Origin of the sequence: Leptospira fletcheri (assembly GCF_004769195.1) — a bacterium.
Classification (GTDB): Bacteria; Spirochaetota; Leptospiria; order Leptospirales; family Leptospiraceae; genus Leptospira_B; species Leptospira_B fletcheri.
Genome location: NZ_RQET01000009.1, coordinates 230,685 through 286,171, shown reverse-complemented (window position 1 = coordinate 286,171; position 55,487 = coordinate 230,685). Strand labels below are relative to the sequence as shown.

Genomic DNA, 55,487 nt, shown 5'->3' with positions numbered 1-55,487 from the left:
CGGACCAGAGTGGGCTCGGAAATGGATTGGATCAGCGAGACGATTTCCTTTTCCGTGAGATGCTGGCTCAGATATAACAGCTTTTTGTGATCCACCTTTTCGGAGATGGAAAACAGAGCCTCGTATCCTAGATTTCGGAACAATTGAAACGACTTTTGAGGACCTAGCTTGTCTAGGTATTCCAAAGCGTTTTGGATTGTGGAAATCACCTTTTTCAATTCAGGATGTCTCCCAGTATATCCTCGATCAAAGGAGTAAGGTCCCGTTTTTTATGGACTTCCCTCAGATTATGGGCGACGTCCGAAGTAACTTTACTTACCCAAAGCTCCAACTCGGTGGCGGAGAGTCCCAGGAATTCCCGGACAATTTCCTTACGGTATCGATTCAGTAAGGTATCCCTTCCGGTACCGTACAGATTTTCCAGAGAGGCTTGTATCTTCGGATCGGAAGCCAACGCTCTTCGGAGTCGGTCCGCTTTTGGACCGATCTTGCCCCCGTCCACTCGTCCCATTTCCGTAAACGCGGTTTTGAACAGCAGACGTAATGTGTTTCGAAGAGCGGATTGCACCTCTTCCGCTCCGCCGCCCAAGGAAACGAAATCGGCGATCCGTTCCGTAAACGCGGGGAGTAGCGAAGAAAGAAATTGGGAAACCTGTTTTTCCAAACCCGCAGCTTGGAAGACTCCGTGAAGAGGGTTGATCTTTTTGTGGAATTCGGTAAGTACCTTCTCGAGTCCTTGTGATAAGATGTCCTGTATCTCGGGTAAATTCAGGATTCCTAAAATTAGGTTTTTAGAAGGCGCGGCTTGCGTGCCCGCGATCAGTTCCACCAAGGCTTCGCGGCTTTCTTCGGACAGAAAATCGTCCAGAGAAGAATGGGGAAGGGCTTTTTCGATCGGAAATTCTTCCGACAACACCTTGATTTTTTCCTCGGGAAGCCGGAGAAGGCCGATAGCGGAAGGGGAGATCCGCACGTTCTCAGGCAACAATTCCTCGAGAGTGGAATCGAAAAGGAAAAAGAGACTCCGCCCTAAAGTCCGCTCCATCCTTCCGGGTTCGGTCAACCAAGACGAGACCCTGGATTTTCTGGATCGAAAGAAACCGATTTTGAATGCCAATCGATTTTCCTTAGACGGTTTGAAGACCGGACCAGGCCGCTTCCAATTTCGGTAGGTGGAACGTAAGCTGGTTTCTATGATAAAGAATCAGATTCTTTTTCTTTAAATTATGGATTTCTTTAGGAGGATGGAATAGTTTTTCGTCAAAGACGACGTACTCCCCGTCCAATTTCAGGTATCCTTTTTCTTTGGACTTATGAAGAAAGGAATCGAAAGCCGCGGTCAAACCGTCCTCGAAGAATCTCCTGGAAATATAGATTTCCGGGTGTTTGGCCCGGATCGTCTCCGCGAGTGCCTTCAACGCACCGAGCAATTTAGCCTTGCTCTCCTTGGCCTTGCCTTCGCACTTCAATAGCAGGTAAGAGGCCAAATTCCCCGTAGTGACCGCATATCCTTTGCCCAGTTTTTCCCGGACGATTCCGGCCACCTCGTCCGCGCCGGCCTCTTCCGGAATCGGGAAAAGATCTCCGTAACCGATATGGAGCTCGGCCTTTTTGGACGAGAAATAATCGTATGTAAAAGTAAAGGAATTGAAATGAAGTCCTTTGAACTTGGACCGGAGGAAATAGATTCCTTTCTTGATCTGATTCAAATAACCGTCATGATTAAACGTTCCTTCCGGAAATAAGAACAACGTGCGTCCCTGAGCGATTTTTTCGGAAAGAAAACTCCATTCCTGTTCCACCATGTCCCTCAGTTCCCCTTTTTTCAGGAGCTCTCTCGCGTTATCCCGGAACGGCCGTTTGATCGGGACGCAGCCGATATAATCCATGAACTTAGGGATCAACATGGTCGCATCCACCATCTTAAGGATCAGCTTCATGATTCCCTTAGGCCTCAGTTCGTTCACTAAAAACCCTTTTCCGAGCATATCCTCCCGGGCCGGAATCGCGAATTTGATCTTAGGCCAAACGTGACGGTATACTGCGGCGAGTGCCGGTATATCCGCTTCCGAGACGTGGTTCGCCATGAGCACGGAGGGGTAGGGTGCGTGCAGTTTTTCTTCCGAGCTGCCCGCCGGAAAGTATTCCTCGAAAGAGTCGAAAGCGACCCCGCGGACCTTGTATACTAGGTCGATCAGCCAATTGTAAAATCTGGTGGTACGGACCGGCTGCACTTGATTGATAGGGATGGTTTCTTGGGAAACGGAGTTCATCAAATTTTCCTTATTTAATCCACGATGTATTTTGGTACTGATTCGCTGATTCGTGTAGTAGTTTCATAATTGATCGTATTAGTCCAATTGGCGTGGTCGTCGGCGGAGACTTCCTCGTCGCCGTCCGATCCTAGAATCGTCACGACATCGCCGATTTTAGGATCGGAGATATGGGTCACGTCCAACATCGCCATATTCATACAGATCCTGCCTAGAATTTTCGCCCTTTTTCCTTTTACCAACATCACGCCGTTGTTGGAAAGTTTTCGGTCCAAGCCTTCGTAATAACCGACCGGGACAACCGCTATCCTAGTCGGCGCGCTGGTTTGATAGGTAGAGCCGTAGCCGACGTACGTGTTGGCATCTAAATCCTGGATATGGACGATTTTCGTTTTCCATTGCATTACCGGCCGCAGTTGGAATTTGGTTCTACCGGTCAAATGCAAGGATAACCTGGTTTGGAGACTTGGCCAGAGGCCGTAAAGGGAAATCCCGATCCGGACAAGATCATAATGTGCGTCCGGAAAAAGCATGGTGGAAGCAGATGCACAGGCGTGCCGGACGAGATCGTCATAGCCGAGGGACTTGGCTTCGGAGATCGCTTCCGAAAATTTTCGGATTTGCTCCTTCGAATACCTTTGCTCGATCACGTCCTCCGTACTGGCAAAATGGGTGGCCACTCCCTCCAATGGGAGATTTTCTTTTTTCCAAGAGGAAAGAGTCGATTCCAGTCTGTTACCGGAGGTTCCGAGTCTCCCCATACCGGTATCCACCTTTAGGTGGATCTTGGGACGCGGAGAACAGGAAGCCAGTAACTTCCCTTCGTCTATCCGGGATACCACTGTCCAAAAATCCGGATCGGAAAATTCTTCCCTTCTTGTTTCCAGGTCCGGGGTGGCTCCCATGATGAGAATGCGCACCGAAGGAAAGGAGTTCCGCAATTCCCTTGCTTCCTCCAGGGAATTGACCGCGAGCAAATCGGCCCCGCCGTTTAAGGCAAGCTTCGCCATTTCTAAAAGTCCGTGCCCGTATGCGTTGGATTTGATGACTGCGCTTAAAAGAGTTTCCGGTCGGAGGAGGGAACGGAAACTGTTCAGGTTTTGAGTCACTGCTTTTTGAGAAAGTTCGATCCAGGTTCTGTCGTTCAAGGGTCGTCTCTTCCGTTTCTCCTAATATTGAGTTCTCCCGGATTCTTCCCAATAGTTTTTTCCGAATCGATCCCGGAAAAAAAAGGGTTTCCCGAGGGGGGAAAAACACGCAGACTGCCCGAGAAAACGCTTACCAACCACCCCAGGAAATAGCCGGATGAAGCAATATAAAGTAGTGCAAACCTTCCCCGTTCCCCTCCAAGACCTGCTCAAAGCAAGGGAAGATCGTTACAAGTACCTGGATCAGTTTCCGGAATTGAAAAATGTGGAGCTTTTGGAGGAGAGAAAGGAGGGAAACAAGGTTTTCCAAAAGAGAAAAGTGAAGCTGGCGGATTCCCTGCCCAAAGTCCTGGCTACCTTGCTTTCCGATCCGTCCCTGTTGGAAAATTCCGTCTTCGATCTTTCCACAAACACGCACGAATTTACGATCGCCCCTCCGGGAAACGATTCCATCGTTACGATCAAGGGATTTTCCATCTACAAAGAGTTGAACCCGGGCGAATCGGAACGCAGTTACGACGTACAGGTGATTTCCGGAGTCTTCCTAATGGGAAGCGTGATCGAAACGGTGATCGAGGAAATTCACAGGCATTCCCTCGAAAAGGACAAGAATTCGATCTCCGAGTTCCTCAAAAGAGGCCAAAACTCGGGCGCCTAAACCGTTTTCTCTGTCTTTCAAGGAGCCGATGGCTCTCCGATGCAACTCGGAAGTCCCGCGTACGGACTTCCGAGTTCTTTGCTTTTGTCCTTCGAACAAGTTCCTCCCAGATATACCAACTCCTCTCCGAGGTTCCAGGCCCCCCAGACCGGTTTGCCTGCCGAGAGGGAAGAAAGTTTTTCGGAGAATCGATCGTCCGCCAGAATACGTTCGTAATCCGACGAATCCGGAAGAATCGGAAGGAACTCCCAACCTTGAGCCTCAAGGCTCTTCAGTTGTTCCTGAATTGTTGCGCAGGACCCGCAGTTCCGAGGCTCCACCAGGAAGAGAACCCCCTTGCTCCCTTTTTTTTCCGCTCTGGCAAACACTGCTTCCTTGGTTTCCGCTTGGTTCGGAACATTTTTGGAGAGAAATTTTCCGAAATCGAAATTCAAAGCTAACCATAAAATCAGGCAAAAGAGCCCGAAAAGAACCAAAAGGGCACGTTTTTTAAAAATGAATTTCGTCCAATCCTTCAAAGTACAGGGCCTCGCTTCTTGTATTTCCACAGAATTGTAATATAATGGGATTTCTATTTCTTCCGATTCTAAGAAAAAGAAACGGAAAAAATAAATATAAATTTACGTAGAGAGTTGACAAAAAAACATAGTCATACGCATGCTCGGTTTCTAACCGAGAAACCAATTTCGGAGGTGTCAGGCAGTAGATGAACGCATTGGGAAAGCACGTAATTGCAGAGTTTTACGAGTGTGATTACGAGACCATCAACAATCACGAATTGGTAGAAGATATCATGTTGAAGGCAGCCGACCGATCCGGCGCCACTACGATTAAATCCGTGTTTCACCGATTTAGTCCTTTTGGCGTGAGTGGAGTGGTCGTCGTAAGCGAATCCCATTTCGCGATCCATACCTGGCCCGAATACGGTTATTGTGCCATAGACGTCTTCACGTGCGGAGACATCATCGATAACCAGGCTGCTCTGGAATATCTCAAGGAACGCTTCGGTGCGAAAAGCATCTCCGTAGTGGAAATGAAGCGTGGTTTGTTGCAACTAGGCGTAGGCCTACCACACAAACCAATTGGGAATTAAGTACTTTCTATCCGGCAGTGCCGGACAACCCCCCATCGCTAAGAACGAATTTCCTTCCCCCGGAGGGAGGAAGGCTTTCTCTTATTTTATTAACACGAGGAGAGGTATCAAAGTATGAACCTAGAGATTAAAGAAACATCCAAAATCGTAAGTCGTTTTTCTTATTTGAGAAATTCCATCGAATTGAGTCAGACTAACGCCGGAGAAACCTTCCTCTTAACCAGGGAGGCGATTCCTGCCGGCGGAGTCGTCGCGGTATGGGGAGGCAAGGCGGTTCATAAGAACGAACTGGCCGGGCTTTCCGGACTGGCGACCCCTCATCGCGTGCACGAGGATTTTTACCTCGTGTCCCCCTTGCATGACGACGGAGTCGATTCCGTACATTACATCCGTCAAAGTGCGGAACCGAATTGCGGTTTCCAGGGAGATATCACCTTGGTAGCTCTCCGGGACATCGCGGTAGGCGAGGAAATCACTTACCATCCTGCGATGAAAAATCCGGAATTGGCATGGGCAAGAACGGAAGAGGCGGAGATCGTTAGAAAGAGATTCAACGGGAACTTCCCGTCTTACATCCAATCCAAGATCGAAACCGATCCGGAATTGAAAGTGTACGAACCTTTCAAAAACGGAGCATGGGGTCTTTTGACTTCCATCGATCTGGAAAATTGCGATGCGGCTCTGATCCGGGATGCGGACGCGATCAAACGTTACGTTTTGGAACTCTGCGATCTGATCGAAATGAAACGCTTCGGTGAAACCGTAGTGGTTCACTTCGGAGAGGATGAAAGGGTAGCCGGATACTCCATGTTCCAGCTTATCGAGACTTCCTGTATCTCTGCACATTTTGCGAACGAGAGCAACACTTCCTATATCGATATCTTTTCCTGCAAAGGGTACGATCCGAAAGTGGCAGCGGAATTCACTCGCAACTTCTTCAAAGGCGATGCGATGCGCCTTACAGTAACGAACCGCTTCTAAAGGGGGCAGATTGGAACTTTGGCTGGACGAAGCGCTCGAACTACCGAACGGGCGCGCGCTCAAGATTAAGGTAAAGGAGTTCTTGCACAGTCGCAAGACCCCCTTCCAACAGATAGACGTATTCGAGTCCCAGGGCTTCGGTCGTATGTTCACCTTGGACGGTGTAGTCATGATGACCGAGGCGGACGAGTACGCGTATCACGAAATGATCGTCCATGTTCCGATGATGAGCCACCCCCATCCCGAGAAGGTCCTTGTGATCGGCGGAGGGGATGGAGGAACGGTTCGCGAAGTGCTGAAACATCCTTCCGTCAAGGAAGTACACCTCTGCGAGATCGATAAGGGCGTCGTGGACGTCTGCTACGAATATTTTCCCGGGATCGCGAATGCGATGAAAGATCCTCGGGTCAAGCACGTGTATGCGGACGGAGCCAAATACGTTGAGGATTACAAAGAATACTTCGACGTAATCTGCGTGGATTCCTCCGACCCGGTGGGACCGGCGGAAGTGCTCTTTAAAAGGCCTTTCTACGAGACCATGGCGGCTTCCCTGAAAGAAGGCGGAATCTGTACGACTCAGGCGGAAAGTTTTTACTATCACGGAAAAGTGATCCGGGAATTGTTTCAGTTCATTCCCGATATTTTCCGGCATTGTGGGTATTACTTTACGGTCGTTCCTACTTATCCTTCCGGAATCATAGGATTTAGCTATTGTTCCAAAGGACCGGATCCTTATCAGGTAGAACCGGATCCGAAACGGGTTCCCAAGGGATTAAAATACTATTCCGCGGAGATGCATAAAGCGGCCTTTGTTCTCCCGCCTTTCGCGCAGGAATACATCGTCCGTAAGTAGCCTTGGATTTTTATTCTAAATTCGTACGACGCAGAGAGGACTTAGGTTCTCTTTTGTGCGTCGGAATCGATCCGGATATTTCCAAGCTTCCTTCCTCTCTGGACGGAAACCAAGACAAGCTATTCTTATTCTCTAGAGAGATCGTGGATGCCACTGCGGATTATGCGGTCGCCTATAAGCCGAACATCGCGTTTTTCGAGGCATTCGGTTCCCAGGGAATCTCTCAATTCGAAAAATTGATCCGTCATATCAAGATCCATTATCCAGGGATTCCGATCGTTGCGGACGCAAAGAGGGGAGACCTGGACAACACGGCACGCCAATATGCCGCATTCTTTTTTAAGGATCTGGGAGTCGATTCATTGACGCTTTCCCCTTATATGGGTGCGGATACGGTCCGTCCTTTTATAGAGGATTCTTCTAAGATGGTATTTCTACTTTGTCTGACTTCTAATCCGGACTCGGCACAGTTCCAGAAGAAGACGTTCTCCGAAACCGGGAGAAGGTTGTACGAGGAAGTTGCGGCCGTAAGTGAATCCTTCTCTCCCAGAAACGTGGGCTTGGTAGTCGGAGCCACACATCCGGCCGAAATGGGGGAACTTAGAAAATCGCATTTGGACCGGGTCTTTTTGATTCCGGGTTACGGGGCGCAAGGAGCATCGTTAAACGACGTGCTGGCCGTATGTGGGGAAAACTCCCTGGTGAACTCCTCTAGAAGCATTATTTTTTCCTCTCCCGGGTCCGATTTTGCCGAAGCCGCCGGTAAGGCCGCGAAAAAGATCGCCGAAGAAATGCGGACCCTGCTGAAAGATAAGAAATGACTCGACTTTATTAGAGAAAGCTGTTCTTCTGATCCGCGCTTGGACCTGGATTTTACGAAATTCGGATCGGAACTGATCGGTTCCTACGGCGGCTTGGGACTCACCCTGGTTTCCTTTGCGGCCGCGACGATATTGCCTTTTAGTTCCGAGGCCGCACTCCTTTTGGCGATTTTTTCCGGGATGCCTTCGGACAAGGCGGTGTTCTGGGCTTCCGTCGGAAATTGCAGCGCCTGCCTTTTCAATTACGGGATCGGTTTTTGGTTTCGCGGAAAAGTGCAGAAAAAGATCTCTGAGTCCAAGCTCTACGCCCTCTGGGCATCCAGGATCGAAAGACGCGGAATTCCCGTTTTGCTTCTTTCCTTTTTGCCGATCATCGGCGATCCGATCACGATACTTTCGGGCTTTTTCAGGCAGAGCCTTTGGATCTTCGTGCCGATCGTATTTTCCCTTAGAATATTAAGATATCTGCTTCTTTCGGCGGGTGTATTTCTGGGTACGTAAGGACAGTGGAAATTTTTTTCGGCCAGAATCCTTCGCCCCGAGTCTATTAAGGAAAGATTTTTCGGAGATTACCTTGAAGCGATCCTCCCAAAAGAAAACGGATCGGCGTTTAGCCATCGTCGGGACAGGCATCGCCGGAATGGGCTGCGCTCATTTTCTAAAAGAGGAGTACGAGCTTACCGTATTCGATAAGGCCGATTATATCGGAGGACATTCCAATACCGTCTTCGTGGACGATGGTGGAGAACGCATTCCAATCGATACCGGGTTCATCGTATTCAATCATGTGACGTATCCGAACCTGAAGCGGTTGTTCGAGGAACTGAACGTACCGACCCAAAAGACGAGTATGTCCTTTAGCGTGCAACACGTTCCGGAGGATCTGGTGTTCTGCGGTTCCGGGTTGAACGGTCTTTTTGCTCAAAGGAGAAATCTATTTAATGGAAATTTTATTCGTTTATTGTTGAATATTCAGAGATTTAATTCGGAAGCCCCTTCGATACTCGAGGATCGCCGGTACGCGGATTACTCCCTGGGAAGATATGTGAAGGAAGCGGGATATCATCCGGATATTCTAAAATACTATCTGGTGCCTATGAGTTCCGCGGTTTGGTCGACTCCGGAGGACTTGATGTCCGAGTTTCCGGCTATCTCCTTGGTAAGATTTTTTCTGAACCACGGATTTCTCGGCTTGAACACGCAACATCAATGGTACACCGTAAAAGGGGGCTCCCGGGAATACGTAAAGCGTCTCACGGCTCCCATCTCCGATTCGTTCCGACTCAAGACTCTAGTTTCTGGAGTGGAAGTCGTTTCGGGAAAAAAAGTCAGACTCCATTTAAAAGGCGGAAAGACGGAGACCTTCGACAAAGTGATTCTGGCCACCCACGGCGACGTCTCCTTGCGGATATTAAAAAAACCTTCCCCTTTACAAAAGGAATTACTCTCTCAATTCGAGTACCAAAAAAACGTGGCGACTCTTCATACCGACGATTCGGTCATGCCCAGGATCAAATCCGCGTGGTCTTCCTGGAATTACAGTATGGATCGGATCGACGGAAGGATCCGACCGCACACGATCTATTGGATGAACAGCCTACAGGAAGTTTCGAAAAAGAGGAATTACTACGTTTCCATCGGGGATCCGGGAAAGGTGGACCGGAGAAAAATCATAAAAGAGATCGAATACGAACATCCTTTGTTTCATGTCGGTTCTCTTCGGGCACAACAAAGACTTTCCGAATTGAATCGGACCGGCCCGTTGTATTTCTGCGGAAGTTATTTCCGCTACGGATTCCACGAGGACGCATTGTGGTCCGCCAAAAATCTTTCGGAAGCGCTTCTGGGAAGGAAGATATGGGGTTGAACTCTAAAATCGTGGAAGCTAAGGTGATGCACCGTCGACTTCTTCCCAAGCGGAATCGATTCCGATACGGGATTTTTACGTTTCAACTCGATTTGGACGAACTCGATCGCTTGGGAAATTCCCTCTTTCTCCTGGGAAGAAACCGAAGGCGTTTGTTTTCCTTTAACGATTCCGATCATCTGAACTACGGTTATTCTGATATAAAGGAGAATTTTCTGGAGTATATCCGGAGCCAGGGAGTCAAAGAAAAGATAGGGAAGGTCGTCCTAGTGACGAACCTGCGGGTGTTCGGATACACTTTCAATCCCGTCTCCTTCTATTTTGCGGAGGATGAATCCGGTTCTCCCATCTGCGCGGTTGCGGAAGTGGGAAATACGTTCGGTGAAATGAAACCGTACTTTTTGGGAAAAGAGACGTTGGATCGGAACGGGTTTCGCAAGACGGAAGGGAAATATTTCTACGTATCTCCCTTTTCGAACTTGGATTCCGTCTTCGATTTTCGGCTTTCTCCTCCGAAAGACGGGGAGTTGCATGTACGTATAGACACCCTGGAAAAAGGAAACACGACCATAGTGACCACGTACACCGGAAAAGCGAGGGAACTAAACGATCTGAATTTGCTCTGGATGTTTCTGAAATATCCTCTAGTCACGTTGAAAATCATCGGGCTGATCCATTGGCAGGCGTTCAAATTGTATCTTTACAGAGTCCCTTTTATCCGAAAGAAGGAGGGCGCCGACCTACAGATAGGAGTTCACCTTGGAAAGCGATAACCTTGCCAAAGTCGGATCCGTAGATTCCCGTTCGACCGTATCTTCGAACGGAACCGGGTTTTATAAGCGCCTTTTTTGGACGGCGCTCTCCCGAATGAAAAGGGGGTCTCTGCGCATCCTACTCTCCGACGGAGGACAAGTCCACTTAGGAGATCCCGAGTCGGGAGAGCCGGCGGAATTCCACCGCGCTCTCATCCAGGTCCGGAATCCGGCCTTCTTTAAAAAGTTGGTTTTGCACGGAGACCTCGGCTTGGCGGAATCGTATATGGACGGGGATTGGGATACGGACGATATCAGATCCATCATCTGCTGGTTCTTGCTGAATTTGGACGAAGCGCCTTCCGTAAGCGGCTCTAAAAAGGATTATTTCCATCTCACCATGATGAATCTAGGAAATCGGCTATTGCATATTTTCCGACGGAACTCCTTAAGAGGAAGCAAGAAGAACATCGTCGAGCACTACGATCTAGGGAACGAATTTTACGGGAAGTTTTTGGATCCGACTATGACGTACTCCTGCGCGACTTTCCTCGATCCTAAGGATTCTTTGGAAGAGGCCCAGATCGCCAAAATCGAAAGTCTATGCAAGAAATTGCGCTTAACGCCTTCCGATCGCGTTCTGGAGATCGGGACAGGATGGGCCGGGTTTTCCACGTATGCGGCATCCCGTTACGGATGTAATGTGGTAACCTATACGATCTCCGAGGAACAGTTTCGGTACGCGAAGGAAAAAATCCGCAGCACGGGTTTGGAGGATAAAATCGAAGTTCGCTTAAAAGACTATAGACTTGTGGAGGGTATGTACGATAAGATTGTCACAGTGGAAATGCTCGAAGCGGTAGGACATCGATATTTCGAGGATTTTTTTTCTATGTGCAACCGGGTCCTGAAAAAGGACGGTTTGATGGTCCATCAAATCATCACCTGCCCGGATTCCCGTTATGAGTCTTTTCGGAAAGGTGTGGATTTCATCCAGAAGCATATCTTTCCCGGATCGCTCCTCCCTTCCATCGCCAGGATCAATCAGGCGGTCAATCGGACAGGGAATATGTTTCTGCACGAGATGGAGGACATAGGACGCAATTATGATCGGACTCTTCTCTTGTGGCTGCATTCCTTCGAAAAAAACCTTCCCGCAATCCGGGCGCTCGGCCATGACGAAAGGTTCGTCAGAAAATGGAGATACTACTTTTCCTATTGCGCTGCCGCTTTTTACATGCGGAACATCAGCGTAGTCCAAGTCGTCTATACTCGTCCGAATAATCTGAGTCTGAATTTAGCGTGAGTACGAACGAAAAACGAAAAACTCCGGTCAAGCCTTCCTTTGTCGGAAAGTTGAAAGAGGCAATCGTCAAGGAGTTGAAGACGGGAATCAGTCCGGAAAAAATCGCGCTTTCCCTCGTTCTAGGCGGAGCGATCGGAGTCTTTCCTTTGATCGGGACCACGATGGCCCTTGCGGCGGTGTTCGGATTCCTTCTTAGGTTGAATCCGATCTCTGTGCAACTCGCGAATTACGCGATGTATCCCTTGCAGATTTTTTTGTTGATCCCTTTCTTGGAGTTCGGGGCGAGATTGTCCGGCACTCGCCCGGATTTGGAATGGGCGTATCGATTCGTGGACGGCGATCCTTCCTTGTTGTGGAAAGGGTTGGTCGATTCCGCTCTCTACGCCGTGGTCGGATGGGGTTCGACGGTCCCGGCTCTGTCTTTCGCTACCTATTTTGTCGTATTGCCTCTCGTGAAAAAAATCGATCGGATTGTCCGCAAGGATTCCCTTTAAGGCTTAGGAGAACCGGATGTACGAAAACGCGCTGTTTTTGATGTTGGTCGCGTGGGTCCTTGTTTTCGTGTTGATGAGCCTGCTTTGGCTGCTGGGGAGGGTTTTGGGGAATTACGCCATCGTGGATTTGGGTTGGGGTCTCTGTATTTCCTCGGCCGCGATCGTTTATTTCATCCTCGGTACCGGAGATCCGATCCATAAGACCGTTTTCGCGTTTATGGCCACGGTCTGGGGTTGGAGACTTTCCTATTTCATACTGACGACCCGGATTTTAGGTGGACACGAAGATAGAAGATATACCGCCTTCCGGAAGGAATACGGAGATCAGGTACATCGCAAATTCTTTACGAACGTTTTCCAATTCCAAGGATTGCTCGGAACCGTCTTAAGCTTGCCTTTCGTTTTTCCCGCACTGAATCCTTCCGGTACCATTCATCCTCTGGAGATTCTAGGGCTATCGCTCTTTGCCGTCGGAATCGTGGGAGAGTCCGTCGCGGACTTTCAACTTTCCGAATTCAAGAGAATACCGGAGAATCTGCAAAAAGTCTGCGACACCGGGCTTTGGAAATACAGCAGGCATCCGAATTACTTTTTCGAATGGGTGATCTGGGTATCCTTCGGTTTAGTGTCGTTGGCTTCTCCTTGGGGTTGGATCGGACTCGTTTCTCCGATCGTCATGTTCGTATTGTTGACGCAAGTCACCGGAATTCCGTTAAACGAACAAGGGCAGCTCGAATCGAAGGGAGAAGCTTACCAGGAATACCGTCGTAAAACCAGTGCGTTCGTCCCCTGGTTCCCCGGAAAATAAGCGGAAAAAAAGGATGAATCACCTGTACCGACTTCTGGAAAAGGATCTCTTCCCCGATTGGTTGATCCGGATTCGGATCCGGCAATTGCTTAAGGTCCGTCTCCGCCAAGAAAACAGGGGAACACGAGAGCAAAATCAGGAACATCTGATCGGGGTTGTCCGAAAACTGAAGGATTCTCCGATCGCGATCCATACGATTGCAGCCAACGAGCAGCATTACGAAGTGCCTTCCGACTTTTTCCGATCGGTCATGGGGAGATACATGAAATACAGTTCCGGATTTTGGCAATCCCCGAACGTCGGAATCGACGAATCGGAGAGAGCCATGCTGGAGCTCACTTGCCAACGGGCAGCATTGAAAGACGGAATGACCGTCCTAGATCTAGGTTGCGGTTGGGGCTCTCTTTCCTTGTATATCGCCGAAACCTATCCGAAGTGTAAAATCCTAGGAGTCTCCAATTCTACGAGCCAAAAGAAATATATAGACGCGGAAGCCCGGAGACGAGGGCTTAGAAATCTTACGATCCAAACCGTCGACGTGAACGTTTTTAAGACGAAAATCAAGTTCGATCGAATCGTTTCTGTGGAAATGCTGGAACATGTCAGGAATTACGAGACTCTTTTCGAAAGGTTGGCGGGCTTCCTAAAAAAGGACGGCTTGTTTTTCGTACATATTTTCACGCACAAGACGTACTCCTATCCCTTCGAAGTGGTGGACGATACGGACTGGATGGCGAAGTATTTTTTTACCGGCGGACAGATGCCTTCCCACGATCTTCTTTTGTATTTCCAAAAGGATTTTCTCATACAAAACCAGTGGATAATCAACGGAAAGCATTACTCTCTGACTTCCGAGGCCTGGCTTCGGAACATGTACTCCAATCGAAAGGAAATTCTAGAGATCTTCGAAAGAACGTACGGAAAAGAAAACTCCTTGAAATGGTTCGTCTATTGGAAGGTCTTCTTTCTCTCCTGCGCAGAGCTCTGGAAGTTTCGCGATGGGGAAGAATGGGCCGTCTCTCATTATCTGTTTCAAAAGAGGTGATCGATCCGAACTCTGCCGTCGCTCTACGCCTTCATTCCGTTGTACAGGAAAGAGATCAGCTCCTTCGTGACCTTTCTTGCCTTTTGCAGATCCACGGAGCGGAACATCACCTGCTTTCCTGCGAGTAACACCGCGATCCCGTGCACCATCGTCCAGGCGGCAGTTGCGGATTTTTCCACGCTGTCCGTCCGGATCAGTCCCGCATTCTTACAGTCTTGGATGATTTCCACGATGATTCGGAAGGAATCGTTCTCTGCGAGGACCAGGGTTTCGTACCGCGAATGGCTCTCGATCTGGTTCCCGTACATGATCCGGAATAGGTCCGGATGTTCCAGGGCGAATTCCACATAGGTCACTCCCGATTCGCGGAATAGCAACAAGGGTCTTTTTTTATACCTGCTTTGGAAACTCTTGAGTCTTTCCGATAGGAGCCGAAATCCTTCCTCCGCTATGTCCGCGTAAAGGGACTCCAAATCCGCGTAATGTCTGTACGGTGCGGATTGGCTGACTCCAGCCGTCAAGGCGGCTTTTCTCAGGCTCAGCGCCTTGTAACCTTCTTCCTTTAGGATACGGATCGATGCGTCCAAAAGAGCGCGTTTCAGATCCCCGTGGTGATAAGAATTTTTATCCGGCTTCATTTTCATGTTGACATTTATTACATTGTTTACGAGTATTACATCTGATCGATTAATGTAATAAGTGTTAACATTATTCGAGGCGAGGGGGATATTGTCAATGGAAAACGAAACGATAAACGATCGATATGACGTCATTTTTATCGGCTCCGGAATGGGGAGCCTTACTGCGGCGAGTCTACTTACCCAATTCGCAGGGAAAAAGGTTCTGATTCTCGAAAAGCATTTCCAACCCGGGGGTTTCACCCACGAATTCCAGAGAAAGCAGGGAAAATTCCATTGGGACGTAGGAATCCACTATGTGGGGGATATGCACGAGGACGGACTCTGCAAAAAAATCTCAGATAAGGTCACGGATAAAAAAGTGATCTGGAAGCGTATGCATGATCCTTTCGAGCGTTTGGTCTTTCCGAACAGTACCTTCGACATTTACGGAGATCCCGCTAGATTCCAAGCCGACCTGATCCGGAGGTTTCCGGAAGAACAACCCGCGATCGAAAAGTATCTGAAGGACATCAAGAAAACTTCGGCGCTGTTCGGAAAATCCCTGATGCTCCGTCTTTCTCCTCCTCCTCTGGAATCCTTTTCCGAATTATTAGGAGAGGGTGGGATCCGGACTTTGAAGGAATATTTCGACGCGAATTTCAAGAGCGAGGAATTGAAAGGGATTTTGGCCGCCCAATGGGGAGATCATGGACTTCCTCCGTCCAAGGTGGCGTTTGCCATGCACGCTTCTTTGGTACAACACTATATCAACGGGGGATACTATCCAGTCGGTGGAGCCGGCCGTATCTTCGATGCCGTGGAAGAAATCGTAGTCAAAGGTGGAGGAACGGTACTTTCCTCCACCGAGGTACTGGAAATTTTGGTCCAAGACGGAAAAGCCGTAGGCGTCCGGACCAAAGCTCTTCGGGGAGAAGGATTGGAGAGGGAATTTCTGGCTCCCGTAGTGGTCTCTTGCGCGGGTGCCTATCCTACTTATACCAAACTGGTTCCCGAATCGGTTCCGATTCCGTTCCGGAATTCCCTCCTGGACTTTTACGATCGGGAAAGAATGACCACCAGTCTTTGCTTGTATTTAGGACTCTCGGACAGTCCTGCGAAGCTGGGATTCAAAGGGGAGAACTATTGGATTTTTTCTTCGCCCGATCATGATCGGAACTTCTCTCAGAGGAACGATTGGATCGAGGGCTCGGGAGAAATTCCGAATCTTTACGTTTCCTTTCCCAGTCTCAAGAATCCGGAAGCGAAGCACCATACCGCCGACGTGATCACGTTCACGGACTACGATCATTTTGCCCGATGGAAATCCTTGCCTTGGAAAAAGCGCGGGGAAGATTACAAATCTTTAAAGGAAAAGATCACGAATCGGATGCTCATGACTTTGGAACGTCGCTTTCCCGGATTCGGAAAACTCGTGGAATACTCGGAACTCTCCACTCCGATTACGAACGAACATTTTACCTCTCATCCGGACGGAGCGATTTACGGTCTCGCCTGCGTGGCGGAACGGTACGACAAGGAGAAATGCCCTTGGTTCGACGTACGCACCCCGGTCTCCGGACTGTATCTCACGGGAGCGGACGCGGGATCTCCCGGAATTGCAGGCGCGATGATGGCGGGGTTAGCCACAGCGACCGCAGTGGTCGGAGATTCGAGGATGTTGAAATTGCTTAGAAACTAAAGGCCTTCTTCTCGTCCCGCAGAGAGGACGATCCGGATCAATAATTCAACTTTAGGATCCGGATCTCTTTTTCTTCGAATCTGAGGGTATCCTTGATCTGTTGGAAACGCTGGGCCGAAAAAGGGGATTCCGGAGTCCGAAGTTCCGTCTTTAATTTTACGATTTCGTGATAGAGTTCCACGAGTTCCAGTACATTCCCCTTCGCTTCCTTGGAGTAGAGAATCCGGAACATAGGTCCGATCCGGGATGGGATGTCGGAATTTACGATTTCTCCCACGCCCAGATCGCCGATATAACGGAACATCCAGTTTTGGAGATAGATCGCCAAAAGCCTCTCCATCCGGATCACGTCCTCTTTCGTATTCCTGGGAACGATTCCTTTAAAAAAGCGGTATCTTTTGCGAAGGTATTTTCCTGCGGAGATCCCGTCCACGGGTTCCAACTTGGTCTTGTCCCATTCTTCCTTGATGATGGGGAAGTATTCGGAACCGAAATAGGGTTCTCCCAATTCGCAGATGTGAACCGCTCCCGGATCGAAACTTTTCATTCTCAATCGGAAACTGTCCCAATCTCCGGAGACCAGGTTTACCGGACCTTGTTCCTGCAAAGGTTCGAGCGCCTTGTTGATTTCGCGGATGAAATTGCTCTTGAGCTGGTCGGAAGGGTCCGCCAAGAGAAAGAAATTAAAATCGGAAGAAGGGTTCGCGTCCCCTCTCTGGCGGGAGCCGTAAAAAATAAGTTCGAACGGTTTCAGGGAGGATACGCTCGAGAGATTTTCCTTAATCTTTTCCATCTTCTCTATCACTCGAAAAAAAGCCGCATCCGCGAAAGGTTTTCCAAAATCGCTTTGTATGCCTTGTCCCTGGTTTCCGCATCTCCGAAAGGCAGGGATTTTACGTGGTTGAAGTCGTGGTAGGTGATTTCTATGGTGTTCCCCGAAGAATTCTTCCGGATAGAGGAAATAAAGTCCAGATTAATGACTTCCGTATCCCCTAATTTCAACCACATATACGCTCAAAAACCCCGGGGCAGACCCCTCGACGGATAGGGTAGTTGTCGGAACGGATTCGGTCAAGAAAATACGAAAATATGGGAAACAGGCAATTCCGATATCAAAAGGCCCGGATCCGACGGCTTACGAAATCGTGGAATTCCTTTCCCAGCTCCAAAGTGCTCAACCCTTTCTTATTTTCCATTTCGGTTTCGAATACGAAGATAAAATTCCCCCTTTGCCATTCCCAACGGACGTAGCAGGATTCGGAAGCGGAGGAGGAATGTCTACAGCCGGAAAAGACGGTCGACCGGGTGTCTTCCTTCATGGGGAAATATTGGAACTGCCTCCCGCTCATTTTGGCCTGTTCCGATTCGGAAACCAAATAGCGGAAGTCGTTCGCGTTGTCCTCGGTATAAGAAGAGGCTCGGAATCGATCGAAGTTGGAGGCGGTGTCGGTGATCTTGCAGTCGTAATACAAACCTCTGGCGAACAAACGACCGAAATCCAATACCACGGCATTTCCCTGCGCGTAATAGACCACGTCATAATTCAGGCGGAGCACCGCCGGGTTTTCCACTACGCTTGCCTTGCCTTCCCCCGCCGGAGTTTTGCAATTCCAAACCAATGCGACAACGAACAGGAATCTAATAACCGATTTCATACAGATCCCCTCTGTAATTTCGGAATACGTAAGAGGAAGATTTTTTCTCCTCCAAGTACTCCGCCGGAAGAGGGACCTTGCCTCCTCCTCCCGTAAGGTCCACGACGTACAGAGGAACGCAAAGCCCGCTGATCCTACCTCGGATCGACTTCATCAATTCCACTCCCTTCGAAATCGGAACCCGAAAATGAGCGGAACCGTACACCTCGTCGCAATGGTGCAGGTAGTAAGGTTTGATTCCTGCCGAGGTCAAACCGTAGAACAACTCCTCGAGAGTTTCCACGGAATCGTTGATGTCCTTCAGCAATACGGATTGGTTCAGTACCGTAGCGGATCCGTCTTGGACCAACATCCGGATCTTTTCCTTGGAAAAGTCCGTCAATTCCTTAGGATGATTGAAATGAGTCACTAGGTAGACGGGAAAATGCCTGCGGAGTACGGCGCAGAATTCCGAGGTAATGCGCATCGGGAGAGTGACCGGATAACGCGTGTGGATCCGAACCTGATTGATATGAGGAATGCGTTTTAGTTCGCTTAACAAAAAATCCAATTTGGAATCGGATAAATTCAACGGGTCCCCGCCGGAAAGGATCACTTCGCGGATCTCCGGACGACTCTTGAAATATTCCAATGCAAGTTTCCAGTCTTCTCCGTCGGGAGTCTGGGAAGATTGGGACACTTTTCTCTTTCGGGTGCAAAAACGACAATACACGGCGCAAACATGGGACAAGTACCAGAGTGCCCGGTCCGGATATCTATGCGTGACCCCTTTGACGGGCATATAGGATTCCTCCGCCAGAGGATCCGGCCTGTCCCAAACCCGAGGGATCCATTCCTCTTTTCTAGGCACGACTTGCAGCCGGATGGGGCAGTTGCGGTTCTTCGGGTCCGCCAGGCCGAGATAATAAGGCGTGACGGAAAAGGAGAAGAGCTCATCGCATTTCTTTAAAGAGTCCCGTTCGTCGGAAGTGAGTTCCAGATGACGGGCAAGCGTTTCTTCGTCCCGGATTCGATGTTGGATTTGCCATTTCCAATTCTCCCATTCCGGATCGGTGGAAACTGGAGTGAGTTGTTCGCGATGGTCGGACGAAGTTCTCAGAGTTTTTTCTCCCTGCAACACTCTTGTTTTGGCGAGTCGGGGGGAAGTCAACCTAAGATCCCTCAAAAAAAATCGGAAACCGGTAGGGTTTCCGACGGAAATTTATATTTATATAAAACCTCGGGGAGGTGGACTCATCGATTTCGGTTGGAGACTTAGGAGAAGGATGAGCGGGTTCCCGCTTTTTTATGGACGGCGCATTTTTTGCCCAAATTCGCCGCCGCTTCTCTCCCGGGAACAACCTCCCTGAGGGACTTACAGAACTGGATTTCCGATTCAAGCCGGAGGAGGGAGAAAAAGATAACGATAGGATAAAGTATGATGAGAACCGAAGATTTCCTTGATTCTGAAATCCGTATGGGAGCGATCCGCCGCTCCGAAGCCCGCCTGAGGGCGGATGCTGGAAAGGACTCCCTTGTCGTCTTCTCCGGAAGAGAGAGGAGGATGATGGGAAGAAACGATTTCTTTGAACTCTTGGATCCGGGCTTTTTTGGAAAGAACACGCATCTTCCCCCCGGAGAAATCTTGGCCTAGCAATTCGGAAACGAAAAGCAAGGAGAGAAGCGAAGCCAGTAAGTTTAGGCTGAACCGTTTCATAGGTCTACAGTACTATAGACGGGTAAAAAACGAATCGGCAACCTTTTTCCTGCAAAAAAAAACCAAAAAAAGGGCTTTGGGAAAACCGGTTCTTTTTCCTTGACACCTCGCTTTCCCGCTCGGATATAGAAGGAGCGCAATCCTTTTTTTAGGTCGTTTATGAACTTAGGAATCACCGAAGTCAGGAAAGGCATGGTCCTTAAAGTAGAGGGGGAACTCTACTCCGTAGTCAAAAGCGAATTCGTCAATCCCGGCAAGGGATCGGCTTTCATCAGAACCAAATTGAAGAACCTGGTCCGGAACAGCTCCATAGAGCGTACGTTCAAGGCTGCGGAGAAATTGGAATCCGTGGACTTGGAAAAAAGACAGATGACGATCTGTTATTCCGACGGAGACGACATCATCTTCATGGATACCAACGACTTCGAACAGCTTCCGGTTTCTAAGGAATACTTAGAGGACATTCTTCCTTTTCTCAAGGAAGAGACCGCGATGGAGGTATCCTTTTACGAAGGAAAACCGATCGGAGTGACTCCTCCGAATTTCGCGATTTTGGAAGTAACTTATGCGGAAGAAGGCCTGAAAGGGGATACTTCCGGAACCGCTTTGAAACGCGTCACGGTGGAAACCGGCGGAGAAATCAACGTGCCGATTTTCGTGAAGCAAGGGGACGTGGTCAAAATAGACCTACGGGACTTGACATACGTAGAAAGAGTGAATAAGTAGATAGAAGGCAAATAGAAACGTACCTTCGATGAAGCTCGGAATTTGGAGCGAGAGAAGGTCTGTTCGGGTCGGGGACTTTTTTAGGGAAAAAGAACGACACCCAAGGAGATAAGGTAATGGCAACCATCATCCAAAAACCCGGATTACCGGAAATCAAAGAGAAGCAGGAAGTGCAGTCCTTCCTGAAAAAACGCGGAATCGAGTACGACCATTGGATCGTTCCGAATTCTTCCGCTAACTTGACCGATAGAGAAGTGCTTTCCGAAGACGATAAAGAGACCCTCCTGAAAAATCTGGACAATCGCTTCGAGACTTTGAAGCAGGAAGAAGGATACCAGTCCAGGGATCTAATCGTGTTGCACCCGAACGTTCCCGGCCTTGCCGAAATGTTAGCGAAGTTCGATAAAGTGCACTACCACACGGATGCTGAAGTAAGATACATCGTGGACGGATCCGGAGTCTTCGGATTCGCTTTGCCGGGAGAGAAATTCCTGGTCAAAGTGGAGAAGAACGATTTCATCTCCGTTCCGAAAAACACCAATCATTGGTTCACTCTGGACGAGAAGAAAAGAATCAAAGCGGTTCGGTATTTCCAAGACATGAGCGGTTGGGTTCCCAACTACGTGGAAGAAACGACGGCTCTCGTCTAAATGTCCCGTTCCAAAGAACTCTCCCGACTGGTCAAATCGGGAGTTCTGTACCATTCCAAAGGCTGGATGCCGGGGACGGCAGGAAATCTTTCCCTTCGCGATCCTAAGGACGGAAACCTATTTTGGGTGAGCGGAAGCGGTCTGGACAAGAACCGCCTCGACAAAAAGGATTTTTTGCCGGTTCGATTGGAAACCGGATCCGTGCCGGAGAACTGGAAAGGGAGAGAAGGACTCAAACCCTCGGCGGAGACTTCCATCCATCGTGCCGTTTATAAAGCCTTTCCGGAAATGGGATGTTCCCTCCATGTTCACACTCCCGAATCCAATCTGATCCGGACGGGTGTGAACCGGGAAAGGCCGGTGATGGAATGGAATCTGCCTTCCCTGGAAATCATCAAGGCCTTCGGAATCTGGGACGAGAATCCTCAGGTTTCCGCACCCGTGATTTATAATTTTCCGGTGGTCCAGGAGATTTCGGACGTTCTGCAGAAGTACTTGGAGGAAAAGAAACCCAGGGTACCGATGTGCGTCATAGAGAATCATGGAATCACTGTCTGGGGAAAAGACCTGACCCAGGCAAATCGTCATCTGGAAGCGGCGGATTTCATCCTGAAGGTCTGGCTCCTTTCCCGCTAAAATTTCCATGGGTGCCAAGAAGATACTAGTCGCAGGGGCGGGCTCCGGAATCGGAGAATCCATATTCAAAAAACTGCAACTTTCTTCCGGAGTCGAAGCGATCGGAGCATCCCGGAGAGGAAACGGTTTATCCGAAGGGATTCGTGTCGGCCGAAACCATTTTTGCGATTTTTCGGACGAACGGAGTATATTTGAATTTTGTAAATTACTCAAATCTTCCTGGACTAGGTTGGACGCGATTTATTTCACATTCGGCGACGGGCTTTTTTCCACCCTCGAGGATTTGGACCCGGAGAGTTGGAAAAAACACCTCTTTCTGAATCTGACGGCGCCCTTTCTTTTGACCCGGGAATTGGGTCCTCTACTTCAAAAAGGATCCTTTCTCTGTTATCTTTCCTCCACCGCAGGCAGGCAGGGTTTTCCGGAATCCTCCGCATACTGCGCTTCCAAGCACGGGCTCGCGGGATTCGCCAAGGCGCTCCGGGAAGAATGGAAGAATCGGGAAATCAGAGTCAGCGTGGTGTATGCCGGTGCGATCGACACACCGATTTGGGACGGAAGGGAAGGCTTCGATCGGAAAGATATGATTCCGGTGGAGGACGTCGCAGAATTTCTGGCAGGGTTATCCGATCAGAAACCTTCCTTCAATCTGGACGAGATCGTTCTCCTGCCTAAGAAAGGGATTTTGTGACGTCGCAAACTTACGCCGGTTGGTACGGTAGCGCAACGTAAAAAACCGTTTTGCCCGGCTCGGATTCGAACCAAATCCGGCCTTCGTGTTTTTCCACGATCCTCTTGGCGATATCCAACCCCAATCCGGAACCTTCTCCCGGCGCTTTGGTGGTGAAGAACGCGTCGAACACTTTGCCTTTTACGTCCGAAAGAATTCCCGGGCCGTTGTCCTCTACCGAAACCAGGACTTCCCGGTCCGAAGAAAGTCTTCCTCGAATCGCAAGCTTTCCTTTGTAGTTCATCGCCTGGACGGAATTCATGATCAGATTGGTCCACAAATGCATGAGGTCGTCGGGGAAACCGAGCAGGGAAGGAACTTCCGTCAGATCGGTGGAGACTTCTACCCCGTGTTTGAATAGGTTTTGGTAAAGAGTCAAAACCGTATCCACATTGTCTTTGAGAGTAAAAGGACGTTTTCTGTGGGAAGACTCGAAATGTGCAAAACTTCGGAGCGCATAAACGATTTTGGAGGAACGCTCCACTGCCGTGCGGATCGTGCCGACGCTTTGTTCCGGACCCAGCAAATCCAAAAAGAAAGGAAGCAGTTCCCTTGTTTTCGGGAGAGTCAGGAGCGGAAGGAACTCCTTCCACCTGGAAACGATTCCGTGATCCACGAACAATTCCGCGGTCTCCTCCGGTAAGAGAACCTTGGACTCGATCATTTCCTCCTTTAATTGAACAAGGAGCCTTCTACGTTCCAGTCCGATCGTCATCTCTCTAGATTCGATCCCGAGGTGGATGAATTTTTCGAACAGATCCCATTCCGGCGGGCTCAACGTGCATAATCCTTCCAGATGCGATCGGATCCCCTCGCGGATCCTTCCCAAATAGGAGAGAATATTGTGCCCCGCGGCTTGGATGGCCCCGATCGGATTGTTGATCTCATGGGCGATTCCGGCGGCCAATTGTCCCAGATCCGCCAACTTAGAGGTCTGGATCAGTTTGGCCTGAGTTTGCCTCAGGTTTTGTAGGGTTTTTTCCAGCTCTTTCTTTTGTTCTTCTATGATGGAGCTCTTGGAGGAGATCTCCTCGTTTGCGGTTTGGAGAGTGTGAATTCTGCCTTCCGCTTCCTCCAGGCCGGTAACGTCCGCACCTGTAGAAATCACGTATAAGAGATTTCCCTTTTCGTCCCGGACTTCCTTGTGTTCCCAGGTCGTGTACCTGGATTTTTCGTCCTGACGTTTCAAACGGATATTCGTTCTATGAGGAAAACGTTTTGGACCGAACCTTTGGCGGAAAACCCGCATGACTCTTTCCTTATCCTTGGGAAAGAGGACCTGTTCCCAAAAGGAGCGACCCTCCAACTGTGAAAGTTCGTACCCGGTAATTTCCAAGCAGGCCTTGTTCAGGAGGATCAGCCTGCCTTCCCCGTCCAAAACTAAAAAGAGTATTTTCGTAGAATCTAATATACTTTGTAAAATGTCCCTTCTTTCCGAAATCTTCTGTTCCGCGAGAACTCTTTCCGTCATGTCTCTCAGGGTTACGATACGATAGGAAGAATTGAGTTCTCCCAAGGGTTTGATCGAAACGTCGAAATGGCAATGGGATTTGGCGCATCTCCATACCGCTTTCGTCTTTCCTTCCGCGGAACTTTGGTCCAAAACTTCGGATAGATCTGGAAGGAATTCTGAAAGCTTGGCGTCCCCGTACAGACGCGGGGCCTTGAGCAGATCCAGAGCCGCTTGGTTGCAATCCAGGATGGAATTTTCGCGATTGAGTACGAAGACCACATCCTCGATCCATTCGAAGACTCGGTCCCGTGCGAGAGGGATCAGGTCCAGGATACGGAAGTAGAAGAGTCCGTACAACCAGATCAGACAGGAAAGACTGGCGGCGACGGGAAAGATGTCCAATTTGGAATGAACGAAAGGCATGAATTTGCCTATGGTCATGATTTGGGTGAAGAAGGGGATGCAGAGTCCGATGAGAATGATGGTACTGCGGATTCGGGAAAATCCTCTTTGAAAGACGGCCCCGATCAGAAGACCCAGAAGACAGATGGAGAAAATACCGAGAAAATTATAGACATAGACGTCCATCCACGGGCCGTACTCGTATACTAGAGCACGCCAAGGCGCCGACTCGTCGAAGAAATAGCTCAACCGGATCCACTCCGGTTTTCCGAACCAAACGGAATATTCGATTGCGGCCGGAACGAGTGCGAAGAGGACCAAGGTGATCGGCTTTACGAATTTGTCCAGATTGAGGATCCGCATCACCAAGAGAGGGAGAGAAACGACCATGATGTCCGGACCCAAAAATTGGAAATTATCCCAGAAAATGATATCATGATCGCGAACCGAGACCATTTCCCAGAAATAACCGAAGTTGTAAAGAGTCATTCCGAGTGAGAGAGCGATGAACTCTTTTGCACCCGAGTTGTTTCTGTTCCGGATCGAAAGTAGGAGGGTCAGAGTGGAAAGACAGAAACTAAAAACGGGAAGAATGGCAAAAGGAGTCCAACGAAACCAAACCGAAATTTGAACGTTTGCATCCATGCGAAAATGAAGAGGATCTCCTACCGGACAAAAGAAGGCGAGAGGCCGGATGCAAGAAATGAAAGCATGCAAGCGGAAACTTTCAAGGAAAGTATTCTTGCACCGATTTTTTTTGTTAGACTAGTTCCGATCACAATTTTTTCCGAACGGGTTGCTCCTCTGCGATGGATAGGGTGAAGCTGCTCAATCATAGGAAAGAGATTCGAATCAAAGAATCGGAGTTCGCTGCCTGAAAATTTCGGCAACCCCGCTCGTTCGCTCTGCTTCTCCCGCAAGAAATCGAAAAGAAGAATATTGTAAAATTCAAAACAATCCCACCCGATTCCACGCGCCAACGGCAGAACATTCCTTAGAGGATAGGCCATTCTCCACTCCAGCCACCTCTTGGGGAACAGATTTTGCGACTTAGAAACAGTTTTCACAATTCCTCCACCAACATTGAAAAATTACGTTATGCGCCTCTTTTTTACAATTTTAAACACTTTTCGGTCAAAACTCCTTGACGGATCGGCAGAGATTTACGCATTTTAAATGCCTCTGGGGACCCAAGGGGCAGAGCTATGGGGTGGAAATATGCTATATATATGTATAGTATTTTTAAATTCCGACCTATCCTCCGCACATAGAGATTTCTAAAATTTGGGAAAATGGGCCACGCTTTCGTGGCCGTTCATTCTCCTTTCAATTCAAACTTGGTTCAAGATTTTCGTCGGCACAGGAAGGCAACTTGGGATCCCAACTTAAAGCATTGGAAATTCCAATTTTCGGAGCCGTTTCTTTCCGAACTCGTCTCTAAATACGGCAAAAGAATTGATGCAGATTTGGAGATTCTATTGCTACCATTGAAAACGGAGCTTTTGAGGAGAAATTATAGCAAGAAGACTTTAAAAGCGTATTTTTTATATAATAGAGCATTTCTACGTTCTTTGGAGTTGAACCCATATCATGTTACGGAAGAGAATCTAAGATCTTATCTCGATAGGATCCTTTATGAGAAGAATCTGGCTTCGGTATCAATGCGAGCGCTGGTGCAATCTCTTAAATTTTATTATAATAACGTAATCGGAATTTCTGCGTTACTGTTCTATTCCTCCCCTAAAAGGGAGAAGCGTATTCCGGAATCGCTTTCCAGATCCGAAGTGTCTCGGATTTTAAACGCATTAGAGAATCCTAAGCATAAGTTTTTATTGAAGCTTTGTTATGGGGCTGGCTTAAGAGTAGGAGAATTGACAAGGCTTAGAGGTATAGACATTGACTGGGAGAGAAGAATGATCCGTGTCCGACAAGGGAAAGGGAAAAAGGATCGATTTTCTCTTTTACCCGACACTTGCAGGGAAGAGCTGGCTGAAATCATCTCGCGACAAGGCCAAAGTTCTTGGATCTTTCAGGGAATGGTTTGCGGGAAAAGCCTTAGCGTTCGCTCCGCCGAGAAAATTTTTTCCAATGCAAAAGAAAGAGCGAATATCAGAAAAGAGGTTTCGATACACGACCTTCGTCATGCGTTTGCGATTCATCTCTTGGAATCCGGTACTCACATCAAAGTGATCCAAAAGCTCTTGGGGCACGCATCGGTCAAGACGACGGAAATATATGCGCGCATTACGGATCCAAACGCTATTCGGATCAAAAGCCCTCTTGACATGGATCTCTGATTTTACGAGCGTTCGGATTTTTGGCTATTTTAGTGGGTTATGCGAAACTGCGGAGATAGGGAGTCATCTGCCATGCCGCGCCTCTCAATATAGCACCTGCCGTCCGTGGCTGGCGATTCATAGGTTGTTGACAAATGATGTACAAGTTTAAGGGTATTAGAAATGTACAATAGTGAGTACGATTTGGTTAAGTCCTTTGTAAGAAAGATTAACAAGAAGGAAATACCTTTCTCCTGTATGGGAATGGCATTGGAGTTCAATTGGCAAGCAGGACGACCTGACGTCATTCTTCAATTGGGAAATAATCATTTGATAGCTTTGGAAGCTAAGCTTGAAAAATGGGAAGAAGCATTTCACCAAGCCTATAGAAATAAATCTTTTGCTCATTATTCTTATGTTCTATTTCCTGGTGCTTTAGAAAAACGAATTAGAAAACATTTAGAAAAATTTGAAAAATATGGTGTTGGCATTTGTACAATAACTCCAAAGGAAGGAGTTCGCGTTATTCTATCTGCAAAACGAAATGTTCCAGTGCAGCCTTGGATTACTGAAGAGGCTAAGCGTTTTATCAAATCTAATTATTAAATGAAGCCCGAAAGATTTCCTCATATCTCTCGTGAAATCGCACAAAAGGAAAATTTGCTCATTGAATCTTTTGTCGGGAATGGGTCTTTTAAAGATGTTTATAAGTGCAAAAAAGATGATAATTCATTTGTTGCTTTGAAAATTGCAGACCCATCCGCGACTCATCCAGAAAGAGAATCCCGCGAAATAGATTCGATGCTGAAATGCAATGTCTCTCAAATTGGCAAGCTATATAAATTCGATTCATATACTGACATATCAGGTAAGAATTATCACTACTTAATAGAAGAATATTTCGACGGGGGAGATTTAAGAAGAAAGCTTGAATACCAGAGTTTAACAAGGGCAGAAATCGGACAGATTGGTCTGCAGTTGTCAGTAGCCGTAAAAGAATTAAAGAATTTAAATCTGGTTCACAGAGATATTAAGCCAGAAAATATTATGTTTAGATCAGCCGATAATTGTAATGCAGTCCTAACGGATTTTGGTTTAGTGCGAGATCTTTCTGAAGATTCTCTTACCGGAACATGGCTTGTCCATGGACCAGGGACTCCGTTATTCGCATCGCCTGAACAATTAAATAATGATAAAAGTATGATTGATTGGCGATCCGACCAATTTTCAGTTGCATTGACTCTTTCTTATTGCCTTTTAGGATTTCACCCATTTCAAGTCGGATCTGGAAATCCTACACAAGCTATTGTTAATGTTTATGAACGCAAAATAATGCCAGCCGAAAACGTTGAAAAGTTGAATGAATTTGGTTTTGGATGCCTTGCTAAAATGCTCTCCCCATGGCCGGTTCACAGAATTGCGTCACCAGATAAGTTAGTTGAATTATTTACAGGTTTAATAGTATGAAAGCTTTTTTGCAAATGGGTCATCATTCAGAAAATTTGGTCGGTGAAAAGGGGTTATCAGAATTTTCAGGCATTATTCTTAGTCCAGTTAACAGGTTGCCGGACCAGTTGGCGAGCGACACAGCTGATTATATTAAAAAAGGGTATTCGGTATTACTTGACCCTCAACTATATTTTCCCGCGACTGAAAGGCAAAAACTAACTGAACAGCCGTACTTTCCCGATGATATGGACACATCGGATCTTTCTTCATTGAAATGGTGGAAGAATTTATCGGATAAACTTTCCTCTTTTTGTATTGAGATTGGTATTAAAAAGACAGCAACTCCCGCTCCATTAACTCGAAATTCAAGCAACGATGAGTATTATTCGTTAATTTCGAACATTGGAGCTTCAATTTTAGAAAAATCAAAAGGTGTTGAAGTTTATCAAACTGTTATAGTGCATTTACCGACGATCGATAATATTGAGAGAATCTATCGTATTGCAAGTCTTGTTTCAAATAGCGACTATAAAGGCTATTATTTAGTATTTCTTTGGGATAAGGATCCGAGAAATGAAATAGATAACGAGACTATGCTTTTCTATGCGATGGAATTGATATATTCCTTAGCTAATCTCGAAAAAGAAATAATAGTATCACATTCTGGCACGGAAATGCCCCTATATATAGTAGCAGGTGCATCTTCTTGCGCGAGTGGTAAATTTTTTAATTTGAGAAGATTTACTTCTTCAAGATACGAAGAACCTACAGAACAGTCTGGCGGCGGTCAATTACCCTATTGGTTTGAGCAAGGATACATGGCTTTCTTGCGCCAGACGGATTATTTTCGAATTAAGACTTCTAAACTTAGTTCGATACTTGGAACAGGATATTCCAGCAATCTATGGAGTAAAATTATCGAAGAGCAGCTTGTTACAGATCCTGAGAAGGCATGGCTTTCTCATTCTTGGCGGCATTATCTTTCTTGGTTTTCAGAAACTCACAAATATTTGAAAGAGATTTCAAATCCCGGTATAGTACTTTCTGATTGGCTTAAACTGGCGGAGTCGAATTGGGAAGCCTTAGAATCGGAAGATATTTTGATGGACGAAAAAAAGAATGATGGTCGGTGGCTGCGTCCATGGCGGCAGGCTCTTGGTAAATTTAAAGCTGCTAGAAAATAAGCTAAATTAAAAATATTTACTTAACAATGCCTTGTCCCGGTTCTTACGAACCGGTCCACCCGAACGCTTCGCGATCGGGGCGCAAAATCTTATTTTAACTTTGCTCTAATTGCCCTCGTTAAAACTGCTTCGCAGATTTTACTCGGGCTTTCTTTGATGATTTAATGACTTCATTTGTAGTAAATACAGAGTAAAAGAAGAAAGGAGATTTTTTATAAATCTTCATAAACTTTAAGAACTCATCCATATATAGCCTACATTTACCAGATTCTATCTTAGAAACTTGGCTTCTGCTCCTTTTGATCATTTTACCCACTTGTGCTTGAGTAAGATTCGCTTCTATTCTCGCCGCTTTAAGTTGATGATAGAATGCTTTCTTTTCTTCGTCGGAAATTTTCCTTACGATTTCCGATTTAGGACATTTTCGGACAATACTTTGAGACTTGTTTTTAGATTTTCTCGTCATAAAGGAACCTTTTTGAGCAGAGATTCGTAAAGAATACGTGTCCCACGGTATACTGCGTTCACTTTTTGTCAACTATGCCGCAATATACCGTGTGTGGATTTTGAAGAATTTTTATTAAAAGTCGGAAAGAATATTCAAAAAGTTCGGAAGGATAAGGGCCTTACTCAGGAAAATATGGATGAAGGCGATTACGCCGTTCCTGTAAGAACTTTGCAAGATATTGAAGCGGGTAGGGCAAATTTCACAGCCAACTCAATTTTCAAGCTCTCTAAACGATTAAAAGTAAAACCCAGAGATTTACTGGATATTTGAAAACCGTAATTCTATTGGCGTTCCCTAACCGGCTTCGCCTTCCTTGGCTACGCCGGTTAGAATTCGGGGCGCGGCACAGCAGATAACTAAAAATTGTCGCGGCGCTTCGGGATCGCTTCGCGACCCTTGCTTGGGCTTTGCCAAATTCCGCTTTGTCACTCGTCTTGCATACGCAAGCCTCGCGCCAAGTCCTTCGGACTCGCGGAACTTCGACAATTACTGGTCGTTATACGCAAAGGCGGCAAAATTAAATTATGATTAAAAAAATCACTATTCTAATAGTAGTTTGTGGTATCGTTGCTTTCTTTTTATATAAAGCTCTTGATCTAGGTTTAGTATGGTTTGTTTATCCATCAGAAGATAAATATCCTATTAGGGGTATCGATGTTTCAAATCATCAGGGGAAAATTGATTGGGCTTTAGTTTCTAAGAAGGACATTTCTTTCGTTTACATCAAATCTACGGAAGGAGGGGATTTTAAAGATAAATCCTTTTTGGAAAATTGGAGTGAATCCAAAAAGCATGGCTTCAAAGTTGGGGCTTATCATTTCTTCACACTGTGTAGAACAGGATCCGAGCAAGCAGAAAATTTCATTCAAACTGTTCCAAAGCTCGTAGATTCTTTGCCTCCAGTAGTTGATCTTGAATTTGTTGGAAATTGCAAAGATAGACCGCCTATTGAAAATGTTCAGAATGAGATTTCTATTTTCCTTTCTATAATTGATACTTACTATAATACGAAAACAATTCTTTATTTAACTAATGAATTCATTGAAAAATACCTTGAGGGTAATTTCTTTAATCATCCTATTTGGATTCGAAACATCTTTATGCATCCGAATACTTTTTCCTCCATTGACTGGGTAATTTGGCAGTATAAAAGTACCGCTAGGATTAATGGAATTGATGGCCCTGTTGATTTAAATGTTTTAAATGGAAATTTAGATACTCTAACTAAATTTACTAATTTAAGATAATTCAGCCGCCTCAGCGTATAACTTACGGCTCTGACGCGGCGCTTCGAGATGCTTCACACTCTCGCTAGGGCTACGCCACATTTTGTTTCCGTCACTTCGCTTGCAAAGCAAGCTCGTGCCGTCACAAAACGTCGTCAAGCCTTGGTCGTTATACGCAAGTTTAGAAAATCAAATATTAGTTGGAGAATATTAACAAATGGAAAGTGACAAAGTTATTTCTCTCTTCTTTTCGTTCTTATCTTTGATAATTTCGTCAACAACGGCTTGGCTGACCCTATTCTGAAAAGGCAAAATTAAAATGACAGCCCCGAGTCTTTTCTTTTTGGGACCGGATGGGTCAAACGATGATCTTAAGGTTTATCTCAAATCTTTAATTTATTGTACTAGCAATAAGGGAAGATTGATAGAAAACATGTATGTAAAATTGCAAAGAGGAGAAACTTCCCAAAATTTCAATATCTGGGTCCACGGCGAAAAAGATAATCTGTCACGCGGTAGCGGTCTTTTTGTAGGACAGAACGGGGTAGTTTTAAATCATCACTTTTTGCTTCCTAAGGATGGATCAAGATTCTATCTTCTTGCAGGCAATTATAAATTAAATGTGTATGCAATGATTGTTGGCGAAAATAAAGGCTATCTGCTTGAAACAATTAGATTCGAAATTTCGGAAACTCAAGAAAACAATCTAAAAGAAAAGGGTGCGGGAATTTTCTTCGACCGAGGTGTGGATACAATCGGGTATGTTTCTTATGTCGAAATTAGAAAAGAAAAACCAGATGACTTATTCGAATCAATGTTAGCGTTTGAAAGGGTTAAACGATCTGATAATCCATTAGGCGCGTAAGAATTTATTTTAATATTTCTAAACCGGCGTATAACTTTCGGCTCTGACGCAGCGCTTCGGGATTGCTACGCAACCCTCGCGCCAAGTGCTTCGCACTCACGAAACGTCGTCAAGCCTTGGTCGTTAGGCGCAATCACCCAAAAATACTTATGAATAAAAATGACTTAATATCTCTACTTGAAGCGGGAGAACTTTTGAACGTTGAGTTCAAGCAATCTTCCAAATTTGAAGGTGACTTTCGTGCACATATAGCAATGTCGATTGCTAGTATGGCTAATTCAAACGGTGGCGGACATATTTTGATAGGGATTGTCGATGATAAAAGAGAAATTGATGGAGTATTGACAAAGGAAATTATTGAAACTTGGGAAATTACGAAGTTATCCTTATATTTGGAGGAGAGACTTTCTACTCTGCCAAGCATAACACCTTATCTTATTGAAATAGATAATAAGTTCGTCTTGTGCATTAAAGTCCAAGAGTTTTCAAGTGAACCAATAATTGTAAAAAAAGATCTTCAAGATCAAAAAGGGAAGCCTTTAGCTAACACTGGCGATATATTAATTCGCACGGAAGGCAGACAGACTCGAAAAATTAGAACTGTCGAAGAAATGAGAAGTATCATTAATCGAAGTGTAATAAAGAGGTCTGGCCTTTTGCTTGCTGATATCGAAAGGATTTTTAACGGAAAAAATGAAATAGTTGAAGTTAAAGAGACGATACTGAATGAAATCTATCATTCTATCAGCAGTAATGAAGTTAATTTTAGGAGTACTTTGCATAAAGATTTCCCTAATCACTGTAAGTATTCTTTGGAAATTTATTTTCCTGAAGCAGAACAGCAATTTGAAAAATCAAGTGACCTTTATGAAATCTTAAATAGCACTGTTATTAATGACACATTCAATAATTTTCCGATTTACTATCAAGAAAGGAATTCAATTAAACAATCTTACGATTTTCTTTATTTAGATACCCAGTTTCGAAAATGGATATTTCATAAAAAAGGCTATTTTATTTATCATTTTATTCCTTGGACTGAATATTTAGATGAAAGTCCTCAGTTTCCTTACCCTAATCCTCCGAACCGCCCGTTGTTTGTAGATGATCTCATCCGGACTATGTCAAATTCATTGCAGTTCGCATTCAATTTATCAACGATATTCAGTAGCGGAAAGGTAAAGGTTTATCTTAAGGTAGAAAATCTTTTGAAAAAACGTATTTACTCATTAGTAAATCGAATGTCTTATGGCGAGCCTTGCTCTGAATATCAAATTGAATTAATTAACGATACATTCTTTAGGAGCAATCTTCAGACAGATTCATTGGATATTATAAATAGAGGATATGAAAAGGCTCTAATAATTTTTCAAATAAGAACTATCGTTTCCGAAGATAACAAAAGGTTTGTCAGTCAACTGTTAAATAATGGGTGACTACGCTTAACTATCGGCTCTGACGCAGCGCTTCAGGATTGCTTCGCAACCTTCGCTTGGGCTTCGGCACATTTCGCTTTGTCACTCGTCTTGCAGGGCAAGTCTCATGCCAAGTCCTTACGGACCTGCGAAACGTCGTCAAGCCTTGGTCGTTAGGCGACATGCAAAAAATAAGGATTCAAAATGGAAAATGAATTAGGAACATTTTTAAGAAATAATTCACAATCTTCATTAAAGAAAGAAAATGAACAATGGATTGTTGAATCTCCATGGGATGATGAATCTATCCACTTATATATTCAAGAAAAGCAAGAGATCTACGATTGCTTAAATAACTTGGTGCTCCCATACAAATTTACCGCTTTGTATCATTCTGACTTAAAATGCTTAGAATTTATCTATACATTGCAGAGCAAAGATGCAAATTTTGAAGATGACAATTTTGAATTTATATTCGACTCCGTAACTTATAAATGCTCATATAAAGATTCTAGTGATAGACTCCTTTTGGTCGCTAATGTATTTAGGCCATCTGGCAAGGAAACAAATCTTGGATATCGAAATTTATTTTTACTAAATGCGTATACTCAATCACTTTCATCGACTGAGAATATTGAACCTCCATTTCCATCACCTGATTTCGAGAATTTAAAACCGATTTCCTTTTTTATAGAAGGCATAGAAGTGTATGATGAGCAAAAGCTTGTTTCACTTGCTAAACATCTAAACTTTTATATGTCTTATTATGATAGAAAGGCTCCAAATATAATTATCCATCCTGATCGCGATAATTCGGGGAAACCGAATCCACAACTTCAATTAATCGATCAAAGATTTCCAAGTAGGATACAAGCACAAAGCAAAGACCCATTTCTAATTGATTTAGCCTTATCTGCCCGAGAATCAGGCATTCGACTTAAGTATCTCTATTCGTATCAAATTTTGGAATACGCCGCGTTTTATTTTTTAGAAGAGGATGTTAAAAGAAAGGTGACGATGCTACTTAAATCCCCTGTTTTATTATCTAAGACGGAGGAAATATGCAGAAATATATTAGATGCGATAACTGACATTAAGCAAAATGATGAAGCAAAGATAAACAAGGTTGTAGAAACCTTTACTGATCCTGAAATAATTTGGAAAGAAATTCAAGAGAATATCGATTTCTTTTCTAATCCAACTGAATTCGATGGGGGATTTAGATTGTCTCCACTGATTTCAAGTAATACAACAATTGAGGCATTTAAATCGACTTGGATTCCTAAGGTTCCAGATACTTTAAGGAAAATTAGAAATGCATTAGTTCATGGTCGAGAAAGTCGTCTAGGCTTAATTATAGCACCTGGTACAAAGAATAATTTAAAATTACGTCCGTGGGTTCCGCTTATTCAAAGAATTTCGGAACAAGTAATTATATTCAATTAGTTTTGCACGTCGTCTAACTTACGGCTCTGACGCTTCGCTTTGAGATCGCTACGCGACTCTCGCTTGGCCTTCGGCACATTTTGTTTCCGTCACTTCGTTTGCATGCGCAAACTCGCGCCGTCACAAAACGTCGTCAAGCCTTGGTCGTTAGGCGAACAGCTCTGCACAGTATTCTTTTCAAGTGTTGCGGGCTTCCATGCCCGCGTTATAAAATATGGTTCTGAAAATCAAAATACACATATGAATATGCATAATTATATGTATTGACAAAGATTCACCAATGCTTATATTATAGCCAGATGGAGTTTGAATGGGATTCTGCAAAGAATGACGAAAATTTGCGGAAGCATGGAATTGATTTCTTTGAAGCTCAAAGAGCATTCTTGGATCCGAATAGGGTTATTACACTAGATGTTACGCATTCTTCTGAATCTGAAAAAAAGATATTACTGCTTTGGCCTAATTGATTCGAATGTATCAACGGTAAGATTTACTGCTAGAAATGGTAAAATCAGAATCTTTGGGGCAGGTTATTGGAGGCAAGGTAAGAAAGTTTATGAAAAAGAAAATAAAATACAGTGATGCGCCAGCATCTATATCATCTTCAATTAAATCTTCTAAGGTTGTTGAGGATTTTCTTCCTCCTCCGAATAAACTTATTTTGAAAGAAGATAATTCTAGAGTAACGATAATCTTAAGTAAAAAAAGTATTTCATTTTTTAAAGAGGAATCTAAGCGATCTGGTGTACCTTATCAAACTATGATTAAAAGGGTTTTGGATTTATATACAGAGCATTATGCTCATAAATAAGTCTTTGTGACGCCATCCATGGCTTAATTTTACAGTATTAGATGCAGAGCCGTCGCCTAACTATCGGCTCTGACGCTTCGCTTCGAGATTGCTTTGCAACTCTCGCTTGGCCTTCGGCACATTTTGCTTTGTCACTCGTCTTGCAGGGCAAGCCTCGCGCCAAGTCCTTACGGACTCGCGAAACGTCGTCAAGCCTTGGTCGTTAGGCGAAACGACCGCCAAATTCTTTTGTAAAACTAAAAAGGACAAGATTTTTGCCCGAAAAGGTTACAAAAAGTAATTTGACATTTGAATTATAATGCTATATTTTGAATAAAAATGCAGGTTTAATGAATATGTCTAAGACAATCACATTGCGCATTGAAGATCCGATTTATGATATATTTAAGAAAGCAGCTGAAGGTGAAAGACGTACTATTTCAAATTTTGTTGAAAATGCTGCCATTCAATATCTTACAAATGAGTTTTATGCTTCAGATGAAGAAATGGAGGAAATCCTTTCAAATAAGCAGCTAGTTTCTTCTTTGAAAAAAGGTCTTAAAGAAGCAGCTCAAGGAAAGTATAAAGTTGTCCGCTGAATATAAAATAGCAGAGACGGAACAATTTCAAAACAAGCTCAAAGACAGGCAATTCTCTCATCTTCAAAAGAAACTGACAGATTATGTATATCCAATCCTTAAAAAGAATCCATTTTTTGGACCTAATATCAAAAAGCTGAAAGGCGAGTTTGATGGTCTTTATAGATATCGAATTGGTAAATATCGTTTATTTTATTTGATTAAAGATAACGAGTTATTAATAATCTTTGTTGATATAGATCAAAGAAAAGATAGTTACAAATAGAGGTGGTCGCATCGCCTAACTGTCGGCTCTGACGCCGCGCTTCGAGATTGCTTTGCAACTCTCGCTTGGCCTTCGGCACATTTCGCTTTGTCACTCGCCTTGCGGTGGCAAGTCTCGCGCCAAGTGCTTACGCACACGCGAAACGTCGTCAAGCCTTGGTCGTTATCTGCCATGCCGCGCCCCTCATTTAAGACGCCAGCTGTCCTTGGCTGGCTTTGCGTCCATTTAGGCTGAAGTGATGGGTAGCATAAATAAATTCAAAGGGATCTGTTTTATAGATAGAATTGAGGCTGACTCGGCCTAAGCTATGGCAGATGTTCACAAAATTTTGAAGGAAAAAAGCTGACAAGAAAATCAACCCTCAGACTATATCGACTAGTTGACATAATAATAGAATACAAGTGAAAGGCTTGATAATCTAAAAGCTGGTAGCAATGGCAAATAAAAATAATGTAGTCCCTTTAGTTCCGGTTGGTAAGATTAAATGCTATATAACTGGAAGTTTAAGAGCCGACAGACCTGAAGAACATATTCGTCAACGATGGGCAAGGAGCTTAGTCGAAGAATATGGCTATTCTAAATCCAGTATCGCAATTGAATTCAAAATTAAAATGGGTGTCAGTTCAAAAAGAGCTGATATAGTAATTTTTAACCATGGCTCAAAGCAAATACAGGAAAATATTTTTATTATAATAGAAGTTAAACGTTCTGACGTTTTACCAAAGGATAAAACCGAAGGTATTGAACAGTTAAAGTCTTACATGGCGGCCTCATCTTTATGTAAATATGGCTTGTGGGCAGGTTCAGAAAAGAATGTTTTTCAAAAAATGGAAGATAATTCTATTATTGAAACTACAGATCTTCCTTATTACGGTGATTTAGAGCCTCGCCCTCCAATATTTAAAGATCTCGTGCCAGCAATTGATCTTAAATCTACATTTCGTAGGTGCCATAATTATATATATGCGAATCAAGGTTTGCAAAAAGCGGAAGCCTTTATTGCAAAAACTATCGAAGGAAGATCAAAGATTGGCGGAACTCGGTGTATTACCAGATTATGAAATATTTATGGCGATCCCTAAAACAGCTGGTCGTGATAAACGAGGGAATCCTATATTTTACAAAACTCCAGAAGAATTTGAAATTATAGGTGATGACGGATTCCCAACATTGGATGATGAAATCCCAATTGTGAGCAATGCCTTTCATAATTGGTTAACTACTGTATAAGATGAAAATTAAAACGCCGGCAAATTTATCTTCAGCTGAACTATTCTCTTCACAAGTGGAGCATTTTTCGATATCTTCGAAAATAATCAAAAGTGATAAAAGTTTACGTATTGATGCCAGTAATTTTAACCCTCGGTTAGTTCATGCTATTGAAATGTTGAAAAATAGTCACATGGATTGCCCTTCTTACAAGGAAGTCATATTGTTCATTTTCAACCGGCAGACATAAAATATGTTTCGAAATCCGCCCATAAAAATGTCGAATCGTGGATTATCAAGAAAGGCTGGATTCTTGTAACTCGTTCTGGGACATTCGGAAGAATTGCTTTATGTGAAGATGATTGGGATGGATGGGCTGCCTCTGAACATATTTTGCGAATAATCCCGGATGAAACAAAATGCACTTCAGGATATCTTTATGCTTTTTTGAATTCCCCTATTGGTCAAGCTCAGTTAACATCGAAAATTTACGGTGCCGTTGTTGATGAATTAACGGAAGAACAAACAAAAAGTATACTTGTTCCTATGCCGCGAACTAAAAAGCAAAAGGAACAAGCAGATTTAATCAACGTAGAAGCTCATAAGGCAATGAAGAAAAAATTGGAGGCTATCAAGTTAACTGAACAGTCATTAGACAAAATGAATCAAATGCTAAAGATTAGAGATTAATTGTGTTTTTTCCTAAATTCTTTGCTTGTCCAGTTCTTACGAACCGATTCACCCGAACGCTTCGCGATCAGGATCCTGAATACTCACTTGGATCGTATTCAACAACCCAACCCTCGTTAAAACTGCTTCGCAGATTTTACTCGGGCTCTCCTCGGAGATTTAATGACTTCATTTGTAGTAAATACGGAGTAAAAGAAGAAAGGAGACTTCTTATAAATCTTCATAAACTTTAAGAATTCATCCATATATAATCTGCATTTACCGGATTCTATTTTGGAAACTTGACTTCTACTCCTTTTGATCATTTTGCCCACTTGAGCTTGAGTAAGATTCGCTTCAATTCTCACTACTTTTAGCTGATTGCGGAGAATGTTTTTCTCTTCATCAGAAATTCTCCTTATGATCTCCGATTTAGGCCATTCTCGGACAATACTTTGAGACTTAAAATCGGATATTCCACCTCTCAGAATTTATTGTGCGATCATTGGATTTGGAGCTTTCTTTTTCGGCATTTCTTGTATTAGTGAAATAATCAGTGGAAAATATGTAAGAGCAATTGGTCCTGAATGAATTTTCTTTGCTTTGTCAGCGGAAATATTAGCCTTCTGATCTTTGGAACATTCTTTACATTCTTGAGAGACAAGATTTTTGAAATTTGATTTCAATAAGAAAAGCGGCTAAGCCTAACTACCAGCTTTGTCGCATCTGAGAGGATTGGCTTCACCTATTTCCATTGGAACAACAAGAGTAAGATAACAAGAATGAAAGCTATCGTGTATTGTGAATATGGTTCATCGGATGTCCTTCGCCTGAAAGAAGTCGAAAAACCTTTTCCAGGGGAAGGAGAGGTCTTGATTAGAGTTCGCGCGGCCTCTGTCAATGCGGCTGACTGGCGTATGATGAGAGCAGATCCCTTTTTGGTCCGTTTCCATGCAGGGCTCTTTCGCCCAAGCAAATTCCCGACGTTGGGTGCCGATATCGCGGGGAGTGTTGAAGCTGTTGGTCTCGGAGTCACTCAGTTTCGCGTAGGGGATGAGGTGTTCGGGGATGTTTTTGCAAGCGGTTTCGGCGGTTTTGCGGAATATAAGTGCGCTAAGGAGCACGAAATAGTATTGAAGCCGTCGAACGTCTCTTTCCAGGAGGCGGCAGCTGTGCCTCTGGCCGGTCTTACCGCCTTGCATGCATTACGTGATGCCGGCAAGCTGCAACGAGGTCAAAAGGTCCTCATTCACGGTGCCTCCGGCGGTGTAGGGACATTCGCTGTTCAACTAGCCAATTATTTTGGAGTGGAAGTCACCGCCGTTTGTAGCAGTAAGAAGATGGAAATAGCTCGCTCCCTCGGAGCGCATCATGTAATCGATTACTCTGTTCAAGATTTCGCACAAAATGGACAAAAATATGATCTGGTTCTCGCAGTGAACGGATTTCGTTCCATCTTCGATTATCGTCGTGTATTAAAATCCCACGGGAGATACGCTATGGTTGGGGGTAATGCCGGCCAGCTCTTCCAGGCCCTTCTCCTTGGACCATTCCTTTCAATGGTGGGAGGTCGGAAAACGGTTGCCGTCTCGTCAAAACCAAACCAAAAAGATTTGCTCTTTCTGGCGGAGTTGCTTTCGTCCAAACAGATCAAATCCGTAATCGATAGAAGCTATCCATTAAGTGAAGTTCCTGATGCCATACGCTACCTCGAACAAGGTCATGCCGTCGGAAAAGTAATCATAACCCAGGAATGATGACTATGATCATTATTCTTCGCTATATTCTCGGTGTCATCGGCTTAATCGTTACGCTGCTGCTTCCGCTTTTACCATTTCTATCTGAAGCCGATACGTGCACTATGGGTGCCGCAGACGGCTATGCCGTTTCGAGCTTGCTTTCCATCGCTATTTTGTTTATGGCTTTCCCGCTCGTTGTGCAATTGTATTTTCTGCCTTCCTGGCTTTCTTTATTTGGGTTAGTTCACCTTGTGACACTTGCCGTTTATACGTTCAAAGTGGTTCCATTGTTTTGGTTGACGACTATCTTAGGCGCGCATATTTGCGATTTATCATACGGTGATGCAGATATAGAACAGAGATTGTACGCGCCGATTCTACTAGTTACCGTTTGTTTCATCATTTCGCCTTCAATGATCCGCTTGCGAAATCTTATCTGTTCGAAGGGCATTGACAAGAGTGACATCGCCTAAATAATATCTATGAACTATAATGAAGAGGAAAGGGAACGATTCCTAAAAGTAGCTAAACGAGTGTATTTGTGTATCGCCCGGAATAGGGGAGAACGTATTGAACGGCTAAATCTGGAAATGTCGCTGAACAATAAACTTGGATTAGATGGTGATGACTTCGATGATCTATTGAATGATATCGATAGGTATATAAAAATTGATTGGTCTTCATTCGATTTTTCACATTATTTTAATAATGAAGGATCCTCATCTCTGCGACTATTCAAAATATTAATCTGTTTCCCCTTTTTGATCGTTTTCATATTCATTAAGCTCGTTCTAAAATTATTCGGTAGTTCCAAAAATGTTGAACAATTTATAGAACCGATTGTTGGGAATACCAAAAGAGATTTCAAAATTAGCGATTTGGTGCTGGCTGGGTTTTGGGGGAAATGGACTGAATTCAAATTACTGTCAATTCCGATTGAAGATGAGTTGAAATCTTGGCAAAATGATTTTCGGATTCGATTTGAAAGAAAGTTTAATACGAGAAAATGACTGCTTGCCTAACGATCGCTTCCGACGCTACGCTTTAGGCTCGTTTGCCTTTCCGCACTTCGCCAAGTCCGCGCAAAACATCCTAAAGCCTTGACGTTATCTTCTACAAAGCATCACAATCGATCCATGATCCTTTCCAGAATCAGTCTTGGTTTCGTTGGCATGCTCGCATTTACCGTCTGGGCCTATCAACTCATGGTTTCCCTAAAAGCAGAGCTTCTCGTTCTACTTGTTCTGATGACCTTCGTTCTCATCTTATCCTGGCGCCTTTTATCGAATGCCAGGATTGGGCATTTTGTTTTGCTCGCACTCGCAGAGACGCTCCCTGTAATGATCGTCATGTTCTTGGTCCATTTGTTCGTGGTCTGGGCAGCCATTTTGATCTTAGGTTCGGACGAATATGGGGCCTCATTGATGGTCTACTTCGTTTTCGCCGTACCGATCTCATTTCCTCTTACGCTATTCTTCTACCATATGTACCTTCGCAAGATTACCTCTAAATGGAAAGGTCCGTCTTCGCAAACGCTTTCCTCTTTAGAAGCTCCAAGGGAAGATTAAAATGCTTCTTTAAATTGCGCGATGGCGTATTGTCTCAGAGCCGCATTCGCGACCTCAAGTGATCGTCTACCCGGTCTAGTAAACGAGAAATTCCCCTTTCGGACCAGCAGTGATAAGAACTGCGACCTAATAGAATCATCACGAAAGCTTGTCAAGACCTGTTGGCGGCGTTCAATGCAAGCGCTCCTACTTTTATTATCCAACTTTTTTCAATTGTGAGGTAAAAACACGATGATAGTGCTTCCACATATTCACCGCCACATTGTCTTGGTTGCCTTGGGTCTTTTCCTACTGGTTCACTTGACTGAATGTACAAACGTGACCAAATCTATTGGGATCACTGCCGAAGCCCATAGTGCGAAACAACAGGCCGAAACAGCCCAGCTTTTGGCCTTGCTGGATGGATCTCGTGCCTCCTTTGCGAGCGTCGGCGCGCGAGTCATTCAGAGCAATACCGTAGCAATGCCAAACGGTTACTCCTATTCGACTTTCAATTCGGTCGAATTTGATACTGGAAACTTTTATAGTTCTTCGGCTCAGGACCGACTGACTATACCGAGCGCTGGAACTTACTTCATATTAGGCCAGCTCAACTTTGATCCCAACGCAACAGGAGAAAGGAAAGCCAACATAATGATCAATGGCGGCGCCAGAGCGTCCACTCTAGTTGCAGCTGCTCCGTCTTCAAACACGGGCGTGTCAGCTAGTTGCTATCTAAAACTAGCCGCTGGTGATATTTTACAACTCCAAGCATACCAGAGTAGCGGCGGAGCTCTAAATATTACTGCAGGCACGGATTTCGGCCAAGCCCTAAACGTTTACAAAGTTTCAAACTAACCCACAAAATCTTCGCCTAGCTGCTTATAAACCTACCGACCTTGGATAAGTTCTGGCTGAGGGGGAACTTCGGTTACGCTGTTCGGTTATACGGCATGTACAGGAATCACAAATATTCGTATGACCGCAGACCGTTCTTTTTTGTACCCGCTGAAATTCTCCTTCTTCTACTTTCTGGGAATCTTCACTCTTGGTTTCCTGCTCGGAACCGTCAGAACGCTTGTTCTCGCGCCCAAAATCGGGGCAACCATTGCGGTTCTCATCGAATTACCGGTAATCCTCTCAATGTCCTGGCTCTTCTGCGGTTATCTCATTCGTCGCTTTGCCATTTTTCGAGCTTGGCAAGTCCTTCTTTTTTCAGGCGCATTCTCATTGGTCCTGCTTTTCATAACTGAGTTCTCACTTTCGGTCTTTGCCTTTGGCCAGACACCTGAATCATACTTCGCAGGTTTTCGGACAGTCCATGGTCGAATCGGATTATTGGGCCAGATCACATTTGCTCTCATTCCGGTTGCGCATATGAAATTTCACACACGCTAATGATTGAAAGCTTTTCTTTGAAAATAAACTAATAAAATGAAGGCAAGCGTGTCGGCTCTGACACTTCTCTTCGAGATTGTTTTTAGCCACTCGCCTTGCAACGGCAAATATCATGCCAAATCATGAAACGTCGTCAAGCCTTGGTCGTTAGGCGTAGTCACTTTTAAATTTTATTTATCACAAAAATATGTCTAGATTTTATACTGAAAAGCCCCTTCGCTCTGTCCATATTGATATAGATCTTCTGTCAAAGTTGGAAGCATTTATTTTAGAAACAATCCCTGAGCTAATTCCTGGGAGGTTTAAATCTAAGAAATCAAAGCAATATTCTATCGAACTTACAGATAAGTATGGTTCAGAACAACTCGATTCTTTTAAGAAGTATAAAGACAAGCTGTTGCCCGATTCGATCTCTTCTCTATTAATAGAATTAAAAGATGCACAGAAAACTTTTGAATTATCTATACTATTTGATATGGAAGAGGGGGGTTCGGTGACATTAGATTTTGAATCTGACAATGTTCGTGAGCGCGCAATCTCGATCATTGAAGGAATTGATCTTATACTTAGAAATTATTCTACTATTAATCGAATTTATCATCCTTGGAATCAGATCGGGTCGGTCGCTGGAATATTCGCTCTTTTATTGGGAATTGTTTCTTTATCAGACGTAATAAATGGAAAATATTTAGAAGCTTCCGGCCCGGGTTTTTTTACCTTCGCTTTAGGGTTTTATTATTATATTGGAAAATTTTTGAAAACTATCGTTTCTTTCGAAACAAGGAGATATAAAGCATTAAATAAATATTATCTATGGCTTGTTAGTAGTTGTTCTGGATTTATTCTTTCTGGAATAATACTTACTTTTTTCAAGAACCGATTTTTCGGAGAATTTCTGAAATAACAAGATGGATTCTGCTTAACGATCGGCCCTGGACCGGCACCTTGAGACTCTTCGAACTATCGCTTGTCCTTCGGTACATTTTGCTTCTTCACTCACTGCGGGGCAAGGACGGGTCATTAGGCGAAAATGGTAAATTTGAATAGCTTATTGAAGATTGATTATGGGATAAGAAAATGCACTACTATTGCAATGCGTGTAAAATAAATATATCATTAGAAGCTTATCAATTTTCTATGGACAAAATTGGACGTCCACTTTGCAGAAATTGTCAGTCCTCGTCATCAAAAAGGAAAGGAAGCACTTTGGAATCCACTCCCGAGGCTAAGGCTTTATATAATGCATTGAGGGGAAGGGGGGTTCCTGCGAAGTTAGAGCTATTTGACGGGTTCAAACACATAGATATCGCGATACCGGCGGCAATGGTAAATATTGAAGTGGACGGTGGTCATCATAACTTCGATAAAAGGCAAGCTTTGGCGGATCTTAAAAGGACTTACTATTCTTTCAAAAAAGGTTATTTAACATTACGGATCCCAAATTCTCTGATAACAAAGGGAAATCTTGACGAAACAGCAGACTATATAGTGGATTTTCTGAATGAATCTGTCAATCAGTTAGAAAACGAATCGAGCCTTAGTAATTGGTTTAAGAGTCTTTTTTAGATAATTGAGACAAGCAAAGCATTCCGCAATCATCTAACCACCTCTGCTTTATAGGATTGGTCCCACTCCAAATACTTGCACACGTGCGAAACATCCTCAATCATGATCATGAAACAAACTCAAAATAGAAAACTAAATCGAGGTAGCTATGTCAATTGAATCGGAAAAAGACGTGATCGGTCTACGGAAGGTTGGCCGGATCGTTGCCGATACCATAAAGCTGATGATTGCAAATGCGTCTCCCGGAATAACTACGAAGTCGCTCGACAAAATTGCTCGAAGTTACTTTGAATCCTTCGGTGCGCGTTCTGCTCCTGAAATTACGTATAATTTTCCCGGCGCCACATGTATTAGCGTAAATCATGAAGTGGCCCATGGAATTCCAGGTCCTCGTGTTTTGCGGGAAGGCGATTTGTTAAATGTCGACGTTTCTCTCGAGCTTGGCGGTTATTTTGCGGATGCGGGGTATTCTATCTGTCTTTCTCCAGCTCGTCAGAATCTTGTAAACCTTTGCGATGCCTCGCATACTATTTTACTCCAAACGATTCACTCACTACGTTCAGGGAATAGAATCAATAAAATCGGAAGTACCATCGAAACCGAGGCAAAGAAACAGGGTTACCAAGTGATTCGGAATCTTACCGGTCATGGAACTGGTAGGCGTTTGCATGAAGAACCTGTAAATATTGTCAATTATAGGGATCCGAGAGATCTAAGACTTTTATCTAAAGGGATGGTACTTGCTGTAGAAACCTTTATTTCCACTGGTGCGAAACTTGCTATCGAATCAAATGACGGATGGACCTTAAAAACTCCTGATCAATCCTATGTTGCTCAATTTGAACATACAATCATCATAACGGAACAGGAGCCAATATTGCTGACGGCTTAAGGGCGGGCCACTTTGTAGAACTATCCGACACACCAGAAGATTCAATAACTTCCGGTTTGAATCTCTCCTGCACGTTCGTAATTCGCAATGATAATGCCGCTCGGAGAAACTTGGCTTTCCGTCATCTTGAATGCGGCCGGAATTGTGCCGTCGACAAACAATCGTTTTCCGCTACCTAATGTCAGCGGATAGATCTTTAACCAGAACTCATCGACCAAATCATTCTTCAGAAGCGTCTGAACAAGATTTGCACTTCCGTAAACGTGTAAATTCGGCCCTTCTTGCTGCTTGAGTTTGGTGACTTTTTCCACAATGTCTCCGCCCAAAAATACGGAGGGCTGCCATTCATGAGAGGACATACTATTCGAGACTACGTACTTGGTCGCTGACATGACACCTGGCCATTTGTCCGCATGCAGTGGCCAGTAGGGGGCCCAAATTTCAAAAGTTTTACGACCTAACAACAGATCGAACGGTATGCTCATCTGTTTTCTCATAGCTGTTTCGATAACGTCGTCCGAATAGGGAACTTGCCATCCCCCATAGGCGAAACCTCCACTCGTATCTTCCTGTGGTCCGCCGCAGGCTTGTATGACTCCATCCAGAGTGACGAATTCGAGTACGATAATTTTCCTCATAGCCGAGCCCTCATAAAATATCTCTCAACTCGATTCTGGAATAAAAGTTTATGTAAGTCAATGGCATTAAAAGACTGGTGTTCCAGTTTCTAACGCCCAACATGACGACTACTGGAGAACAAAGATGAGTGATCCCTATTCTGGCGGCTGCGCCTGCGGTGCAATTCGCTACAACATTTCTGATGAACCGATATTTATGAATGATTGTCAATGTCGGGACTGCCAAAGAATGAGCGGCACAGGGCATGGATCGTATATTACGTTTCCGTCTCGAGCCACCGTAAGACTGAATGGAGAAGCCTCACACTTTGACATGGTTGGCGATAGCGGGAATGTTAAAACCGGTAGTTTTTGCGCAAAATGTGGCTCGCCGGTGTACATGACTTTCGCTGCAATGCCGGAATTATTTACGATACACGCAACAAGCCTCGATGATCCGACTCGATATAAACCGCAGGCAGTGCATTATGTAATGCGCGGTTATATTTGGGACCATCTCGATCCTTCACTGCCGAAATTCGAGAAGATGCCTCCGTGATAGAAGTTGCTCGCTGAGCAAAGAATGATCTTCAATTTCGTTGAAACAGGATCGGTAGAGTACTATTTATATAATTATTTTATATTATTTATTTACACACGATTCGTAAATACGCAACTTGGATTACGGTTGCAAAAGGTAAGGGTAGGATATAGGGGCTTTTTCAATGGAGAGAGAATTTAGTTATGGATTTGGGCAGATAAAAATTACAGTAAATGAAAATTATTTAATCTGTAAGGAACCAGCACATACGAATATTGAAATTCCTTTATCTGAAATCGAAGATATCGTGTACGAGAAAGGGATTCTTTACGGCCTAGTGAATATCATCTACAGAGAGAATATTCAAACTGTAACCAAATGTTCGAAATGCGGATCTGATCAGTTGCTGGAAAATAAAGAGAAATTTAACATCTTTCAGCAGGTATTCGGAGTCGTATCTTTCGTCATAGTGAGCGCTATTTTTTTCAGTATATTCGGAGCTTTGCTTTTTGGTGCAATTGGGGGTGTGCTTCTCGGTATAATTGCGATTGTATCTTTCAGTATAATAGGGATATTCGGAATTTTGCTCGGAGCGGGTAGAGCTAGAATTAAGATTACGTGTATAAAGTGCGGTCATAACTGGTTTGCTGCGGATAAAACTGGAAAATGGAAAAAGCTAAAATGTAGGAAGAGAAATCTTTCAAAACAGGTTACAGAACAAGTTTCCAAATGTATGAAATTGATTGCTTCAGAAAAGTGATCTCTTTCGGTTTCAAAAACTGAATCTAGTTATCAGCCCTGGAGCCACGTTTTAGAATGTCCGCAATCTCTCGTTCGGTCTTCCAGAGATTTCGTTTTGTTTCCCTTTACATAACAGGGGAATTGCATGTCAGCCCTACGAATTGCCAAACAGAAAAAACGTCCCTTGGCTTTAGCAATGAGCTCAAGTGATTCATTTCGAAAAATAAAATCTAGGAGGGTCCCGAATCGGCCATGACTACGGATATGAAATATTTCATTCAAAAAAGGATTCCTGCAATTTTTAGTAAAAACTTCTCACTTTTTACGATTTACCTTCTTATTTTGATTCCGTCGATCAGCATGCAGGCGCAAAATTCGAGCTACTGCTCTTATATAAATGATCATGATCTGAAGAACATATGCAAAGCGCAGGCTGAAGGAAATTCAAGTCATTGCAGTTATATAAATGATCATGACTTGAAGAATATGTGCAGAGCACAGGCGGAGAGCAATGCAAGCCACTGTAGCTATATCAATAATCATGATTTGAAGAATCAATGCAGGGCTCAGGTCGGAAATCATTCGAGTTATTGTAGCTATATAAATGATCATGACCTAAAGAACATGTGTAGAGCGCAGGCTGAAAGAAATTCAAGTCATTGCAGTTACATCAACAATCATGATTCGAAGAACATGTGCAAAGCGCAGGTTGAGAGAGATCCAAGCCATTGTAGTTATATAAATGATCGTGATTTAAAGAATAAATGCAGGACATCCGTTAAGTAAAAACTACCATTTTCCCACCAATCATTCATGATTGAAAATAATTTCGCTTGTAACACGTCTTACAAGCTGGTATTCAATCATTCAAAAGGCATGCAAAATGGAAGATGCAAAAAATCAAAATGAGAGTTCGAGTTTACCCGTTAACACAACACCGAAGGTAGTTGGGATCGGTGGCATTTTCTTCTTTTCCGACAATCCAAAGGAAACGAAAGAATGGTATTCGAAAAATCTAGGGCTTGAGATCAATGCTTGGGGTTCTGTGAGCTTCGAATCCAGGAATTTGAACAATCCCGACGAGATAGACTCCCTTCAATGGAGTCCTTTCAAAAAGGGGGACGAATATTTTTCCCCATCCAAAAAGGATTTTATGATTAACTACCGAGTGCAGAACATCGAAGGACTTGTAAACAAACTCAAAGAGAACGGCGTAACCATACTGGATGACATTGCGAGCTACGACTACGGAAAGTTTATTCATATTATGGATGTGGAAGGAAACAAGATCGAGCTGTGGGAGCCCCGTTGACAGCGCTTTCACTCTAAGGATCGCAGAACAATCGGGGAACCGTTGATTTCATGCTGAGCCGAATTCACTAAATGAAGGAAGAACACCTTTCATTGTGTACGCATACGTTTCCTAGTTCACTCACAGCTCTCGCGTTGGCTTCCGTGCCTAATTCGGTCTAAATTCCGACAAGGACAATTTCGGAAACATTCCGTTTTCACAAACCCTTTCATATAAATCTAGCAGGAGGAGGGAGTGATGGCTCTCGGCTTTTGCTTGTACTTGCCATTACTATTAGTTATCATGAGACCTATGACGCCTTGAGAGATGAATATGAGACTTTCTTTAAAAGAGATAGATCATATATTCTTAGCTTTGATTGAGCTGGATTCGGATAAGTATGATTATCAAATTTCTATGAAAGAATACGTTGCCTGCGCGAACAAAGAGAATTTGATGCAGGTTTTGATCGGAAAGAAAAGCGAAAGCTGGCAATCTTTCAAAGTGGATTTGGTATCCTATTTATCTAAGCTCGGTTTTGAATGGGAACCTTCGCAAGGGCAGGGCGGCTCCATGAAACTTACGAAGATTTACTTGCCGAATGCAATAGGGAATTTGTTAGCCCGGAAAATATTCGATACAGTAACCGAGGGGGAATTGTCTGAAGCTCTTTCGACAATACTTCCGAATATGATGAGATATTTGCAGAATGATCCGGGTATTTTCCATTTATCCGCCGTTCGCGACGGATTCAAGGATTTCGTGTCTAATAATAGTACTTACAAATTTAAGCGAGGTAAGGGGAACTATTTCTATAAAACAAAGAATGAGTTTGTCTATTACGGAGCCGACGGAAAACAAGATGAAGTCGGCCTAGGCAATTTAATCAAAGAAAAGTTGGAGAAGTGGCTCTCGATAGAGATAAGGCACTCGCAATATGACCGCGGAGGCGGGAAACTCCAGAATTACGACTTTGTGGGTTACAAAATCCTGTCGGATATCAATTTCGACAATTTAGCGATTTATACTTTCGAGTTAAAGGCATCAAATACGATAGATTCGATAACGAAAGCTATCAGCCAAGCCATTAACTATAAATCCTTTTCAAACTACTCTTACATAGTGATTCCTATGTTCGACTATGAGCTTTTTCATGATAAGGATAGATTTGAAACGTTTAAGCAATTGTGTCGAAAGCGGATAGAAGTAACTGTTCGTGGCTGATCACAATCGGCAGTGACAGTCGTTGCATGAAGGGTCTGATGGACAATGCCGTTATGAAATTCAGTTCGACCGAAATAGAACTATGCTAGATTAAAGATTACCGTTTAGAAATAACGGGTAAAAATTCAGGACAGAGACGACTGCTATAGGTTTCAACTTTTGCTTGGCAAATCTTGATACCCGTTTTAAAGTCTTCTTTCAAGTCCGGAAATCGCTAGGAGAAAATTCATGTCGGCTCTTGTTCTCAAGATCTTGCTATTCGTTTATATTCTCTTCTCCCTTCTGAAGTTCTTTGAGTTCTTTTATCGCTCCGATAAAAAGAAGCAGGAAGGACTGGAAATGGTGTATGAAAAAGGGAACGGAAAGATCATTCGGATTTTCGATAATGTGATCCTGATTCTGATGATCGTGTTTCTCGTTCTGCTCGCCTTGACCGGTGTCGAATACCTCAGCTTTACTACCGGTCTACTCGTCGGTATGACCTTGATCCAGGTGTACTTTCATCGTTTTTCTAAAACGATTCCGCCGGAACAATCACCGAAACCTCCGATCACGGCTCTCAAGCTCATGTCTTACTCGATCCAAGCGCAACCCGGGAATGCTTGGCGCGAACTAGTGTTCATGACCGTCCTATTCCTTTGGGCCTTGTACAAACTTGTCTCCGATGGATTCGGTTGGTTTCGCTGAGTTCTCTTCTATTTCCGCTGCAAAACTTCCGCAACAAGACGATCTAGGTTTTGCTCGTTTGCAGGCACGACGATAGGTTCCAATCGGCTTGCGACTTCCGGATTTTCGAATTTTTGAGACCAAGACAGGAAGGTTCCCGTCGAGGAAGGCGTTAACGTGATGGTCAATTGGTACTTCGGCTCTCCGACATGCCGGATCACTACTTTCCTTTCGGGTTCGATTTCGACAAAAACGTTTTCGTTCGCATAATCCGTGCCGTCCGGCCCGTGCATCGTAAAAACCCACCGCCCTCCATTCTGAAATTCGCAAATTTCGAAAGTATTTGTGAAGCCCTTCGGCCCCCACCACTGAGACAAGCGTTTCGGGTCGCTCATCGCTGCGAAAATCTGCTCTACACTTGCTTGGATCTCTCTGGAAGTATTGAATGCAGTCATTTGTCTTTCCTTAACATTCCGTTTTGTATTCCAAAAATAACTTTTCTGGGGAAAATCGAAAAAGCAGAATTTCTCCGAGGAGGAATTTTTTTAGCGGACGATCGGGAACGTAAGATGATATGCCATCGCATACCGACTTCGGAACAAGAAAAGAGGTTACAGATTTTCAAAAGTTGCAGCGTATGTACAGTGAGATGAGTAAAACGAATCCCAAAGTCGATCAATATCTAAGGAAAGCGAAGCAATGGCGGGAAGAATTCGAAACATTCAGAATGATCCTTCTCGATTGCGGTTTGATCGAAGAATTCAAATGGGGTCAGCCTTGTTATACTCTGGAGAAAAGCAATCTAGTGTTAATCCATGGATTTAAGGAGTATTGCGCGCTTCTCTTTTTTAAGGGCGCTTTGCTAAAGGATCCCAAGAAAATTCTAATCCAACAAACGGAAAACGTACAATCCGCACGCCAGATCCGGTTCACGAATACCCAACAAATTACGAAGATGAAAACCGTTATCAAAGCGTACGTTCGGGAAGCGATCGAAGTGGAAAAATCCGGTTTGAAAGTAAGTTTTAAAAAGACGGCAGAGTATGCGATTCCTGAGGAATTTTTAAGTAAATTGGATGAGAATTCCGCCTTGAAAGCCGCTTTTGATGCGTTGACTCCGGGACGGCAAAGGGCTTACATTCTCCATTTTTCCGCCGCAAAGCAATCCAAAACCCGGGAATCTAGGATTGAAAAATGTACGCCTCGCATTCTTAGTGGAAAAGGATTGGATGACTAACTCTTTTCCCGCATTCCCAGTTCGAAACGGAATGCGAAAACCTCCGATCGGAGAGACGATTCTTGAAAGACATTTCCTTTGAACTCGTTAAAGAGCCGAGGAAAACGGCGCCCGGAATCGGTTTCATCAACCTTGATACGAGCATCCAATGGCCTTTCATCTATGAATTCTTGGATTCTTTGAATAAAAAGGTCGGTTCTAAACTGTCTCTTGTGAGTTTCGATTCTGCGCATAATTTTCCGTTTTCCAATGACGCGTATGCATATTACAATTTTCCTACGGACGCTCTTGTCGCTTATACGAAATCCGGAATTCCCTTCGGAACGGAAATCGTTCAAGACCCGTATTTCACGATGAGTGCTTTTAGCACAGAGGAAAATCGGGAAATCCAGATGGAATATAATAGCGGTTCTGCGAAGTTACTTCTTCCCGCCGGTAAGTTCTGCGGCGCCATGGACGTTGCGCTTACCGTATTCGGTCTAAGTTCCGAAGATTTCCGTCGAGTCGGTCCGGATGTTTCCGTCGAAATCTCGGATACTAGATTCTGTCCGATCAAAATTGAGAATGGCTTCCCCCGGTCCAGCGATTTTGTACCTGCGACTCGGGACGTAGTATATCGACCGAGTGAAGATTACGGTCCGTTTGTAGGTCCGATCGTCGTTTACAGAAGCAACTATGACGCTAGCTGGTCGTTCGGATATACGTACACTCATTCCGTATTGCCTTATTTCGATAGGTTCGCAGTGGAAATCAAAAACGAAGACTTGAAGAAGATGAAGAAAGTCTAAAAAAGGAGAACATATGAACGATCCTTGGACGAATCGCTGGAATGAAAGATATGCGAAAGAGGAATTCGCTTTCGGTACGAAGCCGAACGAATATCTGAAAGAACGATTGGAAGGGTTGTCTCCCGGAAGCATTCTTTTCCCGGCGGAGGGAGAAGGGCGCAACGCGGTTTTCGCCGCTAAACTAGGATGGAAGGTCTCCGCCTTCGATATCAGTATCGAAGGGAAGAAGAAAGCCCTCAAATTGGCGGAGGACAACGGTGTTCAAATCGACTACCGAGTCCTTTCCGAGTTGCATCCATCGGAATACGAACCGGAACGATTCGACGCGATCGCCCTGATCTATGCCCATTTTCCCGCGAACATCAAATCTTCCTACCATAGGACCCTCGGTACATTCCTGCGTCCGAACGGAATCGTAATCTTCGAGGCATTCAGCAAAAAACATATCGATTATGTAATGAAGGACGAGAGAGTAGGCGGTCCGAAAGATATAGAATCCTTGTTCTCGATCCGGGAACTACAAGAGGATTTTCCGAATTATGAAAGTTTGGAACTAGTGGAAAAGGAGATCGAACTGAACGAGGGTTTGTTCCACAACGGAAAAGGTTCCGTGATCCGCTTTGCGGGAAGAAAACCGCGCGGCCTTTGACGGTCCGCGCAGAAGTCCTTCCATTGAGTCGATCGATCTTTAGCGTTTTCCGCCGGTTTATTCTTTACCCACGTGCCAATGCTCTAAGCCGTCAATGATGTTCGTCCAACCGCGATGGTGGGCTTCGATAAGCTCTTTCGTCGGGAGGAGTTCGTGAGTCAAGGTTACGAGGGTCTGGGGTTTTCGAATCGTCTTCCCTTCGCTCTCCACCGTGATTTCCGGTAAGGCGGCAAACGTAACGGTAACGAGAGTATCCTGGTCTCCCGTCATATGCGATCTCCAAGTAAAGACCAACCTGGTCGGTTCTTCGATCACCTTGTATTCTCCCGTATGCGGTAAAACCTTTCCGTCGAGAGTCATATCGATTTGGAATTTCCCTCCGGGACGCGGATCCATGCTGACCGATCCTATCCCTACGCCCATCTCGTTACAGCATAAGAACCATCGCGCAAGTTCGTCCGGCTTCAACCAAGCGCGAAACAGTCTAGCCGGTTCCGCATTAATTTTTTTTTCTACTTTTAGGACCTCTTTGGTCATGATCTTGCTCCTCTATAAAAGTTTCGAGTCTATCGAGTTTATTGCTCCAGAATTGCTGATGGTAAGCGAGCCAGTCCGACGCCTCGGAAAGGGTTTGGTTTTGCAATTCCAATCGGTAACTTCTCCCGTCTTCAGGATCCCGCACCTTGCGCACAAGGCCGGCTGCAGTCAGCACATCTATATGTTTTGCGACTCCCGCAAAGGACATGGAAAAAGGCTGCGCGAGTTCGGAAATCGAGAGAGGCTGTTTCCGCAATCTCGCAAGCATCTGTCTTCTCGAGCTGTCCGCTAACGCCGCGAACACGCTATCCAGTTTCTGCTCGTTTTTCCTTAATTCAACCATCTAGTTAAATAAATGATTCCGGAATAGAATCCTGTCAAGTATTAAACCTTTTAGTTGAATAAATGTTCGGAAATTTTTTCTACACATAGACCGGCTTGCCCGGGCCTATAAGAAAGGAATTGACGGAAAACGAGAAAAGGTGCAGTCCTAATACGAGAGAAAACTATGCAAGATAAGAAAGTGATCGGGCCCGAAAGCTCCGCAGTGCGTGTGGCTTTGTGGCGGGCCATGCACGTTCAGATAGATTCTCCTCCTCATTTGTTGGAGGACGAGATAGGTTTGAAATTGACGGCTCCGGACGAAGGTTGGCGCCAACGTCCGGACATGCATCCGGCGGGGACCGCACCTTATCGGGCATCGATCGTAGCGAGAGCTCGTTTTATCGAAGACCTAGTTCTGGAAAATTGCGATCGTGGAGTAAACCAGTATGTGATCTTAGGTGCCGGTTTGGATACGTTTGCCCAGCGTCGTCCGTCGATCACATCCCAACTTCGGATTTTTGAAGTGGACCAGCCGGGTCCTCAAGCTTGGAAAAAACAAAGATTGGTCGATCTGGGTTTCGGCATTCCGGATTGGCTTCATTTCGTTCCCGTAGATTTCGAGGCGGGGGAATCTTGGTGGAATCTTTTGGAGAAGGCCGGTTTCGATCAAAGTCGGCCGGCAGTCGTCGCCTCCACAGGAGTTACCATGTATCTTACCCAAGAGGCGATCTTTGCGATGTTACGTCAGATCGCTTCCCTTGCTCCGGGCTCCACTCTCGCGATGACCTTTATTCTTCCTTTGGACCTGATCGATTCGGAAGAACGTCCCCAACATGAGGCCGTTTATAAGGCGGCGAGTGCCGCAGGAACTCCTTTTCTAAGCTTTTTTCGTCCGCCGGATATTCTGGACCTTGCCCGCAAAGCGGGTTTCTCCCAAGTGCAGTACGTATCTGCGGAAGATCTTACCCGGAAATATTTTGTCGGGAGAAGCGACGGGCTGAAACTCTCCAGCGGCGAAGCCTTCCTAATCGCATCCGTCTAATAAGAGGTACATTATGAATCCTAAATTAAGAAATATTCTCTCCATACTCGCCGCAATCATTCTCGGTAGTTTCGTAAATATGGGGATCATCACTCTCGGAGGTCGACTGATTCCTCCTCCTGACGGCGCCGATCTGACGACTATGGAAGGATTAAGGGCCTCCATACATCTGTTACAACCGAAACATTTTATGATTCCCTTATTTGCCCATGCCTTAGGAACGTTCGCGAGCGGACTCGCCGTTTCTTTTCTCGCAGCAAGCCACAAAAGGGAATTCGCACTCGGTGTGGCCGCATTTTTTCTATTGGGCGGAGTGATGAATTCCTTTACGCTTCCTGCCCCGGTTTGGTTCATTGTTTCGGATCTGACGCTTGCCTATCTTCCTATGGGGGTTCTCGCGGAAAGGCTTGTGGCAAGGAGA

70 protein-coding genes (2 of these 70 cut by a window edge) are annotated in these 55,487 nt (G+C 44.7%); 52 read left to right on the top strand and 18 right to left on the bottom strand.

The features are described from left to right. The 4 genes in view from EHO60_RS13485 to alr are tightly spaced (at most 14 nt apart) and all read right to left on the bottom strand, a layout consistent with a single transcriptional unit that may run on beyond the window. Positions 1–209: the beginning of a hypothetical protein gene (locus tag EHO60_RS13485; protein ID WP_246028320.1), read on the bottom strand. The gene continues 535 nt to the left of window position 1, outside the view; the window shows 209 of its 744 coding nt (coding positions 1–209); its start codon is at positions 207–209; its stop codon lies beyond the left edge, outside the window. Positions 210–214: 5 nt separating this feature from the next. Beyond that, entirely contained in the window at positions 215–1,117 is a 903-nt protein-coding gene (locus tag EHO60_RS13480; protein ID WP_135768710.1) for a DUF445 domain-containing protein, read from the bottom strand. 10 nt (positions 1,118–1,127) lie between these two features. After that, positions 1,128–2,273, bottom strand: coding sequence for a lysophospholipid acyltransferase family protein (locus EHO60_RS13475; RefSeq protein WP_135768709.1), 1,146 nt, complete (start codon positions 2,271–2,273; stop codon positions 1,128–1,130). A gap of 14 nt (positions 2,274–2,287) precedes the next feature. Then, entirely contained in the window at positions 2,288–3,421 is a 1,134-nt protein-coding gene (alr, locus tag EHO60_RS13470; protein ID WP_167880223.1) for an alanine racemase, read from the bottom strand. A 157-nt stretch (positions 3,422–3,578) separates the two neighbouring features. Between alr and EHO60_RS13465 the strand changes: the two genes are divergently transcribed. Continuing rightward, positions 3,579–4,079 (top strand): DUF2505 family protein, encoded by a 501-nt coding sequence (locus EHO60_RS13465; RefSeq protein WP_135768708.1) that lies wholly within the window; start codon positions 3,579–3,581, stop codon positions 4,077–4,079. A gap of 17 nt (positions 4,080–4,096) precedes the next feature. Here EHO60_RS13465 and EHO60_RS13460 read toward each other — a convergent pair whose 3' ends face one another. Beyond that, positions 4,097–4,597, bottom strand: coding sequence for a hypothetical protein (locus tag EHO60_RS13460; RefSeq protein WP_167880222.1), 501 nt, complete (start codon positions 4,595–4,597; stop codon positions 4,097–4,099). Positions 4,598–4,785: 188 nt separating this feature from the next. Here EHO60_RS13460 and speD point away from each other — a divergent pair, with 188 nt between their 5' ends. The 11 genes from speD (at position 4,786) to EHO60_RS13405 (ending at position 14,099) form a co-directional block, all read left to right on the top strand. Continuing rightward, complete coding sequence (gene speD, locus EHO60_RS13455) at positions 4,786–5,172, top strand: adenosylmethionine decarboxylase (RefSeq protein WP_167880221.1); 387 nt, start codon at positions 4,786–4,788, stop codon at positions 5,170–5,172. A 114-nt stretch (positions 5,173–5,286) separates the two neighbouring features. Next, positions 5,287–6,153 carry an S-adenosylmethionine decarboxylase gene (locus EHO60_RS13450; protein WP_135768706.1) on the top strand — a complete coding sequence of 289 codons (867 nt, stop codon included), beginning with the start codon at positions 5,287–5,289 and terminating at the stop codon, positions 6,151–6,153. 10 nt (positions 6,154–6,163) lie between these two features. Continuing rightward, positions 6,164–7,006 (top strand): polyamine aminopropyltransferase, encoded by an 843-nt coding sequence (gene speE, locus EHO60_RS13445; RefSeq protein ID WP_135768705.1) that lies wholly within the window; start codon positions 6,164–6,166, stop codon positions 7,004–7,006. A 2-nt stretch (positions 7,007–7,008) separates the two neighbouring features. Continuing rightward, positions 7,009–7,827 carry an orotidine-5'-phosphate decarboxylase gene (gene pyrF / locus EHO60_RS13440; RefSeq protein WP_135768704.1) on the top strand — a complete coding sequence of 273 codons (819 nt, stop codon included), beginning with the start codon at positions 7,009–7,011 and terminating at the stop codon, positions 7,825–7,827. Positions 7,828–7,866: 39 nt separating this feature from the next. Next, entirely contained in the window at positions 7,867–8,328 is a 462-nt protein-coding gene (locus tag EHO60_RS13435; RefSeq protein WP_210409370.1) for a YqaA family protein, read from the top strand. Between the two features lie 73 nt (positions 8,329–8,401). Next, on the top strand, positions 8,402–9,694 hold the full coding sequence (locus EHO60_RS13430; protein ID WP_135768703.1) for an NAD(P)/FAD-dependent oxidoreductase: 1,293 nt from the start codon (positions 8,402–8,404) through the stop codon (positions 9,692–9,694). Next, the gene (locus EHO60_RS13425; RefSeq protein ID WP_135768702.1) at positions 9,685–10,467 is read left to right on the top strand and encodes a DUF1365 domain-containing protein; all 783 of its coding nucleotides are present in this window, start codon (positions 9,685–9,687) and stop codon (positions 10,465–10,467) included. Before EHO60_RS13430 ends, EHO60_RS13425 begins: the two co-directional genes overlap by 10 nt. Continuing rightward, the gene (locus EHO60_RS13420) at positions 10,454–11,752 is read left to right on the top strand and encodes an SAM-dependent methyltransferase (protein WP_135768701.1); all 1,299 of its coding nucleotides are present in this window, start codon (positions 10,454–10,456) and stop codon (positions 11,750–11,752) included. Before EHO60_RS13425 ends, EHO60_RS13420 begins: the two co-directional genes overlap by 14 nt. Then, positions 11,749–12,246, top strand: coding sequence for a DUF2062 domain-containing protein (locus EHO60_RS13415; RefSeq protein WP_135768700.1), 498 nt, complete (start codon positions 11,749–11,751; stop codon positions 12,244–12,246). Before EHO60_RS13420 ends, EHO60_RS13415 begins: the two co-directional genes overlap by 4 nt. A 16-nt stretch (positions 12,247–12,262) precedes the next feature. Then, entirely contained in the window at positions 12,263–13,054 is a 792-nt protein-coding gene (locus EHO60_RS13410; protein ID WP_135768699.1) for a DUF1295 domain-containing protein, read from the top strand. Between the two features lie 13 nt (positions 13,055–13,067). Then, positions 13,068–14,099, top strand: coding sequence for an SAM-dependent methyltransferase (locus EHO60_RS13405; protein WP_135768698.1), 1,032 nt, complete (start codon positions 13,068–13,070; stop codon positions 14,097–14,099). A 23-nt stretch (positions 14,100–14,122) separates the two neighbouring features. Here EHO60_RS13405 and EHO60_RS13400 read toward each other — a convergent pair whose 3' ends face one another. Continuing rightward, positions 14,123–14,743 (bottom strand): TetR/AcrR family transcriptional regulator, encoded by a 621-nt coding sequence (locus EHO60_RS13400; RefSeq protein WP_135768697.1) that lies wholly within the window; start codon positions 14,741–14,743, stop codon positions 14,123–14,125. Positions 14,744–14,834: 91 nt separating this feature from the next. On the opposite strand from EHO60_RS13400, the gene EHO60_RS13395 reads away from it, so the two are divergent. Beyond that, positions 14,835–16,418, top strand: a complete 1,584-nt coding sequence (locus tag EHO60_RS13395; RefSeq protein ID WP_135768696.1) for a phytoene desaturase family protein — start codon at positions 14,835–14,837, stop codon at positions 16,416–16,418. 37 nt (positions 16,419–16,455) lie between these two features. On the opposite strand, the gene EHO60_RS13390 is transcribed toward EHO60_RS13395, so the two are convergent. From EHO60_RS13390 to EHO60_RS13370, 5 genes are all read right to left on the bottom strand, one after another. Continuing rightward, positions 16,456–17,211, bottom strand: coding sequence for a hypothetical protein (locus EHO60_RS13390; RefSeq protein ID WP_135768695.1), 756 nt, complete (start codon positions 17,209–17,211; stop codon positions 16,456–16,458). Between the two features lie 8 nt (positions 17,212–17,219). Beyond that, positions 17,220–17,426 (bottom strand): hypothetical protein, encoded by a 207-nt coding sequence (locus EHO60_RS13385; RefSeq protein WP_135768694.1) that lies wholly within the window; start codon positions 17,424–17,426, stop codon positions 17,220–17,222. A gap of 104 nt (positions 17,427–17,530) precedes the next feature. Next, positions 17,531–18,073, bottom strand: a complete 543-nt coding sequence (locus EHO60_RS13380) for a hypothetical protein (RefSeq protein ID WP_135768693.1) — start codon at positions 18,071–18,073, stop codon at positions 17,531–17,533. Further along, positions 18,057–19,172 carry a KamA family radical SAM protein gene (locus EHO60_RS13375; RefSeq protein WP_135768787.1) on the bottom strand — a complete coding sequence of 372 codons (1,116 nt, stop codon included), beginning with the start codon at positions 19,170–19,172 and terminating at the stop codon, positions 18,057–18,059. Before EHO60_RS13375 ends, EHO60_RS13380 begins: the two co-directional genes overlap by 17 nt. A 276-nt stretch (positions 19,173–19,448) precedes the next feature. Then, positions 19,449–19,769 (bottom strand): hypothetical protein, encoded by a 321-nt coding sequence (locus EHO60_RS13370; RefSeq protein ID WP_135768692.1) that lies wholly within the window; start codon positions 19,767–19,769, stop codon positions 19,449–19,451. Between the two features lie 159 nt (positions 19,770–19,928). Here EHO60_RS13370 and efp point away from each other — a divergent pair, with 159 nt between their 5' ends. The 4 genes from efp (at position 19,929) to EHO60_RS13350 (ending at position 22,472) form a co-directional block, all read left to right on the top strand. Then, entirely contained in the window at positions 19,929–20,495 is a 567-nt protein-coding gene (gene efp / locus EHO60_RS13365; RefSeq protein WP_135768691.1) for an elongation factor P, read from the top strand. A 116-nt stretch (positions 20,496–20,611) separates the two neighbouring features. Further along, positions 20,612–21,145: a 1,2-dihydroxy-3-keto-5-methylthiopentene dioxygenase gene (locus tag EHO60_RS13360; RefSeq protein WP_135768690.1), complete on the top strand. Its 534-nt coding sequence runs from the start codon at positions 20,612–20,614 to the stop codon at positions 21,143–21,145. Beyond that, complete coding sequence (gene mtnB, locus EHO60_RS13355) at positions 21,146–21,781, top strand: methylthioribulose 1-phosphate dehydratase (RefSeq protein ID WP_135768689.1); 636 nt, start codon at positions 21,146–21,148, stop codon at positions 21,779–21,781. It abuts the gene before it with no gap. 7 nt (positions 21,782–21,788) lie between these two features. Next, the gene (locus EHO60_RS13350) at positions 21,789–22,472 is read left to right on the top strand and encodes an SDR family oxidoreductase (RefSeq protein ID WP_135768688.1); all 684 of its coding nucleotides are present in this window, start codon (positions 21,789–21,791) and stop codon (positions 22,470–22,472) included. A 10-nt stretch (positions 22,473–22,482) separates the two neighbouring features. On the opposite strand, the gene EHO60_RS13345 is transcribed toward EHO60_RS13350, so the two are convergent. Next, positions 22,483–25,011, bottom strand: coding sequence for a histidine kinase N-terminal 7TM domain-containing protein (locus tag EHO60_RS13345; RefSeq protein ID WP_167880220.1), 2,529 nt, complete (start codon positions 25,009–25,011; stop codon positions 22,483–22,485). An 842-nt stretch (positions 25,012–25,853) separates the two neighbouring features. Between EHO60_RS13345 and EHO60_RS13340 the strand changes: the two genes are divergently transcribed. From EHO60_RS13340 to EHO60_RS13325, 4 genes are all read left to right on the top strand, one after another. Next, complete coding sequence (locus EHO60_RS13340; RefSeq protein ID WP_246028315.1) at positions 25,854–26,663, top strand: tyrosine-type recombinase/integrase; 810 nt, start codon at positions 25,854–25,856, stop codon at positions 26,661–26,663. 237 nt (positions 26,664–26,900) lie between these two features. After that, positions 26,901–27,248, top strand: coding sequence for a hypothetical protein (locus tag EHO60_RS13335; RefSeq protein ID WP_135768687.1), 348 nt, complete (start codon positions 26,901–26,903; stop codon positions 27,246–27,248). Continuing rightward, positions 27,249–28,109 (top strand): protein kinase domain-containing protein, encoded by an 861-nt coding sequence (locus tag EHO60_RS13330; protein WP_135768686.1) that lies wholly within the window; start codon positions 27,249–27,251, stop codon positions 28,107–28,109. Beyond that, on the top strand, positions 28,106–29,275 hold the full coding sequence (locus EHO60_RS13325; protein WP_135768685.1) for a hypothetical protein: 1,170 nt from the start codon (positions 28,106–28,108) through the stop codon (positions 29,273–29,275). The genes EHO60_RS13330 and EHO60_RS13325 overlap by 4 nt, the downstream gene beginning before the upstream one ends. Positions 29,276–29,393: 118 nt before the next feature. Here the strand turns inward: EHO60_RS13325 and EHO60_RS13320 are convergent, their stop codons facing one another. Then, on the bottom strand, positions 29,394–29,741 hold the full coding sequence (locus EHO60_RS13320) for a helix-turn-helix transcriptional regulator (RefSeq protein WP_135768684.1): 348 nt from the start codon (positions 29,739–29,741) through the stop codon (positions 29,394–29,396). 93 nt (positions 29,742–29,834) lie between these two features. Here EHO60_RS13320 and EHO60_RS13315 point away from each other — a divergent pair, with 93 nt between their 5' ends. The 12 genes from EHO60_RS13315 to EHO60_RS13260 all read left to right on the top strand — a co-directional run bounded on the left by EHO60_RS13315 (position 29,835) and on the right by EHO60_RS13260 (position 38,288). Then, positions 29,835–30,053: a helix-turn-helix domain-containing protein gene (locus tag EHO60_RS13315; RefSeq protein ID WP_020768744.1), complete on the top strand. Its 219-nt coding sequence runs from the start codon at positions 29,835–29,837 to the stop codon at positions 30,051–30,053. Between the two features lie 254 nt (positions 30,054–30,307). After that, positions 30,308–31,030 (top strand): glycoside hydrolase family 25 protein, encoded by a 723-nt coding sequence (locus tag EHO60_RS13310; protein ID WP_135768683.1) that lies wholly within the window; start codon positions 30,308–30,310, stop codon positions 31,028–31,030. Positions 31,031–31,328: 298 nt separating this feature from the next. Continuing rightward, complete coding sequence (locus EHO60_RS13305) at positions 31,329–31,874, top strand: hypothetical protein (protein ID WP_135768682.1); 546 nt, start codon at positions 31,329–31,331, stop codon at positions 31,872–31,874. Between the two features lie 149 nt (positions 31,875–32,023). After that, a complete protein-coding gene (locus tag EHO60_RS13300) occupies positions 32,024–33,310 on the top strand; it encodes an AlbA family DNA-binding domain-containing protein (protein ID WP_135768681.1) in 1,287 nt (428 codons plus the stop codon). Between the two features lie 183 nt (positions 33,311–33,493). Next, positions 33,494–34,735 (top strand): hypothetical protein, encoded by a 1,242-nt coding sequence (locus EHO60_RS13295; RefSeq protein WP_135768680.1) that lies wholly within the window; start codon positions 33,494–33,496, stop codon positions 34,733–34,735. A 299-nt stretch (positions 34,736–35,034) separates the two neighbouring features. Then, complete coding sequence (locus EHO60_RS17285; protein ID WP_246028314.1) at positions 35,035–35,202, top strand: BrnT family toxin; 168 nt, start codon at positions 35,035–35,037, stop codon at positions 35,200–35,202. Positions 35,203–35,237: 35 nt separating this feature from the next. Next, positions 35,238–35,546, top strand: a complete 309-nt coding sequence (locus EHO60_RS17280) for a CopG family transcriptional regulator (protein ID WP_246028313.1) — start codon at positions 35,238–35,240, stop codon at positions 35,544–35,546. Positions 35,547–35,881: 335 nt separating this feature from the next. Next, positions 35,882–36,124, top strand: a complete 243-nt coding sequence (locus EHO60_RS13280) for a CopG family transcriptional regulator (protein WP_135768679.1) — start codon at positions 35,882–35,884, stop codon at positions 36,122–36,124. Further along, complete coding sequence (locus EHO60_RS13275) at positions 36,114–36,389, top strand: type II toxin-antitoxin system RelE family toxin (protein WP_135768678.1); 276 nt, start codon at positions 36,114–36,116, stop codon at positions 36,387–36,389. Before EHO60_RS13280 ends, EHO60_RS13275 begins: the two co-directional genes overlap by 11 nt. A gap of 434 nt (positions 36,390–36,823) precedes the next feature. Next, positions 36,824–37,450 carry a type I restriction enzyme HsdR N-terminal domain-containing protein gene (locus tag EHO60_RS13270; protein WP_135768677.1) on the top strand — a complete coding sequence of 209 codons (627 nt, stop codon included), beginning with the start codon at positions 36,824–36,826 and terminating at the stop codon, positions 37,448–37,450. Further along, a complete protein-coding gene (locus EHO60_RS13265) occupies positions 37,419–37,619 on the top strand; it encodes a hypothetical protein (protein ID WP_135768676.1) in 201 nt (66 codons plus the stop codon). The genes EHO60_RS13270 and EHO60_RS13265 overlap by 32 nt, the downstream gene beginning before the upstream one ends. Before the next feature lie 177 nt (positions 37,620–37,796). Continuing rightward, positions 37,797–38,288, top strand: coding sequence for a restriction endonuclease subunit S (locus EHO60_RS13260; RefSeq protein ID WP_135768675.1), 492 nt, complete (start codon positions 37,797–37,799; stop codon positions 38,286–38,288). Positions 38,289–38,404: 116 nt separating this feature from the next. Here EHO60_RS13260 and EHO60_RS17275 read toward each other — a convergent pair whose 3' ends face one another. Further along, the gene (locus tag EHO60_RS17275; RefSeq protein WP_342776000.1) at positions 38,405–38,659 is read right to left on the bottom strand and encodes a helix-turn-helix transcriptional regulator; all 255 of its coding nucleotides are present in this window, start codon (positions 38,657–38,659) and stop codon (positions 38,405–38,407) included. 390 nt (positions 38,660–39,049) lie between these two features. Here EHO60_RS17275 and EHO60_RS13250 point away from each other — a divergent pair, with 390 nt between their 5' ends. The 9 genes from EHO60_RS13250 (at position 39,050) to map (ending at position 45,409) form a co-directional block, all read left to right on the top strand. Continuing rightward, the gene (locus EHO60_RS13250) at positions 39,050–40,024 is read left to right on the top strand and encodes an NAD(P)-dependent alcohol dehydrogenase (protein ID WP_135768674.1); all 975 of its coding nucleotides are present in this window, start codon (positions 39,050–39,052) and stop codon (positions 40,022–40,024) included. Positions 40,025–40,029: 5 nt separating this feature from the next. Beyond that, positions 40,030–40,479 carry a hypothetical protein gene (locus EHO60_RS13245; RefSeq protein ID WP_135768673.1) on the top strand — a complete coding sequence of 150 codons (450 nt, stop codon included), beginning with the start codon at positions 40,030–40,032 and terminating at the stop codon, positions 40,477–40,479. A 9-nt stretch (positions 40,480–40,488) separates the two neighbouring features. Further along, entirely contained in the window at positions 40,489–41,016 is a 528-nt protein-coding gene (locus EHO60_RS13240) for a DUF1493 family protein (RefSeq protein ID WP_135768672.1), read from the top strand. 162 nt (positions 41,017–41,178) lie between these two features. Further along, on the top strand, positions 41,179–41,574 hold the full coding sequence (locus tag EHO60_RS13235) for a hypothetical protein (RefSeq protein WP_167880219.1): 396 nt from the start codon (positions 41,179–41,181) through the stop codon (positions 41,572–41,574). A 231-nt stretch (positions 41,575–41,805) separates the two neighbouring features. Continuing rightward, positions 41,806–42,411 carry a hypothetical protein gene (locus tag EHO60_RS13230; protein ID WP_135768670.1) on the top strand — a complete coding sequence of 202 codons (606 nt, stop codon included), beginning with the start codon at positions 41,806–41,808 and terminating at the stop codon, positions 42,409–42,411. A gap of 120 nt (positions 42,412–42,531) precedes the next feature. Then, on the top strand, positions 42,532–42,951 hold the full coding sequence (locus EHO60_RS13225; protein ID WP_135768669.1) for a hypothetical protein: 420 nt from the start codon (positions 42,532–42,534) through the stop codon (positions 42,949–42,951). 187 nt (positions 42,952–43,138) lie between these two features. Next, positions 43,139–43,855 (top strand): hypothetical protein, encoded by a 717-nt coding sequence (locus tag EHO60_RS13220; protein ID WP_135768668.1) that lies wholly within the window; start codon positions 43,139–43,141, stop codon positions 43,853–43,855. Positions 43,856–44,157: 302 nt separating this feature from the next. Then, complete coding sequence (locus EHO60_RS13215) at positions 44,158–44,517, top strand: endonuclease domain-containing protein (protein ID WP_135768667.1); 360 nt, start codon at positions 44,158–44,160, stop codon at positions 44,515–44,517. Between the two features lie 148 nt (positions 44,518–44,665). After that, positions 44,666–45,409, top strand: coding sequence for a type I methionyl aminopeptidase (gene map / locus EHO60_RS13210; protein ID WP_135768666.1), 744 nt, complete (start codon positions 44,666–44,668; stop codon positions 45,407–45,409). A 41-nt stretch (positions 45,410–45,450) separates the two neighbouring features. Here the strand turns inward: map and EHO60_RS13205 are convergent, their stop codons facing one another. Next, positions 45,451–46,047, bottom strand: coding sequence for a dihydrofolate reductase family protein (locus tag EHO60_RS13205; protein WP_135768665.1), 597 nt, complete (start codon positions 46,045–46,047; stop codon positions 45,451–45,453). 124 nt (positions 46,048–46,171) lie between these two features. Between EHO60_RS13205 and EHO60_RS13200 the strand changes: the two genes are divergently transcribed. From EHO60_RS13200 to EHO60_RS13180, 5 genes are all read left to right on the top strand, one after another. Further along, on the top strand, positions 46,172–46,585 hold the full coding sequence (locus EHO60_RS13200; RefSeq protein ID WP_135768664.1) for a GFA family protein: 414 nt from the start codon (positions 46,172–46,174) through the stop codon (positions 46,583–46,585). 166 nt (positions 46,586–46,751) lie between these two features. Next, complete coding sequence (locus EHO60_RS13195; protein WP_135768663.1) at positions 46,752–47,327, top strand: hypothetical protein; 576 nt, start codon at positions 46,752–46,754, stop codon at positions 47,325–47,327. Between the two features lie 864 nt (positions 47,328–48,191). Further along, positions 48,192–48,620 carry a VOC family protein gene (locus EHO60_RS13190; protein WP_135768662.1) on the top strand — a complete coding sequence of 143 codons (429 nt, stop codon included), beginning with the start codon at positions 48,192–48,194 and terminating at the stop codon, positions 48,618–48,620. Between the two features lie 312 nt (positions 48,621–48,932). After that, the gene (locus EHO60_RS13185) at positions 48,933–49,823 is read left to right on the top strand and encodes a hypothetical protein (RefSeq protein WP_246028311.1); all 891 of its coding nucleotides are present in this window, start codon (positions 48,933–48,935) and stop codon (positions 49,821–49,823) included. Between the two features lie 228 nt (positions 49,824–50,051). Continuing rightward, complete coding sequence (locus tag EHO60_RS13180) at positions 50,052–50,510, top strand: hypothetical protein (RefSeq protein ID WP_135768661.1); 459 nt, start codon at positions 50,052–50,054, stop codon at positions 50,508–50,510. Between the two features lie 8 nt (positions 50,511–50,518). Here the strand turns inward: EHO60_RS13180 and EHO60_RS13175 are convergent, their stop codons facing one another. Then, on the bottom strand, positions 50,519–50,944 hold the full coding sequence (locus EHO60_RS13175; RefSeq protein WP_135768660.1) for an SRPBCC family protein: 426 nt from the start codon (positions 50,942–50,944) through the stop codon (positions 50,519–50,521). Between the two features lie 194 nt (positions 50,945–51,138). Between EHO60_RS13175 and EHO60_RS13170 the strand changes: the two genes are divergently transcribed. From EHO60_RS13170 to EHO60_RS13160, 3 genes are all read left to right on the top strand, one after another. Beyond that, positions 51,139–51,726: a YdeI/OmpD-associated family protein gene (locus tag EHO60_RS13170; RefSeq protein ID WP_135768783.1), complete on the top strand. Its 588-nt coding sequence runs from the start codon at positions 51,139–51,141 to the stop codon at positions 51,724–51,726. A gap of 62 nt (positions 51,727–51,788) precedes the next feature. Next, positions 51,789–52,514: a hypothetical protein gene (locus tag EHO60_RS13165; protein ID WP_135768659.1), complete on the top strand. Its 726-nt coding sequence runs from the start codon at positions 51,789–51,791 to the stop codon at positions 52,512–52,514. 13 nt (positions 52,515–52,527) lie between these two features. Continuing rightward, the gene (locus EHO60_RS13160; protein WP_135768658.1) at positions 52,528–53,163 is read left to right on the top strand and encodes a class I SAM-dependent methyltransferase; all 636 of its coding nucleotides are present in this window, start codon (positions 52,528–52,530) and stop codon (positions 53,161–53,163) included. 57 nt (positions 53,164–53,220) lie between these two features. Here EHO60_RS13160 and EHO60_RS13155 read toward each other — a convergent pair whose 3' ends face one another. Further along, complete coding sequence (locus EHO60_RS13155; RefSeq protein ID WP_135768657.1) at positions 53,221–53,700, bottom strand: SRPBCC family protein; 480 nt, start codon at positions 53,698–53,700, stop codon at positions 53,221–53,223. Beyond that, positions 53,663–54,043 (bottom strand): ArsR/SmtB family transcription factor, encoded by a 381-nt coding sequence (locus EHO60_RS13150; RefSeq protein ID WP_135768656.1) that lies wholly within the window; start codon positions 54,041–54,043, stop codon positions 53,663–53,665. The genes EHO60_RS13155 and EHO60_RS13150 overlap by 38 nt, the downstream gene beginning before the upstream one ends. 165 nt (positions 54,044–54,208) lie before the next feature. Here EHO60_RS13150 and EHO60_RS13145 point away from each other — a divergent pair, with 165 nt between their 5' ends. Continuing rightward, on the top strand, positions 54,209–55,066 hold the full coding sequence (locus EHO60_RS13145; protein ID WP_135768655.1) for a class I SAM-dependent methyltransferase: 858 nt from the start codon (positions 54,209–54,211) through the stop codon (positions 55,064–55,066). Between the two features lie 13 nt (positions 55,067–55,079). Then, positions 55,080–55,487 carry the 5' portion of a hypothetical protein gene (locus EHO60_RS13140; RefSeq protein ID WP_135768654.1) on the top strand. 9 nt of this gene lie beyond the right edge of the window, so 408 of the gene's 417 nt are visible here — the first part of the coding sequence; it begins with the start codon at positions 55,080–55,082; its stop codon lies off the right edge, out of view.

Coding starts and splice junctions, on each gene's coding strand:
- EHO60_RS13475 (WP_135768709.1), bottom strand. CDS start 2,273: ATGAACTCCGTTTCCCAAGAAACCATCCCTATCAATCAAGTGCAGCCG.
- EHO60_RS13465 (WP_135768708.1), top strand. CDS start 3,579: ATGAAGCAATATAAAGTAGTGCAAACCTTCCCCGTTCCCCTCCAAGAC.
- speD (WP_167880221.1), top strand. CDS start 4,786: ATGAACGCATTGGGAAAGCACGTAATTGCAGAGTTTTACGAGTGTGAT.
- EHO60_RS13450 (WP_135768706.1), top strand. CDS start 5,287: ATGAACCTAGAGATTAAAGAAACATCCAAAATCGTAAGTCGTTTTTCT.
- EHO60_RS13425 (WP_135768702.1), top strand. CDS start 9,685: ATGGGGTTGAACTCTAAAATCGTGGAAGCTAAGGTGATGCACCGTCGA.
- EHO60_RS13410 (WP_135768699.1), top strand. CDS start 12,263: ATGTACGAAAACGCGCTGTTTTTGATGTTGGTCGCGTGGGTCCTTGTT.
- EHO60_RS13405 (WP_135768698.1), top strand. CDS start 13,068: ATGAATCACCTGTACCGACTTCTGGAAAAGGATCTCTTCCCCGATTGG.
- EHO60_RS13400 (WP_135768697.1), bottom strand. CDS start 14,743: ATGAAAATGAAGCCGGATAAAAATTCTTATCACCACGGGGATCTGAAA.
- EHO60_RS13395 (WP_135768696.1), top strand. CDS start 14,835: ATGGAAAACGAAACGATAAACGATCGATATGACGTCATTTTTATCGGC.
- EHO60_RS13390 (WP_135768695.1), bottom strand. CDS start 17,211: ATGGAAAAGATTAAGGAAAATCTCTCGAGCGTATCCTCCCTGAAACCG.
- EHO60_RS13385 (WP_135768694.1), bottom strand. CDS start 17,426: ATGTGGTTGAAATTAGGGGATACGGAAGTCATTAATCTGGACTTTATT.
- EHO60_RS13380 (WP_135768693.1), bottom strand. CDS start 18,073: ATGAAATCGGTTATTAGATTCCTGTTCGTTGTCGCATTGGTTTGGAAT.
- EHO60_RS13370 (WP_135768692.1), bottom strand. CDS start 19,769: ATGAAACGGTTCAGCCTAAACTTACTGGCTTCGCTTCTCTCCTTGCTT.
- efp (WP_135768691.1), top strand. CDS start 19,929: ATGAACTTAGGAATCACCGAAGTCAGGAAAGGCATGGTCCTTAAAGTA.
- EHO60_RS13360 (WP_135768690.1), top strand. CDS start 20,612: ATGGCAACCATCATCCAAAAACCCGGATTACCGGAAATCAAAGAGAAG.
- mtnB (WP_135768689.1), top strand. CDS start 21,146: ATGTCCCGTTCCAAAGAACTCTCCCGACTGGTCAAATCGGGAGTTCTG.
- EHO60_RS13350 (WP_135768688.1), top strand. CDS start 21,789: ATGGGTGCCAAGAAGATACTAGTCGCAGGGGCGGGCTCCGGAATCGGA.
- EHO60_RS13345 (WP_167880220.1), bottom strand. CDS start 25,011: ATGGATGCAAACGTTCAAATTTCGGTTTGGTTTCGTTGGACTCCTTTT.
- EHO60_RS13335 (WP_135768687.1), top strand. CDS start 26,901: ATGGGAATGGCATTGGAGTTCAATTGGCAAGCAGGACGACCTGACGTC.
- EHO60_RS13330 (WP_135768686.1), top strand. CDS start 27,249: ATGAAGCCCGAAAGATTTCCTCATATCTCTCGTGAAATCGCACAAAAG.
- EHO60_RS13325 (WP_135768685.1), top strand. CDS start 28,106: ATGAAAGCTTTTTTGCAAATGGGTCATCATTCAGAAAATTTGGTCGGT.
- EHO60_RS13320 (WP_135768684.1), bottom strand. CDS start 29,741: ATGACGAGAAAATCTAAAAACAAGTCTCAAAGTATTGTCCGAAAATGT.
- EHO60_RS13310 (WP_135768683.1), top strand. CDS start 30,308: ATGATTAAAAAAATCACTATTCTAATAGTAGTTTGTGGTATCGTTGCT.
- EHO60_RS13305 (WP_135768682.1), top strand. CDS start 31,329: ATGACAGCCCCGAGTCTTTTCTTTTTGGGACCGGATGGGTCAAACGAT.
- EHO60_RS13300 (WP_135768681.1), top strand. CDS start 32,024: ATGAATAAAAATGACTTAATATCTCTACTTGAAGCGGGAGAACTTTTG.
- EHO60_RS13295 (WP_135768680.1), top strand. CDS start 33,494: ATGGAAAATGAATTAGGAACATTTTTAAGAAATAATTCACAATCTTCA.
- EHO60_RS17285 (WP_246028314.1), top strand. CDS start 35,035: ATGGAGTTTGAATGGGATTCTGCAAAGAATGACGAAAATTTGCGGAAG.
- EHO60_RS17280 (WP_246028313.1), top strand. CDS start 35,238: ATGGTAAAATCAGAATCTTTGGGGCAGGTTATTGGAGGCAAGGTAAGA.
- EHO60_RS13280 (WP_135768679.1), top strand. CDS start 35,882: ATGTCTAAGACAATCACATTGCGCATTGAAGATCCGATTTATGATATA.
- EHO60_RS13270 (WP_135768677.1), top strand. CDS start 36,824: ATGGCAAATAAAAATAATGTAGTCCCTTTAGTTCCGGTTGGTAAGATT.
- EHO60_RS13250 (WP_135768674.1), top strand. CDS start 39,050: ATGAAAGCTATCGTGTATTGTGAATATGGTTCATCGGATGTCCTTCGC.
- EHO60_RS13245 (WP_135768673.1), top strand. CDS start 40,030: ATGATCATTATTCTTCGCTATATTCTCGGTGTCATCGGCTTAATCGTT.
- EHO60_RS13240 (WP_135768672.1), top strand. CDS start 40,489: ATGAACTATAATGAAGAGGAAAGGGAACGATTCCTAAAAGTAGCTAAA.
- EHO60_RS13235 (WP_167880219.1), top strand. CDS start 41,179: ATGCTCGCATTTACCGTCTGGGCCTATCAACTCATGGTTTCCCTAAAA.
- EHO60_RS13230 (WP_135768670.1), top strand. CDS start 41,806: ATGATAGTGCTTCCACATATTCACCGCCACATTGTCTTGGTTGCCTTG.
- EHO60_RS13225 (WP_135768669.1), top strand. CDS start 42,532: ATGACCGCAGACCGTTCTTTTTTGTACCCGCTGAAATTCTCCTTCTTC.
- EHO60_RS13220 (WP_135768668.1), top strand. CDS start 43,139: ATGTCTAGATTTTATACTGAAAAGCCCCTTCGCTCTGTCCATATTGAT.
- map (WP_135768666.1), top strand. CDS start 44,666: ATGTCAATTGAATCGGAAAAAGACGTGATCGGTCTACGGAAGGTTGGC.
- EHO60_RS13205 (WP_135768665.1), bottom strand. CDS start 46,047: ATGAGGAAAATTATCGTACTCGAATTCGTCACTCTGGATGGAGTCATA.
- EHO60_RS13200 (WP_135768664.1), top strand. CDS start 46,172: ATGAGTGATCCCTATTCTGGCGGCTGCGCCTGCGGTGCAATTCGCTAC.
- EHO60_RS13195 (WP_135768663.1), top strand. CDS start 46,752: ATGGAGAGAGAATTTAGTTATGGATTTGGGCAGATAAAAATTACAGTA.
- EHO60_RS13190 (WP_135768662.1), top strand. CDS start 48,192: ATGGAAGATGCAAAAAATCAAAATGAGAGTTCGAGTTTACCCGTTAAC.
- EHO60_RS13185 (WP_246028311.1), top strand. CDS start 48,933: ATGAGACTTTCTTTAAAAGAGATAGATCATATATTCTTAGCTTTGATT.
- EHO60_RS13180 (WP_135768661.1), top strand. CDS start 50,052: ATGTCGGCTCTTGTTCTCAAGATCTTGCTATTCGTTTATATTCTCTTC.
- EHO60_RS13175 (WP_135768660.1), bottom strand. CDS start 50,944: ATGACTGCATTCAATACTTCCAGAGAGATCCAAGCAAGTGTAGAGCAG.
- EHO60_RS13170 (WP_135768783.1), top strand. CDS start 51,139: ATGAGTAAAACGAATCCCAAAGTCGATCAATATCTAAGGAAAGCGAAG.
- EHO60_RS13160 (WP_135768658.1), top strand. CDS start 52,528: ATGAACGATCCTTGGACGAATCGCTGGAATGAAAGATATGCGAAAGAG.
- EHO60_RS13155 (WP_135768657.1), bottom strand. CDS start 53,700: ATGACCAAAGAGGTCCTAAAAGTAGAAAAAAAAATTAATGCGGAACCG.
- EHO60_RS13150 (WP_135768656.1), bottom strand. CDS start 54,043: ATGGTTGAATTAAGGAAAAACGAGCAGAAACTGGATAGCGTGTTCGCG.
- EHO60_RS13145 (WP_135768655.1), top strand. CDS start 54,209: ATGCAAGATAAGAAAGTGATCGGGCCCGAAAGCTCCGCAGTGCGTGTG.